Here is a 56,525-nt window from a genome sequence, read left to right as displayed (position 1 = left end):
ACGCGTTTCGCGGACGTGCTGCCAGGCGCGTCGGCGCTCAGACGTCCGGGGCGTCAGACGACTGCCGATGGTCGCACATCGGCCGGCCAGTCAAACGTCGGGCCCGGTCCAGCTGTCGACCGAGCCGTCCGGTCAGCCCGCCGCGGCCTTCGCTTTCTTCAGCTTCTTGAATTCGCGCACCCTGACCAGCGCCTCTGGACCGGTGACGTCCGCCACTGAGCGATAGCCCTTCAGGGCGTAATCCCCGGCCGCCGCCTTCCAGCCGGTCGGCTGTACGCCCATCTGCTTGGCCAGCAGGGCGAGCAGGATGCGCGCCGTCTGGTCCCCGAAGCCGGGCAGCTCCTTCAGACGTTTGTGCAGCTCCGTGCCGGTCTTGGCCTGTGTCCAGATCCGGGTCACGTCGCCGTCGTATATCGAGTCCACCAACCGGGCCAGTGCCTGCACCTGTGCGGCCTTGGCGCCGGGGAACCGGTGGATGGCCGGCGGCGTGCTGCACAGCGCCTTGAACGTGTCCGGGTCGGCAGTGGCGATGGCGGCCGGGTCCAGCGAGCCGAACCGGCTCAGAATCTTCGCCCCGCCCCGGAAGGCGTGCTCGATCGGATATTGCTGGTCAAGCTGCATACCGATGACGACCGCGAGTGGGTGCTCATCGAGTACGACGTCCGCAGCCGGGTCGTTGGTGATGTGGAAGCCCATGGCCGCATGCTCCCACGCGCGCTGCGACCAGCCGCAGCCGCGCGAAGTCGTCAAGACCGGTCTACAACCCGTCGAGCAGGGAGCGTAGGGCCTGGGTGTATGCGTCGAGAGCTGCGCGGCCTGAGCTGGTCAGGGCCACCGCGGTGCGCGATGCGGCCCCGTTCCCCGCCTTGTCGGTGCGCAGGTAGCCGGCGTCCTCGAGCTTGCGCAGATGAGTGATCAGGTTGCCTGGTGTCAGCCCGATCATGTCCTGCAGGCGGGTGAAGGAGAGCGCGTCGCCGTCGGGCAGCGCCGCCAGCGTCACGAGGATCCGCAGCCGCGCCGGGACGTGGATCAGCGGGTCGAGCCCGTCGTCCATCAAGGCGGACGTCATACGTGCTGCCGCCAAGAAAGCTCGGCAGCGCGCTCCAAGAGTACGAGGCATAGACCGACGCCGACGATTGCCCACGCTCCTGCCGGTCCCGCGAGCCAAGCCACAGCGCCAACGGCTGCTGCGGCGAGTCCGCCGACGCAGGCGCGCCAGTCCGCCCGTGCCGCCGTGATCCCCGCCCAAATCACGCCTGCGACGATGAGTGGCGCGGTAGCCGGATACAGCCCATAGACGATCCGGTCGCTCACTCCGGCATCGGCCATCGGTGCCATGGCCACGAACACGGCGAGCCAGACGAACGCCGCGAGACCGATCTGACCCGACCGAAATCGGGATCGCCCACTGATCCCACTGGTCGCGCGCTTCCCCACCGCCACTGTCGCGATCACGTTGATCAGGCCGATCCCAACACCGACCGGGATCAGTGCGGCGGGTGGATGCGCATAGGGATGCTGCCCGCGCACGGACAACCAGAGCGCGCCGTAGGCGATCAAGGCCAATACGGCCCGGATCACCAAGAGCCACGGCGGGTAGGGCTCGAACTGGCGCCGTGCCTGCCGTTTGGCCTGCTCAACCAGCAGCGCCGCCTGCCGGGGATCGAGCCGAACGCCTTCTTCTGCTGTCCCGGCGTCGCTGGTGTCGCGTTTCCCGTTCATCCCACCCTGCCTTCGACTTTGCCGCACAAAGTGAAGGTACTCAACTTTGCGCTGCAAAGTCAAGGGGAACCGCTCCCAGCGTCAGGAGTCCCGGGAGATCAACATTGCGCCGGACAGCGCGGTGGCCGCGGCGACCAGGGCCAGGAAGGTGAGCCCGCCGGCCACCGCGCCCAGCACCACCAGGTTGTTACCGGGCCCGTCACCGCCCGGCAGGTTGATCATCTGCTGGCCCGCGGTGAACGGCAGGTGGTCGGCGAGGGTGTCCACCCAGGAGCCGGTGTGCCGCCGCAGCAGCCAGATCACGCCCGGCTCCACCAGCAGCGGCAGCGCGACCAGCACGAACGCGGCGGCCGAGACCCGACGGAAGATGCCGGCCAGCCCGGCGCCCAACCATGCGGTGAGCACGGTCAGTGCGAGGTAGCCGAGTAACGGGCGGTGCACCGAGGGGTCGGACAGCGAGGTGCTCGCCCAGTTCTGCCCCAGGCGGACGACGGCCACCGCGTAGGAGGTGCCGAACGAGGCGCCGGCGAACAGCACCGCCCAGGTGGTCACCACGGTGAGCTTGGCGCTGAACAGCACGCCGCGCCGCGGCACCGCCAGCAACGTGGCGTGCATGGTGCGGTGTCGGTAGTCCTGCCCACCGGCGAGCGCGCCGAGCACGCCGGCCAGCAGCGCGGTGATCGAGGCGGGTGCTACCCCGGAGGCACCGGTGAGCACCGAGATGATGTTCTCCGGGTCAGCCGGTGACCGGGTGCCGTTGTGCATGTCCGTGGTCACCGCCAGCGCGATCAGCCCGTTGCTGACCATCGCCGCGCACAGCAGCAACCACGTGGTACGCAGCGAACGCAGTCGGATCCACTCGTAGCGCAGCGCGCCGGACAATCCGGTCGACATCAGCGTCCCCCCTCGATCCCGGCGAGCACGGATTCCATCTCGAAGGCCTGGGTGTCGTCGTCCTTCAGCTCCCCGGCCGCGTGTCGACGACGGGCGCGGTGCGGCTGCGGCTGCGGCGGGATGTACGTCGCGGTGGGCGTGTCGTCCTCCGCAGGCTCGGTGACCGCGATGCCGATGCGCAGTTCGTGCAGCACGATGCCGTCGCGGAAGGCCAGGTCACCGACCGTGGCCCGGTCCAGGCCGCGCACCGCGAGTTGGTGGTCCTCGGCGCGGCTGACCGTCCCGCCGTGTCCGGCGAGCAGCCGGCTCAGCCGCTCCAGGTGCGGCGTGCGCACCAGCACCTGCTCGGCGGCCGAGCCGCGACCGCTGTAGAGCGCGGCGGGTTCGGCGGCGACCAGCCGACCGCGTTCGATCACGATCAGCTGGTCGGCCACCTGGGCGAGTTCGTCTGCCCGCTCACCGGAGACGAACACAGCGCGGCCCTCCGCAGCAAAGGCCCGCAGGAACCCGCGCAACCAGCGGGCGCCGGCCGGGTCGAGCCCGTTCGCGGGTTCGTCCAGGATCAGCACCTTCGGGTCACCCAGCAGCGCCCCGGCCAGCGCCAGGCGCTGGCCCATGCCCTGGGAGTAGGAACGCGGCCGACGCCGGGCCACCGCGCCCAGGCCGACCCAGTCGATGACCTCGTCCACCCGAGCCCGGCGGATGCCCTGCGAGGCGGCCAGCATCATCAGGTGACTGTGTGCCCGGCGTCCGGGGTGGAAGGCCCGCACGTCCCCGACGGCGCCCACCTCGCGCATCGGGTAGCGCAACCGTCGATAGGGCACCCCGTCGAACAACGTGCGACCACCGCCGGACTCCAGCCCCAGCATGAGGCGGATCGTGGTGGACTTCCCGGCACCCGCCGGGCCCAGGAAGCCCGTGACGTGGCCGGGATGGACCTCGAAGGAGAGGTGGTCGACGGCAAGGGTCGAGCCGTAGCTCTGGGTGAGGTTGCGTGCCTCGATCATGGCAGTGGGGTCACCTTTCGGCGTGAGCCGCGACGTGAGCCCGAAGTTACCCATGGGACGGGTCAAACCCGTGGAGGCTCGCGGGATAGTTGTGACGTGTGGTGATCGGGAGTTCTGATGTATCGGCAGTGGGAGTTCTGGATCGACCGCGGTGGCACGTTCACCGACGTGGTCGGCCGCGCGCCGGACGGCGCGCTGCGCACCTGCAAGCTGCTGTCCGCGGATCCGGCGCGCTACTCCGACGCCGCGCTGGCCGGCATCCGTCGGCTACTGGACGTGCCCGCCGACGCCCCGATCCCGACCGAGGAGATCGACAGCGTGCGGGTGGGCACCACGGTGGCCACGAACGCCTTGTTGGAACGGCGCGGGGAACCGACGGCGCTGGTGATCACCGCCGGGTTCACCGACGCACTGCTGATCGGCCGGCAACACCGGCCGCACATCTTCGCCCGTCGGATCGTGCGCCCGGAGCCCCTGTATGCCCGAGTGATCGCTTTCGAGGAACGCATCGCGGCCGACGGCACCGTGTTGCTGGTACCGAATATCGACCGGTTGCGCGCGGATCTGCAGGCCGCGGCGGCCGCGGGCATCGGCGCGGTGGCGATCGCCTGCCTGCACGCGCACCTGTATCCGGAGCACGAGCTCCTCGCCGCGGCGACGGCGGCCGAGGTGGGCTTCGGCCAGATTTCCTGCTCGTCGAGCACCAACCCGCTGCTGCGGGTGTTGCCGCGGGCGGCGACCACGGTGGTCGACGCCTACCTGTCCCCCGTGGTGCGGCGCTACCTGGACGCCATGGCCGCGCAACTGCCGGGCGTGCGGTTGCTGGTGATGACCTCGCACGGCGGGTTGGCCGAGCCGGCCGCGGTGCACGGCAAGGACGTCGTGCTCTCCGGTCCCGCGGGCGGCATTGTCGGCATGGCCCGCCTGGCGCAGTCCGCCGGGTATCCGGCGGTGATCGGCTTCGACATGGGCGGCACCTCCACCGACGTCTCGCACTGGGCCGGTGAGTTCGAGCGGCGCTCGGACAACCATGTCGCCGGGGTGGACCTGCGCACGCCCATGCTGGCCATCCGCACGATCGCGGCGGGCGGCGGCTCGCTGCTGCAGGTGACCGACGGCCGGTTGCGGGTCGGACCCCGCTCGGCCGGTGCCGAGCCGGGTCCGCTCAGCTACGGCCGCGGCGGACCCCTTACGTTGACCGACGCCAACGTGCTGCTGGGCCTGATCCAACCGGCGCACTTCCCCGCCGTGTTCGGGCCGGACGGCACCGCCGCACTGGACCGCGACGCGGTGCGGGTGGCATTCGACGCGCTGGCCAGGGATTTCGCGACCGACGGCACGGTGCCGACTACGGAGCAGGTGGCCGCCGGGTTCCGCCGGGTCGCGGTGGCCGACATCGCCGACGCGCTGCGCACGATCTCCATCGGCGCCGGCCGGGACGTCACTCGCTATGCGCTGGTGGCCTTCGGCGGAGCGGGCGGGCAACACGCCTGTGCGGTGGCCGATGCGCTGGGTATCGACACGGTGCTGGTGCCGCCGCTGGCCGGATTGCTCTGCGCGGTCGGCATCGGCGCCGCCGAGTTGACCGCGATCGCCGAGCAGGCCGTCGAGCGCCCGCTGGAACCGGACGGGGAGCTGACGCTACGTCAGGTTGCTGAGGGCCTGGCGGTGGAGGCTCGGTCCCGGCTGCCCGGGGCGAGCGACGCCGAGGTTTTGCTCACCGCCCACCTGCGATATGCGGGCAGCGACACCGCGATCGCGGTGCCGTTGGCCGACGCCGACACCATGACCGCCGCGATGGCCGCCGGCCACCGGGAGATGTACGCGTTCGACCCGGATCGCGAGTTGATCGTGGAATCGCTGCGGGCCGAGGTGGTGCACCGCAGCCCGGCACCGGATCTGGCCATCGGACCCGTGCTGCGCACCCCGCCGACCGCCGTGTCCGTCCACCTGGACGGGCAATGGATGTCCGCGCCGCTCTACGCCCGGGACGCGGTGACCGAGCGGGTCACCGGACCCGCGGTGATCACCGAGGACGGGGCCACCACGGTGCTGGAGCGCGGCTGGGCGGCGGTCCCGGATACCTCCGGGTGCCTGGTGCTGCACCGCGAGCGGCCGGTCGAGCGGACAGGCGGCGATACCGCGGTGGATCCGGTGCGCCTGGAGATCTTCGCCAACCGGTTCATGGCGATCGCCGAACAGATGGGCGCGCGCCTGGCCGCCACCGCGCGGTCGGTGAACATCAAGGAGCGGTTGGACTTCTCCTGCGCGGTGTTCACCGGGCAGGGCCAGTTGCTGGCCAACGCCCCGCACATGCCGGTGCACCTCGGGTCGATGGGCGCCTGTGTGCGCGCCGTGCTGGCCGCTCGGGCCGACGACCTGCGCGCCGGCGATGTGTACGCCAGCAACGACCCCTACCACGGCGGCACGCATCTGCCCGACGTCACCGTGGTGATGCCGGTGCACGCCGAGCTGCTGGGCCTGGCGACGGACTCCGCTGACCCGCTGTTCGTGCTGGCCGCGCGCGGGCACCACGCCGAGATCGGCGGCAGCGCGCCGGGTTCGATGCCCGCGGACAGCCGCACGATCGACGAGGAGGGCGTGGTGTTCCACGCGCACCTGCTGGTGCGCGAGGGCCGGTTCCTCGAGGCCGAGACGCTGGCTGCGCTGCGCGCCGGCCCGTATCCCTCGCGGGCACCGGAGATCAACATCGCCGATCTGCGCGCCCAGGTGGCCGCCATGCACGCCGGGCTCAACGAGCTGCGCCGCACCGTCGCGGAGTTCGGCCTGGACGTGGTCCGCGCCTACGCCGGCCACGTGTTGGACAATGCCGAGGCCGCCGTGCGTGCCGTGCTCGACAACCTGACGGATGGTCAGTTCCGTTACGAAATGGACAACGGGGCGGTGATCATGGTCCGGGTCGAGGTGGACCGGGACGCGCGCAGCGCGCTGGTGGACTTCACCGGGACCTCCGCCCAACTGCCGGACAACTTCAACGCGCCGTCCTCGATCGTGACCGCGGCCGTGCTCTATGTGTTCCGCACGCTTCTCGACCGGGACATCCCGCTCAACGACGGCTGCCTGCGCCCGTTGCGCATCCAGGTGCCCGACGGCAGCCTGCTCGCGCCGCGTCCGCCCGCCGCGGTAGTGGCCGGGAACGTGGAGACCTCGCAGGCGATCACCGGCGCCCTCTACGGCGCGCTGAGCGTGGCCGCAGAGGGCTCCGGCACCATGAACAACGTCACCTTCGGCAACGCCGAACGGCAGTACTACGAGACCGTCGGGTCCGGCTCGGGAGCCGGGCCGGGGTGGGCGGGCACCCCGGTGGTGCAGACCCACATGACCAACTCCCGACTCACCGACCCCGAGGTGCTGGAGACCCGTTTCCCGGTGCGCGTCGAGGAGTTCGCAATTCGGCCCGACAGCGGCGGCGCGGGGGCGCACCGCGGGGGGGACGGCGCCCGGCGGCGGCTGCGGTTCACCGAACCGGTCACCATCAGCCTGCTCACCGGCCACCGTCGAATACCGCCCTACGGCATGGCCGGCGGCGAACCCGGCGCGCTGGGCCGCAACCTGCTGCTGCGCGCCGACGGCAGCACGGTGGAACTGGCCGGCTGCGACCGGGTGGACGCCGCGGCGGGCGACGCCCTGGAGATCCACACCCCCGGCGGCGGGGGGTGGGGCAAACCGGGGTGACCGTCCCGGCGTTTCACATCGGTGCCGGACCTGCTTTACCGTGTGTGCTCCGGCCTTCACTGGGGCAGAGCCGGGTGTAGCCGGATCGCCGTTTCGAGCGGCGGTGTCACGCGAGGAGTTCCCCATGCCCCTGCAACCCAGGCACGTCGCGGCCGGGATGGCCGTGTTGTTCATGGCGGCAGTTGTGGCCGGCGGCAGTGGCGTACTCAGCCACCACCACAGCGCCACCGCGAGCAGCATCGCCAGCACGCCGGCCGTGGACCAGTCCACTCCCACGCCCACCCCCAGCAAACCTCCCGCGGGCCGGTTCACCGCCAGCGCGACCAGGGACGACACCGGCCGGATCGTCATCTCCGGCGTGGCCGCCGGGTCATCCTCCGGGAACAAGTTGACCGTGCAACGCAAGCAGGGCCGCAATTGGGCCGACTTCCCGGCGGGCACCACGGCCGGCAAGGGCGGCTCGTACTCGGTGTGGCTGCAGACCTCCCGGTCCGGGGACAACGTGTTCCGGGTTCGCGACGAGAAGACCGGCGCCACCTCCGACCCGGTCACCGTGCACATCTGAGCTGCGCAACTCCCCCGAGAGTGGAGTCGTGCATCCGTAGGGCGGCCGAAAGCCTGCGCAACTACACACTCGGGTGAGTTCGGCACGGCATGCGTCAGCATGGGCGGATGCGGGCTGCGCCGACCGTGCTGCACCTCGACCTGGACGCGTTCTACGCGGCGGTCGAGCAGCGCGACAAGCCGTCGTTGCGCGGGAAGCCGGTGATCGTCGGCGGCCTGGGCCCGCGTGGTGTGGTGGCCACCGCGTCCTATGAGGCGCGCGCGTTCGGGGTTGGATCGGCGATGCCGATGAGCCAGGCGCGCGCGTTGTGTCCGCACGCCGCGTTCCTGGCCGGCCGGTTCGATGCCTACCGCGCGGCCAGCATCATCGTCATGGACGTGCTGCACGAGCTGAGCCCGATCACCGAACCGATCTCGCTGGACGAATCGTTCGTGGACCTGGCCGGGCGCTGCGATGTCCAGGACAGCGCCGCGGTGCGCAAGCTGGCCGCGCAGCTCAAGGCCGACGTCCACGCCGCCACCGGCCTGCGCGCCTCGGTGGGCGCGGGCACCTCGAAACTGATCGCCAAGATCGCCTCCGACCTGGACAAGCCCGACGGCCTGCGGGTGGTCGAGCCCGGTACCGAGCGCGCCCTGCTCGACCCGATGCCGGTCTCGCGCTTGTGGACGGTCGGACCGGCCACCGCGCAACGGTTGCGCGGCCTCGGGGTGCACACCGTCGCCGAACTCACCGCGGTCACCGAGGAGGAACTGATCGGCCTGCTCGGGCGGGCACACGGCCGGTTGCTCACCCGGCTGGCCCGCGCCGAGGACGACCGGCCGGTGACCGCCAACCGGGAGTCCAAGTCGATCAGCGTGGAGGACACCTTCGAGCGCGACGTGATCGACCGCGCCGCGCTGTTGGAGGTGCTGGACCGGATGGCGGCCCGGGTGGCCGCCCGGTTACGGGAGACGGGGCTGTCGGGACGCACGGTGACCATCAAGGTGCGCCATCCCGATTTCACCACCATCTCCCGCTCCGCGACGCTGGCCGGCCCCTCCGATGACGTGCGCACGTTGGGCGCCACCGCTCGTCGACTGTTCGCCGAGGTGGACACCACCGACGGCATTCGGTTGCTCGGCGTCGGCGCGGCCGGGCTGACCGACTGGACCCAGCAGGACCTCTTCGAGGCCACCGAGCCCGAGCCGGAGCCGCGGGTCGACCCGGAACCCGCCGCAGCGACCGGCCGGCGGGCCTGGCGGGCCGGTCAGGACGTCCGGCACGCCGAGCACGGCCCCGGCTGGGTATGGGGCGCGGGCCTGGGCCGGGTCACCGTCCGGTTCGAGACCCGCGACTCCCCCGTCCCCGGCCCGGTGCGCACCTTCGCCGCGGACGACCCGGCGCTGACCTGCGGCTCACCCGCGGACGAACCTGAGCAAGCTGCAACATCTGAGGCACACTGATGCCATGCGGATTCTGGTGGTCGACGACGACCGGGCGGTGCGTGAGTCGCTGCGACGCTCGCTGACCTTCAACGGCTACGAGGTGGACCTCGCGGCCGACGGGGCCGCCGCGCTCGGACAGATCACCGCCAGCCGTCCGGACGCTTTGATCCTGGACGTGATGATGCCGCGGATGGGCGGGCTGGAGACCTGCCGCGCGCTGCGCGCCACCGGCGACGATGTGCCGATCCTGGTGCTGACCGCGCGCGACGCGGTGGCCGATCGGGTGGCCGGGCTGGATGCGGGCGCCGATGACTACCTGCCCAAGCCGTTCGCGCTGGAGGAACTGCTGGCCCGGCTGCGCGCGCTGCTGCGCCGCTCGGCCAACGACAACGACGAAGACACCGCCGGCCTGCTCACCTTCGCCGACCTGTCCATGCACACCTCCACCCGTGAGGTGAGCCGCGGACAGCACGACCTCAGGCTGACCCGCACCGAATTCGCGCTGCTCGAACTGTTCCTTCGCCACCCGCGCCAGGTGCTCAGCCGGGAGCGCATCCTCGAGGAGGTCTGGGGCTTCGACTTCCCGACCACCGCCAACTCCCTCGAGGTCTACGTCGGATACCTGCGCCGTAAGACCGAGGCCGAGGGCGGTGCGCGCCTGGTGCACACCGTGCGGGGCGTGGGCTACGTGCTCCGCGAGACGCCTCCGTGACACCGCCGGACCCCGGCACGCCCCGTGACACGGTGGGGCCGGCGTCCGAGACCACCATCGGAACCACTCCCGAGGGTGGCGTCCGCACGCCCCCGGACTGGTTGCGCCGCCCGGTCGCGGTGCCGCGGATCAAGGTCCAACCACGTCCGCCGACCGAACCGCAGCTACCCGAACGCGCGATCTGGGACGCCCTGGTCGGCGATGACGCACCGGCTGACCTGCGCGACATCGCGGCGCTCATCCCGAGCCCGGCGCCGGTGCCGGCCCCCGTCCCCGTCAAGGTCCGCCGTCGCACCACGTTCTTCCACCTGCTGGCCACCCGGTTCAACAATCTGTCGCTGCAGGTCCGGGTCGCCGCGCTGGTCGCCATCGTGGTCGGCATCACCGTGGCAGTAACGTCGCTGGCCGCGTTCTTCACCATCCGGGCCCAGCTCTACGCCTCGTTCGATCGCAGCTTGATGGGTCGCGCCCAGGCACTGGAGCTGACCCCGGCCACCGATTTCACCGGGTACGTGCACTTCCCGTCCGGGATCTTCGCGGCGGCCGATACTCGCCTGGCGATCGTCTATCCGGACGGCACCCCGTTCTACGCCAGCCCGGAGGACGCTCCCCCGATCGGCGATCAGGAGATCAAGGTCGCCAACGGCACCTACCGCTCCTCGATCCGCACCACCGATTACAAGGGCCACACCTACCGGGTCTACGCGATCCCGAAGACCCAGGAGGAGGGCGCCCGGACCGCCTTCGTGCTCGCCCAGACCACCGGGGAGGTCGACCGTTCACTGCGCGAGTTGGGCACCGCGCTGCTGGTGATCGGTCTGGCCGGGGTGGCGCTGGCCACCTACGCCGGCGTGGTGGTGGCCCGGCAGGGGCTGCGCCCGGTCACCCGGCTCACCCAGGCCGCCGAGCACGTCGCCCGAACCGGGGAGCTGCGCCCGATCAAGGTGCGCGGGGATGACGAGTTGGCCCGCCTGGGCGCCAGCTTCAACGCGATGCTGCTGGCCGTGGAACGCTCGCGGGATCGCCAACGCCGACTGGTCGCTGACGCCGGGCACGAGCTGCGCACCCCGTTGACCAGCCTGCGCACGAATCTGGACCTGCTGGCCCAGGCGCAGAACCAGGCCGGGCTGTCGGCCCAGGACAAGGCCGAGCTGCTCGACGACGTGCGTGCCCAGGTGGAGGAACTGACCGGGCTGGTCTCCGACCTCGTCGAGCTGGCCCGCGATGACGCGGAGCGCGCCGAGGGCCGCCCGGTGGACATGGCAGAAGTGGTCGCCGCCGCCGTGGAACGCGCCCGTCGGCGCGCCCCGGAGGTCACCTTCGATGTGCGCACCCGACCGTGGACGGTGTTCGGCGACGCCCGCGCACTGGAACGCGCCGTGCTGAACCTGTTGGACAACGCGGGCAAGTGGAGCCCGGCCGGTGGCACGGTCACCGTGCGGTTGTCCGACGGCGTGGTCAGCGTGGCCGACCAGGGACCCGGTATCGCCGAGGCGGACCTGCCGTTCGTCTTCGAGCGCTTCTACCGGTCCGAGGACGCCCGCACGATGACCGGCTCCGGGCTCGGCCTGGCGATCGTGCGACAGGCCACGGAGCGGCACGGGGGCACGGTGACCGCGGACCGGGCCACCCAGGGTGGCGCCCTGATGCGGATTCGGCTTCCGCACTCCTCCTCGGTGACGCACACGACCCGCTAAGCAAGCTCATAGACAAAACCGGCACGATGGCACCCATGGACGAAACCAGCCCGCAGCCCCCCGTCGATCCGAACGACCCGTGGGGCGCTCCGCCGGTCGGTCCCGGAACATCCGGCAACGCCGCGCCCGGCGGCGGCCCGGGCGAGCCGCCGACCGAGCCGAGCGGTGGGTACAGCTACCCGCCGAGCAGCGGCAGCGGCGAGTACAGCTACCCGCCGAGCAGTAGCGATTACACCTACCCGAGTGCGGGCTCCGGCTACTCCTCGGGTGATTACGGCTACGGCTATGGCGGCAGCGCGGCGAGTCCCCCGGGGTCCGGCTTTCCCCCGGCCGACGTGGGCAGCTACGGCCAGACCCCGGCCGGGGAGTACCCGCCGCCCCCGGTCCAGCCGGCCGGCGGCAACGTGTGGCCGACCGCACCGGTACCCGTCGCCCGCTCCCGGAGGAGCCGCGGCCCGTTGTACCTGGCCGGGATCGTGCTGTTGGCCAGCCTGGTCGGCGGTGGCATCGGTGGGGCGATCGGCTACAACGCCGCCGACGACGACAACACGGCCGCGTCGTCCACCCTGAACATTCCGGTGACCAGCAGCAAGTCCACGGCACCGGCCGGGTCGGTGCAGCAGGTGGCGGAGAAGGTGGTGCCCAGTGTGGTGTCCATCGACGTGCGCAACCTGTCCAACAACGGCAGCAACTCCCCGCTGGACAATCTGTTCCCCGGCCTCGGCGGGGGCAACGGGTCGCAGCGCAATAACAACAACGCGGTCGAGGGCAGCGGCAGCGGCATCGTGCTCAGCAAGGACGGCCTGATCCTGACCAACAACCACGTGGCCGGCGACGGCGACCTGTCCGTGACGTTCAACGACGGCCGCAGCGTGCGGGCGCACCTGATCGAGGCCGACAAGGCCACCGACCTGGCCGTGGTCCAGGCCGAGGGCGTGGACGACGCGATCCCGATCAACTTCGGTCGCTCCGCGGATCTGGCCGTGGGCCAGCCGGTAGTGGCCATCGGCTCGCCGCTCGGCCTGTCCGGCACGGTCACCCAGGGCATCATCTCCGCGCTGCACCGTCCGCTGCTGCCGCAGGATGACGGCTCGAGCAGCGGCAACGACACGCAGAGCGTCATCGACGGCATCCAGACCGATGCGCCGATCAACCCCGGTAACTCCGGTGGCGCGCTGGTCGACCTGAACGGCAACCTGGTCGGCATCACCTCCGCGATCGCCTCGTTGGGCAGCTCGTTGGGCGGTCAGTCCGGCTCGATCGGCCTGGGCTTTGCGATCCCCATCGACCAGGCCCGGATCATCGCCGACAAGTTGGCCAAGAAGGAGCCCGTCTACCACGCCCTGCTCGGCGTGCAGGTGTCCACGTCGGACGACCCGACCCAACGCGGCGCGTTGATCCAGAAGGTCACCGCCAACGGGCCGGCCGCCGCGGCCGGGCTGAAAAAGGGCGATCTGGTCATCAAGCTGGACGACCGGCTGATCGACACCTCCGACGCGCTGGTGGCCGGCGTGCGGTCCCGCCAACCGGGTGACAAGGCCACGATCACCTATATCCGCGGGAACGAAACAAAGACAGTGGACGTCTCATTGGGCAGCGATGAGGGCGGCTCGGCCTGACTCGTCACCACTGACCGGGAACTCCGGATCGCGCCGGGAATAACCCCGCAACAATCGGAGTTGCCACGCCGACGGGTTCGCCTCAATCCGTCGGAGCACCACCCGCGGCCCCGCGGCCTGAGAGAACCGGGACGTCTCTCAGCCCCGGGGCCGCGCTTTTTCTTGCCCGGCTAGGCTCCCGCGGGTGACCCGGACGATCAGCGACGACTTCCTCGCGCTGCCCCGCGAAGCCCTCGCGGAGGCCGCGCTGGCCGAGGCCAAGACCCTCGGTGCCACCCATGCCGACTTCCGACTGGAACGCCTGCGCCAACAGGCGATCCGGCTACGCGACGGTCGACTGGAGGCCAGCGGCGAGGGTGCCGACATCGGCTGTGCGGTGCGCGTGGTGGTGGACGGCACCTGGGGCTTCGCGGCCGGCGTCGACCTGACCCCGCAAGCCGCGGTGCAGCTGGCCCGTCAGGCCGTCGAGGTGGCCCGCACCTGCCGTCCGGTCAACACCGAACCGATTGAGCTCGCCGCCGAACCCACGCACGGCACGCAGAGTTGGGTGTCGGCGTATGAGATCGACCCGTTCACCATCGGCGAGTCGGAGAAGATTGCGCTGCTGGCCGACTGGAGCCACCGGGTGCTGGCCCACCCCGCGGTGTCCCACGTGGACGCGAGCGTGCTGGCGGTGCTGGAGAACAAGTTCTACGCCGACCTGGCCGGCACCGTGACCACCCAGCAGCGGGTCCGCGTGCAGCCCAGCCTGGACGCCACCGCGATCGACACCGACTCCGGTCGCTTCGAGACCATGGACACCCTGGCCCCGCCCGCCGGCCGCGGCTGGGAGTACCTCACCGGCACCGGTTGGGACTGGGACGGGGAACTCGCGGCACTGGGTGATCTGCTGGCGGAGAAACTTGCCGCCCCGTCGGTGCAGGCCGGCCGCTACGACCTGGTGATCGACCCGACCAACCTGTGGCTGACCATCCACGAGTCCATCGGGCATGCCACCGAACTGGACCGGGCGCTGGGCTACGAGGCCGCCTACGCGGGCACCTCGTTCGCCACCCCGGACAAGCTGAACACCCTGCAATACGGCTCAGCGCTGATGAACGTCACCGGCGACCGCACCGTGCCGCACGGGCTGGCCACCATCGGTTTCGACGACGAGGGCGTGGCCGGGCAGTCCTGGGACATCGTCCGCGGCGGCATCCTGGTCGGCTACCAACTCGACCGACGCATCGCAGCGCACACCGGCGCGACGCGGTCCAACGGCTGCGCGTTCGCCGACTCCCCCGGCCACACCCCGATCCAGCGGATGGCCAACGTCTCGCTGCAACCGGCCGCGCACGGCCCGTCCACCGCGGAGTTGATCGCCTCGGTGGACAAGGGGATCTACATCGTCGGCAACAAGAGCTGGTCGATCGACATGCAGCGCTACAACTTCCAGTTCACCGGCCAACGCTTCTTCGCGATCCGCGACGGCAAGCTCGCCGGCCAACTGCGCGACGTGGCCTACCAGGCGACCACCACCGACTTCTGGGGCTCGATGAGCGCGGTGGGCGGCCCGCAGACGTACCTGTTGGGCGGAGCGTTCAACTGCGGCAAGGGTCAACCCGGCCAGGTCGCCGCGGTCAGCCACGGCTGCCCGTCGGCGCTGTTCCGCGGGGTGCGGGTGCTCAACACCATCGAGGAGGGGGGCCGATGAGACCTCAAGACTTGGTGGAGGCCGCACTCGAGCTGACCACCGCGGACGGCGCCATGGTTATCGCGCAGGAGTCGTCGACAGCGAACCTGCGTTGGGCGTCGAACACGTTGACCACCAACGGCGTGGCCCGCTCCCGCGAGGTCGCGGTGATCGCGTGTGTGGACGGTGCGCAGGGCACCGCCACCGGGGTGCTGTCCCGCAGCAACCCCGACCGTGCGCAACTCGCCGACCTGGTGCGGGCCGCCGAGGCGGCGGCACGCGGCGGCGAACCGGCCGAGGATGCCCTGCCATTGGTGGAGAAGACCGAGGCGGGCCCGTCGGAGGACTGGGACGCGAACCCCGGATCAACGTCGATCGCGGTGTTCGCCGACCTGGCCGCCGGCCTCGGGGAGGCGTTCGGGCGCGCCCGCGGCGACGACCGGTTGCTGTTCGGCTTCGCCGAGCACGACGTGAGCACGGTCTTCCTGGGCACCTCGACAGGGTTGCGGCTGCGGCACACCCAGCCCACCGGCCGGTTGGAGATCAACGGCAAGTCCGCCGACTACGCCCGCTCGGCCTGGGCCGGTGCGGCCACCCGCGACTTCACCGACATCGACGTGGCCACGCTGGACTCCTCGCTGACCGAGCGGCTGCGCTGGGCGCAACGCCAGATCGCGCTGGACGCGGGCCGGTACGAGACGGTGCTGCCGCCCACCGCGGTGGCCGACCTGATGATCAACGCCTACTGGTCGGCCACCGGTCGGGATTCCGCCGAGGGCCGCACCGTGTTCTCCGCGCCGTCCGGACGCACCCGCCTCGGTGAGCAGCTCACCCCGGCGCCGGTAACCCTGCGCAGCGATCCGGCCGCGCCCGGCCTGCAGTGCTGCCCGTTCGCGTTGACCACCGCCTCGGGCAGCACCGCATCGGTGTTCGACAACGGCCTGGCCGTACCGGGCGTGGACTGGATCTCCAACGGCGCGCTGACCAATCTGATCCACACCCGGTGGACCGCCCGGGAGTTCGGCGGCACCAACGGCGCGACGCCGGCCGCGGACAACCTGGTGATGTCCTCCGCCGCCCCGACTGGCAGCCTGCAGGACCTGATCGCACGCACCTCGCGCGGCCTGCTGCTGACCTGCCTCTGGTACATCCGCGAGGTCGACCCGCAGACCCTGCTGCTCACCGGCCTGACCCGGGATGGGGTCTACCTGGTGGAGAACGGCGAGGTCACCGGCGCAGTGAACAACTTCCGGTTCAACGAGAGCCCCGTGGACCTATTGCGCCGCCTCGTCGAGGTCGGCGACACAGTGCCCACCCTGCCCCGGGAATGGGGCGACTGGTTCACCCGCGCCGCCATGCCCGCCGTCCGGGTGGACGGCTTCAACATGTCCTCGGTCAGCGCCGCACAGTAACCGTGATCAAGGCCGGCGTCAGTGCTTCGGCTTCGGGTCGGCGAAGACGGCGGCGTTGCCGGGGCAGTAGAGCCGGGTCGCGCCGAGCAGGTAGGCGCGGGCCGCCTGCGGGCTGAGCGCGCCGCCGCTGGCCGCGGCATCGACCAGCTCCGTCGGGCTCTGCTTGGCCTGGAGCAGCCCACAGGCGGTGGTCGCCGCCTGCGCGCCCTCATCGGCGGAGACATCGACCCCGATCGCCTTGTCGAAGGTGGCCAGCGCCGCGCTGCGCTTGGCCGCGTCCAGCTTGCCGGTGGGCAGCCTGGACAGCGCCGTCTGCTGCGGCACGGACAGCTTGTTCGGCCACGGCGAAGCGGCGGCATCGCCGCGGTGACCCAGGATGAGCACGAAAATGCCCACCCAGGCGAGCAGCGCCACGACCCCGGTGGCCACGTACAAGGCGGTCCGCTGAGCCCGGCTGCGGATGGGCAGCGAGGGCACGATGTGAATCGGTGTTCCCACCGTGGGCATCGGCACTTCGCGGCTCCTTCCGGGCAAAGGTGTCCTTCACCTTCGGACGCGCAGCGTCGAAAGGGGGATCCCCCTGCTCCGAAAGAGTTGGCCGAAGTGAGCGTGTTGTCCCGGAATGCCCGATTTGCCCATCGGTGGGACGACCCATATCCGGTGATCCGCCGGGATGCATCGCAAGGCGGAGGAGGAGGCCGATAGCGGAGCTATCGGCGACGACCACAACGTAGCGAGGCGCCCGGCGGGCGCCGGATCACGGGTCTTCGAGCCGGAAGCCGAGCTTGACCCCGACCTGGTAGGAATCCACCTCCCCGTCCCGGATGTAGCCACGGATCTCGGTGACCTCGAACCAGTCGACATGACGCAGCGTCTGGCCGGCGCGGTTGATCGCGGCCCGGATGGCCGCCTCCACGCCGTCCTGAGACGTGCCGACCAGTTCGGTCACCCGGTACGTGCGATCAGTCATCGAAAGGTGCTCCTGTCGCGCCGGACGGGCCCGGGCCGGAGTGCCGGCCCGGCGCCATCGTGCCGTGCGACGCATAGGCTGATGTAGCGACCCCCTGCGATTTGTGAACGAGGCCCGATGCGCACCCGGAAACGCCACGAGCCGGTGTACCGGGTCAGTGGCGTGCGGGAGAGCCGAACCGAGGACGTGCGACGCCGGCAGCGCCGCTACGGGATCTCGATGGGGATCCGCACCTTGTGCTTCGTGGCCGCCGTGGTCACCCACGGGCCGGCGCGCTGGGTGCTGTTCACGGGCGCGCTGGTACTGCCCTACATCGCGGTGGTCATCGCCAACGCCGGTCGCGGCCCCTCGACGGACGCGCCGGTGCCGGTGGTGCTGCCCTCACGCACCCAATTACCGCCATTGGATCATGATCGAAATGGGCCACTGAACGGGTGACACGCTCGGCCCAGCATCGCGAAACACTTTCCGAGTGTCGCGTTCCTGAACATCGTCTGCGTGCCATACTCAGCGTCGTCCGGCTACGTGGCCGGTAGATGCGATGCCGGGCGGCTTCCCCCGTGGCCACCCGGCATCGCTTTTTTTGCGAACGGGTTTGAACCGGAGCGTGGCCGGGTAGACCAATTGGCCGCCGGTGGCGGCGGTAGTTCAGCGGTCAGCCGCCAATGGCGGACATGGGCCGGTCGGGCTGCAGGAACGTCGGGTCGTCGATCCCGTGCCCGGCCTTCTTGCCCCGTATCGCGACCTGCCAGCGCACCGCGAGTTCGGCGTCCGTGGCGCCGGCCCGCATGGCGATCTTCAGGTCGGACTCCTCGCGCGCGAACAGGCAGTTGCGCACCTGACCGTCCGCGGTCAGTCGCACCCGGTCGCAGTCCCCGCAGAACGGCCGGGTGACGCTGGCGATGATGCCGACCGTGTCCGGGCCGCCGTCCACGTACCACCGCTCGGCGGGGGCGGATCCGCGGATCGAGCTGGGCTCCGGGCTGAGGTCGAACTTCGACGAGAGCTTCTCCAGGATCTCGTCGGCGGTGATCATCTGGTCGCGGTTCCAGCCGTGCTGAGCATCCAGCGGCATCTGCTCGATGAACCGCAACTGGTAGCCGCGCTCCAGGCACCAGGCCAGCAGGTCTTCCGGGTTGCTGTCGTTGCTGCCGCGCAGCAGCACCGCGTTCACCTTCACCGGTCGCAGCCCGGCGGCATCCGCGGCGGCCAAGCCGGCCACGACGTCGTCGAACCGGTCGCGGCGGGTGATGGTCTTGAACACCTCCCGGTCCACGGTGTCCAGCGAGACGTTGACCCGGTCCAGGCCGCACTCGGCGAGCGGCCCGGCCAGCTTGTCCAGGCCGATGCCGTTGGTGGTCACCGACAGCTGGGGGCGCGGGTTGAGTTCCGCGGCGCGCTTCACGATGTTCAGCAGCCCGCGGCGGATCAGCGGCTCGCCGCCGGTGAAGCGAACCTCGTTGACGCCCAGCCGCTCCACGGCGATGCCGATCAGCCGGATCAGCTCGTCCTCGCTGAGCAGATCGGCGTTCGGCATCCAGTCCAGTCCCTCGGCCGGCATGCAGTACGAACACCGCAGATTGCACCGGTCGGTCAGGGAAACACGCAGGTCCGTGGCTTGCCGCCCGAAGGTGTCGAGCAACACCAAGGACCACCTCCTCGTCACGCCGGGAACATAGACGGTGCGTCACTGGCCAGGGTACGTGGCGCAGGGCCTGTCGGAAATGTCGTTCCGCACGCTGACCTGCGAAAACGGCGTCCGGATTTCCGAGTTCGAGCCGCATCTGCGGCATGATGTTCAATCCTGACATGCATTCGAGAGGGCCGCGATACGCCAGCCCTCGCAGCACAACTCCAAGAAAATCCTGAAAAAAGAGCCGCGTACCGTGGCCGCCGTGTACCGGTTCCTGTTCACTGCGCGCTGGCTGTCGCTGCTGGTGGTCGCAGTCCTGGCCATACCGGGGTGTACCGAGCTGGCGTTCTGGCAATTGCACCGCTTGCACCACGCCCAACGGCACAACGACCAGATCCGCACCAACTCGCGCGCGCCCGTGGTGGACGCGGCCACCCTGATGAACGTCGGGGGCACGGTGCCCGGCGCCGAACAGTGGCGTGCGGTGACCGCCACCGGCCACTACGACGTCGAGCACACGCTGTTGGTGCGCAACCACTCCCGGCAGGGTGCGCCGGGCTTTCACGTGCTCTCGCCGTTGGTCACCGCGGCCGGGCCGGCCGTCCTGGTGGACCGCGGCTGGGTGGGCGTGCCCGATGCGGGCGGCGCGCCGTCGCTGCCGCCGAGCCCGACCGGCCAGGTGCAGGTCGGCGGCCTGCTGCGGCCCAGCGAGACGCAGACCCGACGTGGGCCGCGCGACGCCGCGGACGTGCCCGCCGGCCAGGTGGTCAAGATCGACGTGCCGCGTATCTCCCCCACGTTGCCGTACCCGGTGTACGGCGGCTACGTGCAACTGCGCACCCAGAACCCACCCGCCCCGGTGGTGGACGGTCTGTCCTCCCCCGACCCGGCGTCGCTGCCGGGCTCGGACACCGAGATGCTGCACCTCGCCTACGCCTCGCAGTGGTTCGTGTTCGCGGGCATCGCGCCGATCGGCTTCCTGCTGTTGGTCCGCCGGGAGGCGGCCGACCTGCGGCGGCGACCCACGGCGCCGCGGCCGGGCGACCTCGCCCCGGCCTGAGGGCGCCCCGCGCCCCGCTCATTCATGAGCGCAGCGGGCACTGTCATACGCGAGGCGTCAGATTCGGGGCCTTCTCGGGGACCAAAGTGACCCCCCGGGTATGACAGAACTCGCGCAGATCATGAATGAGCTCGGCAGCGGCGAACCATGGGGCGAGTGAGGCCACGGTCGACGAAACGGTCACGTCGACCGACCCTATGCGCGATGCGTGCACCCCTCGGAGAAAGATGGCGGCATGGATCTCGGTCTGGATGGACGTGTCTACCTGGTTACCGGCGCGAGCAAGGGCCTCGGCCTGGCCGCGGCCACGGCCTTGATCGGCGAGGGCGCCCGGGTGGTGCTGGTGGCCCGACAGGAGGACCCGGTCAGTACGGCGGCGGCCGGTCTGGGCGAACGGGCCATCGGGCTGGCCGAGGATCTCGGCGACCCGGCCGCGGCCGAGCGGGTGATCGCGGCGGCGCATGCCCGTTTCGGGCGCCTGGACGGCGCGCTGCTCAGCGTCGGCGGTCCGCCGCCGGGCACGGTGCTGGACACCACCGACGAGCAGTGGCGGGCCGCGTTCGACACGGTGTTCCTCGGCACCCTGCGCATCGCCCGCGCGGTGGCGCGCGGCCTGGAGGCCGGCGGCTCGATCGCGTTCGTGCTGTCCACCTCGGTTCGTCAACCGATCCCGAACCTGACGCTGTCCAACGGGCTTCGGCCCGGTCTGGCCATGGCCGCGAAGGCGCTGGCCGACGAACTGGGGCCGGCCGGTATCCGGGTCAACGGTCTGATGCCGGGCCGGATCGCCACCGACCGGATGAAGCAGTTGGACGCCTCCTCCGGCGATGCGGAGGCCTCGCGGGCACGCAACAACGCATCGATTCCGCTGGGTCGCTACGGCGAACCGGAGGAGTTCGGCCGGGTGGCCGCGTTCCTGCTCAGCCCGGCGGCGTCCTACCTGACCGGGATCATGCTGCCGGTCGACGGCGGGATGCTGCGCGGGCTGTGAGCTCGTCCGCGGTGCTGCACGCCACACCCCGAGTGGCCACCTGCAGCACCGCCGCGTCGCACACGCCCGGCACCTCGGCCCACCCGTCGAGCAGCACCACATGCTCAGCTGCGGACAACGCCGCGGCGTCGCAGGAGCGCCCGGCGCGGCCCTGCGGCACGGCTGCGGTGAGAACCCAGGGGTTGGTCAGCGTCATCCCGAGATCCCTCAGCGCGCGGGCGGCCGCGGCCACCGCCGCGCCGAGCGGGACACGGATCAGCCCCAGCTCGAGCAGGCTCGCCTCGAGCGTCGCGTACGCCTCCGGGTCGCGTGCCGGATTCGGCACCGCGAGGTAGGCAAGACGATCGCCCGGCGCCCACGCGCCGTATCTATCCGTGGCCTCCACGGGGAGATATCGCGCGAATGGAGGCGAATGTTTCTCAAAGCCACCCGGGAATTCCGGTTGTCAGGACTGGACGAGTGCCCGCAGCGGGACGGCCGGGGTGCCGCAGCGCGTGGCCAGCGCAAGCGCGTCGGGGTCGTTCTCGTACCGGCCGACCAGCACCACCAGGTTCACCGAGCGGATCTCCACCTCGCTGGGCAACCCGGAGTGTGCGGCGTTGTCGAACTCGGTGGGCAAGATGTCCTCGAGGACCACTACCAGGCCGGCGCCCCACATGGCCTCCACCGCGGAGACCCAGTGCAGGTCGTTCTCCAGGCCGATCACGTGCACCTTGATCCGGCGAAAGATCGAGCCGTAGATCACCGCGGCGACGCGCTCGGCGTCCCGCACGCCGGAGAACACCAGCCGAGCGGCCCGCAGCTCACGGGAGGCGTCGGTCTCCTCGGACAGCCGGGAACGGCTCCAGGACGGATCGGGGGTCTCGGTGTCCTCACTTCTGAAGTCCGATCCGTGATCACGGTCGTACTCGGACATCGGTCCCCCAGGGCTCACGCCGGCCTCCCCGGCCGGTCGTGGCATTTAAGACGCAACGGCGACGCTCCCGGACCGGCTCAAACCCGAAATCAATCGTTCGGCCGATGGTCGGGTTCCCTAATGGGTCGAACCGACCGTGCGAAATCCGACGAGCTGGGGTAGAGCCGCCATGCGGGTCAGGACGGCACCGAGGCCATGAAGTCGGGAAATTCGCCTTCCCGCGGCGGTCAGCGAATGCGGGCCGCCATCGCCTGCAGCAACGGAACCTGGGTGGACCGCTCGGCCGCGGCCTGCTCGGCCTGGCTGCGTCCGGCGGCGCCGAGCATCAGCTGCTTGACCGCGCGCACCGCAGCGGGCGGGTTGGCCGTGAAGCTTGCGCACACCTCGGCCGCGGCGGTGGCCAGCTCCTCCGGGGCCACCATGCGCACTGCCAGGCCCATGGACATCGCCTCGGCGGCATCCACCCAGCGGGCCGAGGCGGACAACTCCAGGGCCCGTCCGTAGCCGACGGCGCGGTACAGGGTCGCGGTGCCCGTGACGTCGGGCACCAGGCCGAGGGATGCCTCCTTCATGCAGAAGCGGGCGTCGGTGGCGATCACCCGGACGTCGGCGGCCAACGCGAGCTGGAACCCCGCACCGACGGCGGCACCCTGGATCGCGGCCACGCTGACCCAGCGCGGGTCGCCCAGCCAGGTGTGCGCCCGCGACTGCACCTCGATCCAGTCCCGGATGCCCGCGCCGCCCAGCGCGGCGACGTCGGCGATCGACTGCTCGCCGGGCACGCCCTCGGTGCTCGCCATGCGCAGGTCCAGGCCGGCGCAGAAGGTGGCGCCCTCGCCGCGCACCAGCACCACGACGACATCGTCGGACAGCAGGTCAGGCACGGCGGCCAACGCCGCCCACCGGGACGGGGTCATCGCATTGCGCCGCTCGGGCAGGTCCAGCACCACGGTGGCCAATGAACCCTCGACGAACAACCGCACATGCCCGGCGGCCAGGACGTCGTTGCGCACTTCCCCGGCTTGTTCGATGACAGCACCCATGTGCGCACCCTAAATGCAGGAACGGCCGGCGCCCGAGAGCGCCGGCCGTTCCGTCAGTTTGCGGGTCCGATCAGACCTTGATCTTGCCGCGGGTCGCACCGCCACGGCCCCGGAGGGTAACCCCGGACTCCGACAGCATGCGGTGGACGAACCCGTAGGAACGTCCGGTCTCGTCGGCCAGGGCGCGGATGCTCCGGCCCTGCCCGTACTTCTTCTTCAGGTCGGCAGCGAGACGCTCCCGCGCAGAACCGGTGACCCGGCTGCCCTTCCTAAGGGTTTCGGCCACGTGCTTCCTCCAGATCACAGCCACACCGTCGTGCGGCATCTCGTCATGCAGACATCGCCGTTCCCCCGAGGCCTTCATGATCAGTACAGAAACCACCCGCCCGCAGGCGGTTGGAAAAACTCGTGACAGCTCGCACGGACCTTGATCACGGATGTCATGGTTCGCGCCGTCAGGCCAGTGCCACCAGGTCCGCGTACTCCTCGCCCCACAGGTCCTCAACGCCGTCGGGCAGCAGGATCAGCCGCTCCGGTGCCAGCGCGTCCACCGCGCCCTCGTCGTGGGTCACCAGCACCACCGCGCCCGCGTACCGGCGCAACGCAGCGAGGATCTCCGCGCGGCTGGCCGGGTCCAGGTTGTTGGTGGGCTCGTCGAGCAGCAACACGTTGGCGCTGCTGACCACCAGGGTGGCCAACGCCAGTCGCGTCTTCTCCCCGCCGGACAACACGGAGACCGGTTTGTCGGCGTCGTCGCCGGTGAACAGGAACGAGCCGAGGATCTTGCGCTGCTCCACCTCGGGCATGTCGGGCGCGGCCGTGGCCATGTTCTCCAGCACCGTGCGCTCGCGGTCCAGCGTCTCGTGCTCCTGCGCGTAGTAACCCATCCGCAGGCCGTGGCCCGCCACCACCTCGCCGGTGTCCGGCGCCTCGATGCCGGACAGGATGCGCAGCAGCGTGGTCTTGCCGGCGCCGTTGAGGCCGAGGATGACCACCCGGGAGCCGCGGTCCACCGCGAGGTCCACATCGGTGAACACCTCGAGGCTGCCGTAGGACTTGCTCAATCCGGTCGCCGTCAGCGGGGTCTTGCCGCAGGGTGCGGGATCCGGGAAGCGCAGTTTGGCGACCTTGTCCGTCTGGCGCTGCCCTTCCAGCCCGGACACCAGGCTCTCCGCGCGCCGCAGCATGTTCTGTGCGGCCACCGCCTTGGTCGCCTTGGCGCGCATGGAGTTGGCCTGCGCGGTCAATGCCGCCGCCTTCTTCTCCGCGTTCGCCCGTTCCCGCTTGCGGCGACGCTCGTCAGCCTCGCGCTGTTGCAGGTACGCCTTCCACCCGACGTTGTAGACGTCGAGCTCGGACCGATTGGCGTCCAGATGGAACACCTTGTTCACGCAGTGCTCGACGAGTGACACGTCGTGACTGATCACCACGAACCCACCCGCGAAGGACCGCAGGTACTCGCGCAACCACACGATGGAGTCCGCGTCGAGGTGGTTGGTGGGCTCGTCGAGCAGGAGCGTTTCCGCGCCGCTGAACAGTATCCGCGCCAATTCCACCCGGCGGCGCTGCCCACCGGACAGCGTGCCCAGCGACTGATTCAACACCCGTTCTGCCAGCCCGAGGCTGGCCGAGATCGAGGCCGCTTCCGACTCGGCCGCATAGCCGCCACGGGACAGAAACTCGGCGTCCAGGCGGGCGTAGCGACGCATCGCAGCGTCGTGCGTCGCCGGGTCCGCGCTGGCCATGCGGCCCTCGGCCTCGCGCATCTGACGGACGATCTCGTCCAGCCCCCGCACCGAAAGAATCCGGTCGGAAGCACTGAGCTCCGGGTCGGAGGTTCGCGGGTCCTGCGGCAGGTAGCCGACCTCGCCACTGCGGGTCACCCGACCGCCGGCCGGGAGCCCCTCCCCGGCCAGCACCCGGGTCAGCGTGGTCTTGCCCGCCCCGTTGCGGCCGACCAGACCGATGCGATCGCCCTTGCCGACGCGGAACGAACAGGCTCCCAACAACAGCCGTGCGCCCACCCGGAGTTCGACGTCGGAAACGGTGATCATGCACGACCCACACCCGCAGCTTACGAGCCCACATAGGGCCGGACAAAAACGACGATCCGGTAGATGTCAGGCGCGCAGGCTGCCTCTACCCTGGGCCCGAACGAGATCGGTGAGGTCGCCACATGCTCGGTTTCCATCCGGAGCCGTCGCTGTTCGGACCGAGCTTCATCGTGGGCATCGCGAACGCGGGCATCTACAGCGTGCTGGCGGTGGCCGTGGTGCTGACCTTCAAGATCAGTCGCACCATCGGCTTCGTCCACTACGGCATCGCGGTCATCGGCGCCTACGGCTACTACCACTACACCGCCGAACACCACTGGAACGGCATCGCCTGTCTGATCATGCTGACCTGCGTCGGCGCCGCCGTCGGCGGCCTCTACGGACTGCTGGTGATGAACCGGCGAATTGCGTTCCTGCCGCGCATCACGCTGTCGATCATCTCGTTGGCCGTGATGCTGCTCCTGGTCGCGTGCGCCACCCGACTGGCCCCGGTGCGCCCGGATGTAGCGATCAGCCCCAGCCCGTTCGGCAACTCCGCGGTGCGCATCTGGTCCTACAACGTGACCATCCACCGCATCGTGAGCCTGGGCATCACGGTGGCCCTGGTGATCCTGCTGGCGCTGTGGCTCAACGGCACCCGGGCCGGGATCAACGTGCGCGCCATCTCCGACGACGTGGAGGCCGCGCGCTGGTCGGGCATCCGGCTGTTCCGCATCGGGGTCGGTGCCTACGCGGCGGCCGGCGCCATGTCCTGCCTGGCCGGAGCGCTGCTGGCACCCATCGCCGGTACCGACATCTCCTCGATCTTGCTCGTCTTCTTCCGCGCCCTGACGGTGGCCGTCGTCGGTGGCTTCCGCAGTCCCATACTCGCCCTGGTAGGGGCGTGCGTGCTCAGCCTCACCGAGACGTTCTGCACCACCTCGGCACTGGGCGACATCGGGCCGGGCACCAAGGAAAGCGCCATCTTCGTGGTGATGGTGATCACCGCGCTGCTGGTGGCCAAGCTGCGCCGCACCGGGCATCGGCTGGAGGTCGAGGTTCTGTGACGGTGCCTCAGAGCAAGGCCCGTCCGCTGCTGTCCCTGCTGCGCCGGCCACTGAACATCCTGCTCGCGGTCGTCGCACTGACCTGGATCTGGCTGGTGCGCGACTACTGGGTGTTCACCATCTCCGCCGGCATGGTCGTCGCGGTGGTGGTGCTGGGCATCATGGTGATGACCGGATGGTGCCGGGAGGTGAACCTGGCCTCGGCGGGGGTCTATGCCACCTCGCTGTACCTGTCCTCGTACGTTTATCGGGACAACCCCGGCTGGGGCAAACCGCTGTGGTTGGCGGTGCTCACCTCGATCGCCATCGGCGCCGGGATCATGCTCGCCGTCTCGGTGTTGAGCGTGCGGTTCTCCGGCGTCTACGTCATGGTGTTCACCCTCGGCGTGCAGATCATGGTCGAGCGGATCATGTTCACCCAGTACCACCTGACCGGTGGTGACACCGCGTTGGACAATCCGCGACCGGTGTTTTTCGGGCACCACATGGAGGGCCACGACCGGCAGTTCTATCTGTTCCTGCTGGTCGTGCTCGCACTGGTGTTGGCGTTCCTGCAACGGCTGCGCTACTCCCCCTACGGCCGGGCGATGTTGCTGTCCGGCGCCGACCAGCAGGCTGCGGCCGCGGTGGGTATCTCGCCGTGGCGGGCCAAGGCGTTGGGCTTCGGCGTCTGCGGCGCGCTGTCCGGGCTGTCCGGGATCCTCGCCGCGATGCTGTTCGTCAGCGCCCCCACCACGGTCAACTACGAGGCCACCAAATCCCTGCTGTGGCTCTCGGTCGCGATCCTCGGCGGGTTCGACTCAATGACCGCGGTGGTCGGCGTCGCGCTGTTGTTCCAGGGCGTGCCGTTCCTACTGGAGCGGCTGCACGTGGACTACCAGGGGCTGGCGGGCGTCTCGCTGTTGGCGGGCGTGCTGTGCGGCGCCCGCGGTGTGGGCGGGCGCTTGCAGGACGTCTACCGGCGCCTGCGGTTCGGCCCCGCGGCCACCCGGCGCGCTGCCCGGCCCGCGACGCTGACGACCTCGGCCTCGGTGCTCAGCCGCGGTGACGGCATCGGAGACCTTGCCGAGTTCGGTGGCGTGAGCCCGGCCGTGCGCGGGCAGGCGCTGGACACCCTCGAGGAATGGTTCCCCACCCGCCGTGTCGAGCCGATCGCGCTGTCCGCGGAGGACGTCTGGGTCTTCTTCGGCGGGGTCAGGGCTCTGCAGGGAGCACAGATCGAGGTACCGACCGGTTCGTTCACCGGGCTCATCGGCCCCAACGGCGCGGGCAAGACCACGCTGTTCGACGTGATCTCCGGCTTGCAACGCCCGGACCGCGGCACGGTGCGGGTATTCGGCGAGGACGTCACCGGACGACGCCCCTGGCACCGTGCCGCGCTGGGCATGACGCGCACCTTCCAGAGCCAACGGACCATCGCCGAACTCGGCGTGTGCGACAACCTGTTGGCCGGTGCCGGGCTGCGCATCTCCGGCAATCTCGGGCAGTTCGTGCTCGGCGACCCACGAGTGTGGCGGGGAGTCCGCGAGGCCGAGCAGGCCGCCTGGGCAATCGCGCAGCTGCTGAACATCGACCGGTACTGGGACGAGCGGGTCGGCGAGTTGGAGTTCTCCGCCCGGCGGCGTACCGAACTGGGTCGGGCGCTGATGTCCGGGCCGCAGATCCTGCTGCTGGACGAGCCGACCTCGGGCCTGGATCCGGCCTCCTCCGGCGCACTGATCGGTCTGGTGCGCCAACTGCAGGCCGACCTGGGCTTGACGGTGTTGCTCGTCGAGCACTACGTGAAGGCCGTGCTGGAGGGCTGCGACGCGGTGTATGTGCTGGCTGAGGGCCAAACGCTGGCGCACGGCGAACCGCTTGCGGTGGCCGCGAACGCCGACGTGCAAACGCACTACCTCGGGGCCGGCGCCAGCAGTTCCCCGATCCCGTGGCGGAAGCGGATGGCCGACGAGCGAGGGACCAGGGCCGGTGTCTGAGCGGCGTCGCAGGGTGGAGATCCCCAAACTCGCCGTGCACGACCTGCGCGCCGGCTACGACGGCGTGGCGGTGCTGTTCGACGTCAACTTCGAGATCTGGCCTGCGGAGATCGTGATCCTCTGCGGCGGGAACGGTGCGGGAAAGTCCACCCTGCTCAAGGCGATCATGGGCACGGTGCAGGTGCTCGGCGGCGAGCTGCGACTGGACGAGGTGAGGATCAACAAGTGGCCCGCGCACAAGCGCACCAAGGCCGGTATCAGTTTCTCCCCCGAGGGTCGACGGGTGTTCCCCACGCTCAGCGTGAAGGAGAACCTGCACGCGGGCGCCTCGCACGTGCCGACCAGCCGGCTGGCCGAACGGTGCGCGGAGGTCTACGAGTACTTCCCGGTGCTCGGCGAGCGCGAGGATCAGCTCGCGGGCACGCTGTCCGGTGGTGAGCAGCAGATGGTGGCCATCGGGCGGGCGTTGATGCCCCGCCCGGACCTGATCCTGGTCGAGGAGCCGTCGCAGGGTCTGGCCCCGGTGATGGTGGACCGGGTCTATCACGCGTTGCAGCGGATCTGTCTGGATCGCCGGGTCTCGGTGCTGATCACCGAACAGTTCCAGCAGTTGCGGGAGAACGACTGCGACCGGGTGTTGGTGATCGACAAGGGCACGGTGGTGCCCTACGAGACGCTGTCGCGTTCCTGATCCGAACTCGGCGAACGTTTTGACCCGGTCCTGCGTCCTTGCCGCATGAGCCGAATTCCGTTCACCCGTCGCGCCCGGTGGACCGCCGCCTCCGTGACCCTGCTGGTCGCCGCGATCGCCGCTTCGATGCTGTCCGGCACCGGCACCGCCAGCGCGGACCAGATGCAGCAGACCGCCAACACCGTGAGCGTGTCCGGGACGGGCCGGGTCAGCGCCACCCCGGACGTCATGCACGTGGACCTCGGCGTGCAGCGCACGAGCCGCGACCTCAACGCCGCCCTGAACGACGCCAACGCGGACATCGCGCGGATCTCCGAGGTGCTGGGCAAGCACGGCGTGAAGGACGCGGACATCCAGACGTCGCAGTTGTCGATCAACCAGCACTACGGGCCGATCCAGGCGGTGGCGACCCCGATGTCCGCGTCGCCCGCCGAGCCCGCCCCCTCGGCCGACGCACCGACGGCGATGAACACCGCGTCGCCGGCGGTGGCCCCCGATGACGCAGTCGCCTCTCCCGGTGTCGCGGTGGCGCCGATGCCGGCGGACAAACCGGTGTCCTCGCCCGGCTACGTCGGTCCGGTCGAGGAGAACGGCCCGAACGGGTACGACGTGTACGAGACGCTGGCGGTGAGCATCCGCGACCTTTCCGACGCGGGCGCCACGATCTCCGACGCGGCCGCGGCCGGCGGCGACGCGACGCGGATCAACGGGGTCTCCTTCGCCGTCGACGACCAGAGCAAGTTGCTCGAGCAGGCCCGCGAGGCGGCTTTCGCCGATGCGAAGTCCAAGGCCGAGCAGTACGCGAGCCTGGCCGGGCGCAGCCTCGGCAAGGTCAGCGTGATCACGGAGAACTCGAGCACTGATGGTGGCGGCGTCGTGTACCCCATGGCCCGGACCAGCATGGGCAGCGCGGTGCCGGTCTCGCCGGGCAGCCAGGACGTCACGTTGACCACCAACGTGACGTGGGAACTCAGCTGAGCAAGGAACCTGACGTTCGGTCAGTCCGGGTCAATGAGGTGGATCCGGACTGACCGGAACATCAATGGAGTGGAGTGCAACACGGCCAGCCGGGGATCCGGCACGGTGAGGAACCGCGGTTCGGTGGCCACCGAACGCAGTGGCGCCAGCCGCGGGTCGGCCAGTACCTTCTCCACCGACGTGCGTTCACCACCGAGTACCAGCGCGTCCAGTCGCTCGACGTTCGCCAGCAGTACGCGCACCGCGAGGTCGGCGGCGTCCGCGCGGGCGGCGTCGGCCTGATTCGCCCGGCGCCGGGCGAAACGTTGCTGCGAGCGCCCGCCCGCGGCGGTGCGGCCCTGCACCAGTCGGTGGTCGACCTTGGAGGTCTCCAATTCGGCGCCGACGAACACCCCGGCGGCCTGGCCGCCGAGGCGGACCAGCAGCACGCCCACGGTGCGCGGTTCCAGGGCGTGCCGGCCGAGCGCCTTGGTCAGCAGAATCCGGGCCGGACCGGTGCGCGGACCCGGCGGACCCTCCGGCGGGGTCCAGCTACCGGCGAACGGCAGCACGAGGTCCGCGATGGTTCCGTTGTCGGCGACCGCACGGGCGCCCGTGGCGGTGGCGGTCAGCGCGATCGGAGCGCCATTGCGCTGGGCGAAGTTCTCCAACCAGCGGGAAACCCGCTCGGCGTCGACATCGACCGAGCGGGTGGTCGACGGCCCCTCGGGCAAGGCTCAGACGTTGAAGCCGAGGGCGCGCAACTGCTCGCGCCCGTCATCGGTGATCTTGTCCGGCCCCCACGGCGGCATCCAGACCCAGTTGATCCGGAAGTCGGCGACCAGGCCCTCCATTGCTTGGCGAGTCTGGTCCTCGATGACGTCGGTGAGCGGGCAGGCCGCCGAGGTCAGCGTCATGTCGATGGTGGCGATGTTCGCCTCGTCCACGGACACCGCGTAGACCAGGCCGAGGTCCACTACGTTGATGCCGAGTTCGGGGTCGACCACGTCGCGCATCGCCTCGGTCAGGTCGTCTTCGGTGACGGTCGTCGTCATGTCGTCGCTCCTTCCGCGGCCCGGGTGACCGCATCCTTCCAAGCCATCCAGCCGAGCAACGCGCACTTGATCCGGGACGGGTACTTGCTCACGCCCTGGAACGCGACCGCGTCCTCCAACACGTCCTCGTCGGGTTCGCCGTGGCCCTTGGATTGCATCAGGGTGAGGAACTCCTGATGGACGGCCATCGCATCGTCGATCTTCTTGCCGATCAGCAAATCGGCGAGCACCGAGGTGGACGCCTGACTGATCGAGCAGCCCAACGCATCGTAGGAGACGTCCTGCACCACGTCGTCCACCACGTGCACGCGCAGCGTCACCTCGTCCCCGCAGGTCGGGTTCACGTGGTGCACCTCGGCCTGGAACGGCTCACGCAGACCCTTGTGGTGCGGGTGGCGGTAGTGGTCCAGGATGATCTCCTGGTAGAGCGCGTTGACCTCCATCAGGCCGCCCTGAAGAAGGTCTTCACCGCGTGCAGGCCCTCGATCAGGGCGTCGATCTCCGCGGTGGTGGTGTACAGGTAGAACGAGGCGCGGGTGGAGGCGACCACTCCGAAGCGGGCGTGCGCGGGGCGTGCGCAGTGGTGACCACCGCGCACTGCGATGCCGCGGGAGTCCAGGACCTGGCCGATGTCGTGCGGGTGCAGGTCGTCCAGTTCAAAACTGATCGCGCCGCCCCGGTCGACCATCTCGGCGGGACCGAGAATGCGCAGCCCCGGTACGGATTTGAGGCCCTGGAGGGCGTAGGCGGTAATGGCCTGCTCGTGCGCAGCGACGGCGTCCATGCCGATCGCGGACAGGTAGTCGATGGCCGCACCGAGACCCACCGCCTGGGCGATCGGCGGGGTGCCCGCCTCGAACCGGTGCGGCGGGCCGGCGAAGGTCGAGCGCTCCATCCGGACGATCTCGATCATCTCGCCGCCGCCGAGGAACGGCGGCAGCGTCGCCAGGAGCTCCGGGCGACCGACCAGCACGCCGATCCCCGTGGGGCCGCACAGTTTGTGCCCGGTGAACGCGAGGAAGTCGGCGCCCAGCGCCGTCACGTCGACCGGGAACTGCGGCACGGCCTGGGAGGCGTCGATGCAGACCAAGGCACCGACCGCGTGCGCCCGGTCGACGATCTGCGCGACCGGGTTGATGGTGCCGAGCATGTTCGACACCCAGGTCAGCGAGACCACCTTGGTGCGCTCGGTGATCAACTCGTCGATATTGGTCAGGTCGAGGCGCCCGGAATCGGTGATGCCGAACCAGCGCAGCGTCGCGCCGACGCGCTCACAGCGCAACTGCCACGGGACGATGTTCGAGTGGTGCTCCATCTCGGTGATGACGACCTCGTCGCCGGGCGCCAGCGGCACCACGTTCGCAACGAGGTTCAGCGCCTCGGAAGCGTTCTTCGTGAAGATCACGCCTTCCCGGCTGTACGCGTTGACGAAGGCGGCGACTTTGTCCCTGGCGCCCTCGTAGGCGGCGGTGGCCTCCTCGCCGAGTTGGTGCGCGGCGCGGGCGACGTTGGCGTTGTGCACCGCGTAGTGCTCGTGCATCGCGTCCAGCACCGACTGCGGCTTCTGCGAGGTGTTCGCGCTGTCCAGGTAGATCAGCGGATGCCCCTCGGCCAGGCGGCGCTCGAGGATCGGGAAGTCGGCGCGGATCTTCTCGACATCGAGCAGTCCGGGCAGGTTCATGCGGCACTCATTTCGCACTCGCTACCGCTCATGGCACTCATTTCGCATTCGCTACCGCTCATGCTGTCGCTCCGGTCAGGAAGCGCTCGTACCCCTCCGCCTCCAGCTGCTCGGCGAGCTCCGGGCCACCCTCCTCGACGAACCGGCCGCCCACGAAGACGTGTACGAAGTCCGGCGCGATGTAGCGCAGGATGCGGGTGTAGTGGGTGATCAGCAGCACGCCCTTGTCCCTGCCGGACCGGAAGCGGTTCACGCCGTCGGACACGACCTTGAGGGCATCGATGTCCAGCCCGGAATCGGTCTCGTCCAGGATCGCCACCTTGGGGTTGAGCAACTCCAACTGCAGCATCTCGTGGCGCTTCTTCTCACCACCGGAGAAGCCCTCGTTGACGTTGCGCTCGGCGAAGGCCGGGTCCATCTGCAGCTGGTTCATCGCGGCCTTGACGTCCTTGACCCAGGTGCGCAGCTTCGGGGCCTCGCCGTCGATCGCGGTCTTCGCGGTGCGTAGGAAGTTCGTCACGCTGACGCCGGGCACCTCGACCGGGTACTGCATGGCGAGGAACAGGCCCGCGCGGGCGCGCTCGTCGACGGACATCGTCAGCACGTCGGCACCGTCCAGGGCGATGCTGCCGGAGGTCACCGTGTACTTGGGGTGCCCGGCGATGCTGTAGGCCAGCGTGGACTTGCCCGACCCGTTGGGGCCCATCACGGCGTGTGTCTCACCCGGGCGGATCGTCAGATTCACCCCACGCAGGATCTGCTTCTCCCCGTCGGCAGTGTCCACCGAGACGTGCAGGTCTTTGATCTCCAGCGTGCTCATCAGGCGAGAGTCTCCAGTTCGTGCTCGATGGTTTTCAGCAGTCGGGCCTGAATCATCGGGATGCCGATGCGGCCGATGATCTCGGCGAAGAAGCCCCGCACGACCAGCCGGCGAGCCTCCTCGGCCGGGATCCCCCGGGCCTGCAGGTAGAACAACTGCTCGTCGTCGAAACGTCCCGTGGCGCTGGCATGCCCGGCCCCGGCCACCTCACCGGTGAGGATCTCCAGGTTGGGCACGGAATCGGCGCGGGCGCCGTCGGAGAGGATCAGGTTGCGGTTGAGTTCGTAGGTGTCGGTGCCGACCGCCTCGGCGCGGATCAACACGTCACCGACCCACACGGTGTGCGCGCGGGCGCCCTGCAACGCGCCCTTGTAGGCCACGTTGCTGCGGCAGCGCGGCACCGCATGGTCGACGTAGCTGCGGTGTTCGAGGTGCTGACCGTCGTCGGCGAAATACAGCCCCAGCAGCTCGGCATCCCCACCCGGTGCGGTGTAGGTCACCTGCGGGAACAGGCGCACCAAATCCCCGCCAAAGGTGACCGTGACCGTGCGCACCCGGGCGTCGCGGCCGAGCACGAGGCGGTGATGGCTCAGATGCACGGCGTCATCGGCCCAGTCCTGGATGCTGACCAACGTGAGTGACGCACTGTCAGCGACATGCACCTCGACATTTGCGGCGTAGGTCGCCGAGCCCCGATGGTCGAGCACGACGGTGGTCGAGGCGAACGGGGCGACGTCGATCACGGTGTGCCCGTAGGCCGCGCCTTCCGCGCCCTCGCCACGCACGGTGACCACGGTGGGCTCGATGACCACCGCTTCGGAGGGCACGCTGATCACCGTGGCCGCCGAGAACAAGTCGAACGCGTTTTGTGCGACCCGGTCGGAGTACTGCGTGATGCGGATGCGTGGGTCGTCGCGGCCCACCGTCTGCACGCTCACGCCCTCCGGCGCGACCGCGTCGACGACAACCTTGCCGTCGGCCGCCGCGGTGCCGTTGTGCAGGCCGCGCAACCGCCGCATCGGCGTGAATCGCCATTCTTCCTCGCGGCCCGTGGGCACCGGGAGATGGGAAGATGACGCCTCGGCGAGCCTCGGCGTGTGAGTGGTCGTCACTAGCCGACCGCTCCTTCCATCTGCAGCTCGATCAGCCGGTTCAGCTCGAGCGCATACTCCATCGGCAGTTCGCGGGCGATGGGTTCGACGAAGCCACGCACGATCATCGCCATGGCTTCGTCCTCGGACATCCCACGGCTCATCAGATAGAACAGCTGATCCTCGGAGACCTTGGACACGGTGGCCTCGTGGCCGAGCGCGACGTCGTCCTCGCGGGCGTCCACGTAGGGGTAGGTGTCCGAGCGGCTGATGGCGTCCACCAGCAGCGCGTCACAGCGCACGTTGGACTTCGAGGAGTGCGCCCCCGGCTGCACCCGGACCAGACCGCGGTAGGAGGTGCGGCCACCGCCGCGAGCCACCGACTTGGACACGATCGAGCTGGAGGTGTGCGGGGCCGCGTGCACCATCTTGGCGCCGGCGTCCTGGTGCTGGCCCTCGCCGGCGAACGCGATGGAAAGCACCTCACCGCGGGCGTACTCACCGGTCATCCACACCGCCGGGTACTTCATGGTCACCTTGGACCCGATGTTCCCGTCGACCCACTCCATGGTCGCGCCGGCCTCGGCGCGCGCGCGCTTGGTGACCAGGTTGTAGACGTTGTTCGACCAGTTCTGGATGGTCGTGTACCGGCAGCGTCCGCCCGGCTTGACGATGATCTCCACGACGGCGGAGTGCAGCGAGTCCGAGGAGTAGATCGGCGCGGTGCAGCCCTCGACGTAGTGCACGTATGCACCCTCGTCGACGATGATCAGCGTCCGCTCGAACTGGCCCATGTTCTCGGTGTTGATGCGGAAGTAGGCCTGCAGCGGAATCTCGACGTGCACGTTCTTCGGCACATAGATGAACGATCCGCCGGACCACACCGCGGTGTTCAGCGCGGAGAACTTGTTGTCACCGGCCGGGATCACCGAGCCGAAGTACTCCTGAAACATCTCCGGGTGCTCGCGCAGTCCGGTGTCGGTGTCTTTGAAGATGACGCCCTGCTGCTCGAGGTCCTCGCGGATCTGGTGGTACACGACCTCGGACTCGTACTGCGCGGCGACGCCGGCGACGAGCCGTTGCTTCTCGGCCTCCGGGATACCCAAGCGGTCGTAGGTGTTCTTGATGTCCTCGGGCAGCTCGTCCCAGGAAGTGGCCTGCTTCTCCGTGGAGCGCACGAAGTACTTGATGTTGTCGAAGTCGATGCCGGACAGGTCCGAGCCCCAGTTGGGCATGGGCTTCTTGTAGAAGAGCTTGAGGCCCTTCAGCCGCTGCTCCAGCATCCACTCCGGCTCGTTCTTCAGCGCGGAGATGTTGCGGACGACGTCCTCGGACAGGCCTCGGCGGGCGGTGGCACCCACATCGTTGGCGTCGGCCCAACCGAAGTCATAGCGGCCGATGCCCTCGAGAGCAGTGGGAACAGTGCTGGTCATACTGAGGTCCTTCCCGGTACGTACGTGGTGCATACGCTGTCGCCGCGGGCGATGGTGGCGAGGCGTTGGACATGGGAGCCCAGCAGTCGGGCGAACGCCGCGGTCTCGGCCTCGCACAACTGTGGGAACTGCTCGGCGACGTGGGCCACCGGGCAGTGGTGCTGGCAAAGCTGTTCGCCGTGGCCGCCGGGGGCGGGTCGGGCACTTGCGGCATAACCGTCGGCGGACAGGGCGTCAGCCAACGCGGCGGGGCGTTCGTGCTCGGGTAACCCGGAAACGCGACCGCGGTAGCGCTCCTCCAGATCGGCCACCCGGCGCTCGGCGAACTCGGTGACCGCCTGATCGCCGGCCGTCTCGGCGAGAAAGCGCAACGCTCCGGCGGCCAGGTCGTCGTAGGCCTGGTAGAACGACTCGCGGCCCTGGTCGGTGATGCCGAACGCGCGGGCCGGTCGGCCCCGGCCGCGCTGTGCCGCCCGCAACCGGGGAACGGTGGGCATGATGTGGCCCTCGGCGAGCAGCACGTCGAGGTGGCGACGCACGGCGGCCGGGGTGAGCTCCAGACGCTCGGCCAACGCCACCGCGGTGGACGGGCCGTTCTCCAGAATGGAGCGGGCAACCCGGTCGCGGGTACCACGTTCGCCGGCATCGACCGGGGTCGCCGCCAGCACGTCGGGATGGTATTTCACAACACCAGTGTGACGTAATTCCGGGCCGGCGCCAAATCGGCCAAAACCAGAACTACACCACGGTCCATCAAATTAGGCAAGCCTTACCTAACAGTTCGCTGCCTTCCTGTCTCCCTAGACTTGCCGCTGTGCCGATCGACCCCGCCATCCAGGTCCGGGGTCTGACCAGGCGCTACGCCGGGCGCGCGGTCGTCGATTCCCTCGACCTGCAGATGGCCGCGGGCGCGGTGACCGCGCTGCTGGGTCCCAACGGCGCCGGGAAGACCACCACCATCGAGATCTGTTGCGGCCTGCGCCGGGCGGACGAGGGCAGTGTGCAGGTGCTCGGGCTGGACCCGGTGCGCGATGGTGCGGCCCTGCGGCCACGCCTCGGCGTGATGCTGCAGGAGGGCGGGGTGTACTCCGGGGCGAATGCGCCGGAGATGCTGCACCATGTCGCGTCGCTGCATGCGCATCCGTTGGATCCCGATGCGTTGATCACCCGGCTCGGGCTGGGCGACGCCGGGCGCACCACCTACCGGCGGCTGTCCGGCGGGCAGAAACAGCTGCTCGCCCTCGGCCTGGCCATCGTCGGCCGCCCCGAACTGGTGTTCCTCGACGAGCCGACGGCGGGGCTCGATCCGCACGCGCGGCACGCCACCTGGGGATTGATCGCGGAGCTGCGTGCGGCGGGGGTGACCGTCGTGCTCGCCACGCATTTGATGGACGAAGCCGAGCGGTTGGCGGACCAGGTGGCGATCATCGACCGCGGCCGGTGCGTGGCCGCGGGTTCGCCCGCCGAGCTCACCGGTGGGTCGCGTCGTCTCGAGGACGTGTTCTTCGAGCTCACCACCCCGGCCCAACGATGATGGATCTCTCCCCCGCTCCCGGTGCCGCGCCGGTCGCGCGCATGGTGCGCGCGCAGGCGTCGCTGGAGACGCGGATGCTGCTGCGCAACGGCGAGCAGTTGCTGTTGACGGTGATCATCCCGGCGCTGTTGCTCGTGCTGTTCGCCAAGGTGGACGTGGTCGAGGTCGGCACCGATTCGCGCATCGACTTCCTGGCGCCGGGGATTCTCGCGCTCGCGGTGATGTCCACCGCGTTCACCGGACAGGCCATCGCCACCGGTTTCGAGCGGCGCTACGGGGTGCTCAAGCGATTGGCGGTCTCGCCACTGCCGCGCTGGGGTCTGTTGGTCGGCAAGACAGCGTGCGTCCTGGTGGTCGAACTGCTGCAGGTCGGGTTGCTGGCCGGGGTCGCGTTCGCGCTGGGCTGGTCGGCCCACGGCAACGCGGTGGTGGTGCTGTTGTTGTTGGTGGTCGGAACCGCGGCGTTCAGCGGCCTGGGCCTGTTGATGGCCGGCACGTTGCGCGCCGAGGCGACGTTGGCCGCGGCCAACCTGGTGTACCTGCTGCTGCTCGTCGGCGGCGGGGTGATCATCCCGTTGTCGAAGTTCGGCGGGGCGCGGCACGTGCTGCGGTACACCCCGACCGCGGCGCTGTCCGGCGGCCTGCGTGACGTGTTGACCGGCGCGGCGGGCATCCCGTGGGTCGACGTGGCCGTGCTGGTCGGCTGGGCGGCGGTCTCGATCGCCGCGGCCGCCCGGCTGTTCCGGTGGGAATGACCGGCCCGCTTACGATTTCCTCATGACCGACCGGGCGGGGACCTTGCTGCGTCGGCTCGCGCTGGCCTCGATCGTGGTGAACATCACCATCGTGGTGACCGGTGGGGCGGTGCGATTGACCGGATCGGGCCTGGGTTGCCCGACCTGGCCGCGCTGCGCGGGCAACTCGTTCACCCCCACCGGCCAACTCGGCCTGCACTCACAGATCGAGTTCACCAACCGGTTGATCACCTACGTGGTGGGCGCGGTGGCACTGGCCACGTTGGTGGTCGCCCGGCGGGCCCAACCGGCGCGCCGCGACGTGCGTCGATTGGCCTGGGCGTTGTTCCTCGGGGTGCCGGCGCAGGCGGTGTTGGGCGGGATCACCGTGCTCACCGCCCTCAACCCGTGGATCGTGATGCTGCATCTGATGCTGTCCATGGCGCTGGTCGCCGGGGCGACTGTGCTGTATGGGCGGCTGGCCGAGGGCGATGGGCCTGCCGTGCCGCGCGTGGTGCCGCGGGCCCGCGGCTTGGCGTTCGCGGTCGCCGGGGTAACCGCGGTGGTGCTGTATCTGGGCACCGTGGTGACCGGCAGCGGCCCGCACGCCGGTGACGCCAAATCCCCGCGCACCGGACTGAACACGCACACCGTCAGCGAATGGCACGCCGCCGCGGTGTTCCTGCTGATTGCCCTGACCCTGGCCACCGTCATGGCGCTGGCTGTCTGCGACGCCGCCCCCGCCGCCCGCCGCGCGGCCGCCCTGCTGCTCGCCGTCCAAGCCGGCCAGGCCGTCATCGGCTGGATTCAATACGCCACCAACGTCCCCGAGGCCCTCGTCGCCGCCCACATGCTCGGCGCTGGGTTGCTGGTCGTGGCCACCACCCGCCTTGCCCTCGCGACGCGCGAACGACCGACCGTGGCGCCGAACCTAACGCCGGACACGCAACTTGGGGTCGCCCAGCAACGCATCGCGCTGCCCGGATAGGTGCCTGCGCGACCCGAAGATGCGTGTGTCGGGACGCGACGGGGATATCGCGCGGAGCGGCGCGACAAGCCGCAACACTCCATCTACGGGTCGCCCAGCGACCTATGGAGCGGTCGCGATGCGTGCCTATGCGGCCCGAAGTTGATGTGTTTGGCTCGCCAGCGCGGATGCTCAGCCTTGTCCACAGGCAGCGCGAACGCCTGCGAATGGGATTGCGTTCGCCAAAAGTACGGCCATGGCACCCTCGCCCCGTATCCCGCTGGAACTCTTGCTCGGTGCCTTCCACCGGCGAACTGCACTCGCCGCGGGCTTGACCTCACGCCAGCTGCAGTCACGCTGCTGGATCAGGCTGTTCCCGCAGGTCTACATCCACTGCTCCGTCCCGCTGACCGGCGAGGTGCGGCTGGCTGCGATGCGGTTGGCGGCGCCTGCCGACGCCGTGGTCACCGGGTACACCGCCGCCTGGCTGTATGGCGTGTGGCAACCGCCGCCCGGACAAGTGGTGCCGCTCGAACTCGGCGTGCCTCGCGACCGCACGGCCGCACGTGGTCGCTCACTGCGCACGCACACGCTGGTTCTCGACCCCATCGACATCAACGCCTGGCACGACATTCCGATCACCTCGCCCGAGCGCACCTGCTTCGGCCTGATGGCACGTTCGGAGTTGGTAGAGGCGGTCGTGTTCGCCGATGCATTCGGCCACGCCGGCCTCGTGACCTGGACCGGGCTGATGCGCTACGCAGACGAACGGCCGCACTGGCCCCATGTGCGCAAGGCGCGGTTCGCCACGGACCTGGCCCGGTTCGAGGCCGCCTCACCGATGGAAACTCGCCTGCGCATGGTCATCGTGCTCGCCGGCCTGCCCGAGCCCCCGCTGGTGAACGGAGGTCTGTACGACGAGCGGGGGGTCCTCATGGGCATCCCGGATCTTGGCTACTTCCAGCCAATCTTCGGTCTGGAGTACGACAGTGCCTACCACCACACGGCGGAGCAACGAGCAGCGGACAACGTGCGCGAGAACCGGCTGCTGGTCGGCCAGGTGCCGCTGCTGCGGTACGGCCCCCGAGACGTCTTCGTCCATCCTGATCGCATCGAGCGCGATGTGGCCGCCATGCTCGGCGGCCGGTCGCTGCGCCACGCCTCTTGACCTGCCCCGGCCACGGCCAGCGGGCTCTCACGCCCCACAACACGCCAACTTCGGGTCGCTCAGCAACGCATCAAGGACCCGCGATACGTGCCTACACGGCCCGAAGATGCGTGTCGGGTGGACGGCGGCGGCGGGGGCTTAGACCTAGAACAGGCAGGCGTCGATGGCGATGACCAGGAACAGCAGCGCCAAATAGGTGTTCGACAGGTGGAACAGCCGCATCGGGGCGAGGTCCACACCGCTCAACCCGCGCCGCACCCGGCCCAGCAGGCGGTGAGCCTCGAGGAGAATGCCGACGCCGAGCACCGCGGCCACCACCGGGTACAACGGGCCGGTGTGCGCCACCGGCCACAGCAGCAGGGAGACGATCACCGTCGCCCAGGTGTAGAGAGTGATCTCGGTGATGACCCGGCGCTCCGTGGCCACCACCGGCAGCATCGGCACATTGGCCGCGGCGTAGTCCTCGCGGTAGCGCATGGCCAGCGCCCAGAAGTGCGGCGGAGTCCAGAAGAACACCACGCCGAACAGCACCAGCGGCGTCCAGGTCACCGAGCCGGTCACCGCGGTCCAGCCGATCAGCGGCGGGAAACAGCCGGCCGCACCGCCCCACACGATGTTCTGTGACGTCCGTCGCTTCAGCCACATCGTGTAGCCGAACACGTAGAACAGGTTCGCGGTCAGCGCCAGCAACGCGGACAGCCAGTTCACCGCCAACCCAAGCAGCAACGTGCTGACGGCGCCGAGCACCACCCCGAACACCAACGTCTCGCGCGGGGTGACCCCGTGCATGGGCAGCGGCCGACGCCGGGTGCGGCGCATGTCCGCGTCGATGTCGCGGTCCAGGTAGCAGTTCAGCACGTTGGCGCTGCCCGCGGACAGCGTGCCGCCGACCAGCGTGGCCAGCACCAGCCACAGCGAGGGCACCCCGCGGGCGGCCAGGAACATCACCGGCGCGGTGGTGACCAGCAGCAGCTCGATGATGCGCGGCTTGGTGAGCGCGACGTAGGCCCGCACAGTGGCGCCGATGCCGCGTCCGCCTCCGATCGCCGCCCCATTGGCCGGGCGAAGATCGACAGTGGTCACACGTACCTCGCCGGTGGGTTGTGCGGATCGGGCGGCTGCACGCCGCGCGGCGCGAGCGGGCCCAACTGTAGCCGTCGTTACCCGGTGCGCCGGTCGTGGGTACCGCCGGCGCAACCGTCCGGTCACCGAGCACTGGATAGGGTCAAGTCGCTGGATTCCGCATCGCCCGAGCAGGTCGAGCACCGTTTCGGGGTAGGGATCCAATTTCCGACCGATCGTCGCGAGAGGGGCGCCCAGCACCCATGAGCCCGTCCAAGAACAGCGCGAAGCTCGAACCGGCCTGGTCGGGCCTGGACGCCCGCGCCGTGGACACCATTCGAGTCCTGGCCATGGACGCCGTGGAGGCGGCCGGCAACGGCCACCCCGGCACCGCGATGAGCTTGGCGCCCGCCGCGTACCTCACTTACCAACGGCTGCTGCGCCATGATCCGACCGACCCGGACTGGCTGGGCCGGGACCGCTTCGTGCTGTCCTGTGGGCACTCCAGCCTGACCGTGTACATCCAGCTCTACCTGTCCGGTTACGGCCTGACCGTCGAGGACCTGAGCCATCTACGGCAGTGGGGCAGCCTCACCCCCGGCCATCCGGAGCACGGGCACACCGCGGGTGTGGAGACCACCACCGGACCGTTGGGTCAGGGCGTGGCCACCGCGGTCGGCATGGCCATGGCCGCGCGACGCAGCCGCTACCTGTTCGACCCGGAGGCCCCGCTCGGGCAGAGCGTGTTCGATCACACGATCTACGTGTTCGCCTCCGACGGTGACATGGAGGAGGGCATCGCTTCCGAGGCCTCGTCGTTGGCCGGCACGCAGAAGCTCGGCAACTTGGTCGTGCTCTATGACGACAATCACATTTCGATCGAGGGCAACACCGACGTCGCGTTCACCGAGGACGTGTTGGCCCGCTACGCCGCCTACGGCTGGCACACCCAGCGGGTCGAGGACGCCAACGACGTCGACGCGCTGTACGCCGCGCTGGTCGCCGCCCGGGACCACCGCGAGCGGCCCTCGATGATCGGTGTCCGGTCGATCATCGGCTGGCCCGCGCCGCACGCGCAGAACACCGGCAAGGCGCACGGCGCAGCACTGGGCGCGGAGGAGGTGGCCGCCACCAAGAAGGTGCTCGGCTTCGACCCGGCGCAGAGCTTCGCGGTCGACGAGCAGGTGCTCGCGCACGCCCGTGAGGTCGTCGACCGGGGCCGCGCCCTGCACGCGGAATGGGACACCCAGTACGCCGCCTGGCAGTCGGCCAATAAAGAACGCGCCGCGGAACTGGACCGCATGCGCGCCCGTCGGCTGCCCGACGGATGGGCGGGCAAGCTGCCGGAGTTCCCGGCCGGCAAGGCGATAGCCACCCGCAAGGCCTCCGGCGAGGTGCTGAACGCCATCGCCGCGGCCGTCCCCGAGCTGTGGGGAGGCTCGGCGGACCTGGCCGAGTCCAACAACACGATGATCGAGGGCGAGGCCTCGTTCCTGCCGCTGTCCTCCACCGCGAAGAACGCCGACCCGGCGGGACGCAACATCCACTTCGGCGTGCGTGAGCACGCCATGGGTGCGGCGATGAACGGCATCGCGCTGGACGGCACCTTCCGGCCCTACGGCGGCACCTTCCTGATCTTCTCCGACTACATGCGCGGCGCGGTGCGACTCGGTGCGCTGATGAAGCAGCCGGTGGTGCACGTGTGGACGCACGACTCCATCGGCCTGGGTGAGGATGGCCCCACCCACCAGCCGATCGAGCACCTGTGGGCGCTGCGCGCCATCCCCGGTCTGGACGTGGTCCGCCCCGGTGACGCGAATGAAACCGTCGTTTGTTGGCGGCAGATCCTGGAGAACCCGCACGGGCCGACCGCGTTCGCACTGACCCGGCAGAACCTGCCTACCTTCGACCGTGCCGACGGCTTCGCCCCCGCTGACGGGGCCGCCCGCGGCGGGTACGTGCTGCAGGAGGCGGCCAACGGGCTGCCCGAGCTGATCCTGATCGGCACCGGCAGCGAGGTGCAGTTGGCGGTCGAGGCCCGCACCGCGTTGGAGGCCGAGGGCGTGCCCACCCGGGTGGTGTCCATGCCCTGCCTGGAGTGGTTCCAGGCACAGGATGAGGCCTACCGGCAGACCGTGCTGCCGCACCGGGTGCGAGCCCGGGTTGCGGTCGAGGCGGGCATTGCCCAGGGCTGGTGGCGGTGGGTCGGTGACGGCGGCGAGGTCGTCGGTATCGAGCACTTCGGTGCCTCCGCGCCCTACCAGACGCTTTACGAGCAATTCGGCATCACCTCGGCCGCGGTGGTCGCCGCGGCGCACCGGAGCCTGGCCCGTACCCGAGGGGAAAAGGGCTCCACAACCGGTAACTGATGGTCCGTCAGCCGGGGACGGCAGGAGCAGGAGGACGAACATGAGTGCTTCGAACGAGCGGCTGGCCAAGCTCAGCGCCGCGGGAGTGGCGATCTGGTTGGACGACCTGTCCCGTGCCCGACTGCAGGGCGGTGGACTGGCCGCGATGGTGCGCGATCAGTACGTGGTGGGGGTCACCACGAACCCGTCGATCTTCCACAGCGCGGTGTCCTCCTCCGACCTGTACGACCCGCAGATCGCCGACCTGGCCGCCCGCGGGGTGACCGTGGACGAGGCGATGCGCGCCATCGCGACCGCCGACGTGCGGGACGGCTGCGACGTGCTACGCGGCGCCTATGACGCCAGCGACGGGGTGGACGGACGGGTGTCCATCGAGGTCGACCCGCGCTTCGCCGCGGACACCGCGGCCACCATCGCCGAGGCCCGCGCGCTGTGGTGGATGGTCGACCGACCGAACCTGTTCATCAAGATTCCGGCCACCGTCGATGGCCTGCCCGCGATCGCGCAGTGCCTGTCCGAGGGCATCAGCGTCAACGTCACGCTGATCTTCTCCCTGCAGCGCTACCGCCAGGTGATGGACGCTTTCCTGGAGGGCATGGAGCGCGCGCAGCGGTCCGGAGTGCCCCTCGCGGGCATTGGCTCGGTCGCCTCGTTCTTCGTCTCCCGGGTGGACACCGAGGTGGACAAGCGGCTGGACAAGATGGGCACCAACGAGGCGAAGGCAGTGCGCGGCAAGGCCGCGGTGGCCAATGCCCGGCTGGCCTTCGAGGCGTACGAGGAGATCTTCGGCTCCCCCCGCTGGCAGGCGCTGGCCGCGGCCGGCGCGAAGGTGCAGCGGCCGCTGTGGGCCTCCACCGGCACCAAGGACCCGGCCTACTCCGACACCCTCTACGTCGACGACCTGGTCACCGCGGGCGTGGTGAACACCATGCCGGAGGCGACCCTGCGCGCGGTCGCCGAGCACGGCGGCGCCGGGGACGACACGGTGCGCGGCACCTACGCCGAGGCCCGGGCCACGCTCGACGCGCTCGCCGAACTGGGCATCGACTACGACGACGTGGTGGACCTCTTGGAGCGCGAGGGCGTGGAGAAGTTCGTCACCGCGTGGGACAACCTGCTGGGCTCGGTCGGCGCCGAGATGGAGAAACTGCGCGAGGCCGCCAAATGAGCCAACAGGCCAGCGCGGGTCGGGTAACGGTCACCGTCCTCGATGAGCGCCTGCACCCGGCCGTGGCCGGAGTGTTGGCCGACGCGGTGGCCGATGGCGCGGGCGCTCGGCTGGCCGAGGCCGACGCCACGCTGTGGGGCGACGCGGCGCAGCCCGAGGCCTCGATCCGCCTCGGTTGGCTGGACGCGACCGGGGTGTCTCGTCCGCTGCTCCCCCGGCTACGTCAACTGGTCGGCGAGATGGCCGGTGAGGGCCTGTACCACGTGGTGCTGGCCGGTATGGGCGGGTCCTCGCTGGCACCCGAGGTGATCACCCGCAGCGCCGGCGTGGGCCTGACCGTGCTGGACACCACCGACCCGGCGCAGGTGCGCCGCGCGCTGCGTGACCGCCTGGAGGGCACGCTGGTCGTGGTGTCCAGCAAGAGCGGCGGCACGATCGAGACCGATACCCATCGTCGGCTGTATGAACAGGCCTTCCGCGACCTGGGCCTGACGGATGCTCAGATCGCGCAGCGCTTCGTGGTGGTCACCGACCCGGGCTCGCCGCTGGAGAAGATCGCCGCCGAATCCGGCTACCGCGCGGTGTTCCTCGCCGACGAGACCGTGGGCGGGCGGTACAGCGCGCTGACCGCGTTCGGTGTGGTGCCCAGTGCGCTGGCCGGCGCCGACGTCGAGCAGCTCCTGCACGACGCCGACGCGGTGCGTTCCTCACTGGGCAACTCGGTGGACAACCCCGGCTTGTTGCTCGGTGCCGCGATGGGCGCGGCGGCCCGCAAGGGCCGCGACAAGCTGGTGGTGCTGGAGGCCGACCGGGGTCTGGTCGGGTTCGGTGACTGGGCCGAGCAGTTGATTGCCGAGTCCACCGGCAAGGAGGGCACCGGCGTGCTGCCGGTGGTCGTGGAGGACTCCGACTCCCCGGGCTGGGCCACCGCCGGGTCCGACGCGCTGGCGGCCGGCATCGGCGAACCGCCGGGTGCCGCATTGACCGTGACCGGTCCGCTGGGCGCGCAGTTCCTGGTCTGGGAGTACGCCACCGCGTTCGCCGGGAAGGTGCTCGGCATCAATCCGTTCGACCAGCCGAACGTCACCGAATCCAAAGAGAACACCGCGCGGCTGCTGGAAAAGGCCGGACCGGACGGGTTGCCCGTCCCCGAACCACTGCTGACCGACGGCCGCGTCGAGGTGTACGCCGAGGAGGCCCTGGTGGGCTCGGCGCGCACGCTGCCGGAGGTGCTCGACGCGCTGCTGGGTCAGGTGTCCGCCAACGGGTACCTGGCGGTGATGGCCTACCTGGATCGCATCGGGGACGCCGGCGCGGCCGGCTTACGGGCCGCTCTGGGCCGACGCCTGAAGGACCGTCAGGTGACATTCGGGTGGGGCCCGCGGTTCCTGCACTCCACCGGTCAGTTCCACAAGGGCGGCCCCCAGCAGGGAGTGTTCCTGCAGTTGACCGGCGCGGTCACCGAGGATCTGGCGGTACCGGGCCGACCGTGGTCGCTGGGCACGTTGCAACTGGCTCAGGCGCTGGGCGACATGGATGCGCTCACCGGGCGCGGCCGACCCGCGGTGCGTCTACATCTGACGGACCGTCGGGGCGGCCTGACACAGGTATTGGCAGCCGTATCCCGATGAGCAACCCGCTGCGGGATCCGCGTGACAAGCGGTTGCCCCGAGTGGCCGGGCCGTGCGGCATGGTGATCTTCGGGGTCACCGGTGACCTGGCCAAGAAAAAGGTCATGCCGGCCATCTACGACCTGGCCAACCGCGGACTGCTGCCGCCGGGTTTTTCCCTGGTTGGCTACGCCCGCCGGGACTGGGCGAACGAGGACTTCGCGCAGATCGTGCACGACGCGGTGCGCGAGCACGCCCGCACCGGGTTCCGCGAGGAGGTCTGGACGCAGCTGGCCGCGGGTTTCCGCTTCGTGCCCGGCGACTTCTCCGATGACGACGCCTTCGCCCAATTGGCCAAGACCGTCAACGAACTCGATGAGACCCGCGGCACCGCGGGCAACCACGCGTTCTACCTGTCGATCCCGCCGCGATTCTTCCCGGACGTGGTCCGCCAGTTGCGCAAGCACGGTCTGGCCGAGCCGGTGGGGTGCGCCCCGGGCGGGCCGCTGCCCTGGCGCCGGGTTGTGGTGGAGAAGCCGTTCGGTTCCGACCTGAGCACGGCGCGAGAACTCAACCGAGTGCTGGAGGATGTGTTCCCGCCCGAGTCGGTGTTTCGCATCGACCACTACCTGGGCAAGGAGACCGTCCAGAACATCCTGGCCATTCGGTTCGCCAACCAGCTGTTCGAACCGATCTGGAACCGGGCGTTCGTGGACCACGTGCAGATCACCATGGCCGAGGACATCGGCATCGGCAACCGAGCCGGGTACTACGACGGCATCGGCGCGGCGCGCGACGTGCTGCAGAACCACTTGCTGCAATTGCTGGCACTGATCGCGATGGAGGAACCGGTTTCCTTCTCCGCCGAGGACCTGCGCGCGGAGAAGGAGAAGGTGCTCTCCGCGATCCGGCTACCCGCCGATCTCGGCACCAGCACCGCGCGCGGTCGCTACTCCCCCGGCTGGCAGGGCGGGGAGAAGGTCATCGGATACCTCGACGAGGAAGGCATTCCGGCCGACTCGCACACCGAGACCTACGCCGCGGTGAAGCTGGAACTGGACACCCGTCGCTGGGCCGGGGTGCCGTTCTACCTGCGCACCGGCAAGCGGCTGGGCCGCCGCGTCACCGAGGTGGCATTGATCTTCAGCCGGGTTCCACATCTGCCGTTCGAGGCCACCGCGGTGGAGGAGCTGGGTCAGAACGCGTTGGTGTTCCGCATCCAACCCGATGAGGGCGTCACCGTTCGGTTCGGCTCCAAGGTGCCCGCCACCTCGATGGAGGTGCGCGACGTCAACATGGACTTCGCCTACGGCGGCTCGTTCGCCGAGTCCTCCCCCGAGGCCTATGAGCGGCTCATCCTCGACGTGCTGCTCGGCGAGCCGCCGCTGTTCCCGCACAGCCGCGAGGTCGAGCTGTCCTGGAAGGTGCTGGATCCGATCGAGGAGTTCTGGCGGACCCAGGGCCCGCCGGAGAATTACGAGTCCGGAACTTGGGGGCCCCGGTCCGGCGACGACATCCTGGCCCGTGACGGACGCAGCTGGCGGCGGCCATGAGTGAGCTTGCGAGCTCATCAATCAACACGGGGCGACCGAGCCTCGTCGGCGCACCGAGGAACGAGGTGTGCCGATGAGCACCTCCTTGGCGGACACCTCGGCGGGTGAAATCAACAAGGCACTGATCACCGCCCGCCGCGCGCAGGGCGGTCCGACCGCGGGCCACGTGATGACGTTGATCGTGGCTGCCGAGGGCATGGGCAGTGGTCCGGCCGTGCACGCCACCTGCCGCACCGCCGCCGAGCACCCGTCGCGGATCCTGGTGGTGCGCCGCCATCCCGGTGAGCCCAGTACCCAACTGGACGCCGAGGTGTTCGGCTCCGGGGAGCGCGGTCCCGGCGAGATGGTGATTCTCGACCTGGCGGGCGACCTGGCCGGCCACGCCGAGTCGGTGGTGCTGCCGCTGCTGATCCCGGATACCCCGGTGGTCACGTTCTGGCCGGCCGCGGGCCCGGCGGACCCGTCGGCCGATGCATTGGGCCGGCTCAGCCAGCGCCGGATCACCGACCTGGCCGCCGCGCCCGACGCCCTCGGCCAATTGCAGGCGCGGGCCGGGCACTACCGCGACGGCGACACCGACCTGGCGTGGACCCGGTTGACGTTGTGGCGCAGCGTGCTGGCCACCGCTTTGGACGGCCAGGACGCCCGTCCCACCGCCGGCGCGGTGGCCGCCGAACCGGGCAACGCCAGTGCGGAACTGCTCGCGCTGTGGCTCGCCCGGCGTCTGCGGATCCCGGTGCAGCGCACGGAATCCAACGGGCCGGGCCTGACCGAGGTACGGCTGAGTTTCGACGCGGGCGAGGTGGCGCTGCGGCGGGCCGACGGGCGGCTGGCCATGCTGTCCTCTCCCGGCCACGACGAGCGGCCGATCGCGCTCAAGCGTCGCGAACTGTCCGAGTTGATGAACGAGGAACTGCGTCGCCTCGACGCCGACGACATCTACGCCGAATGCCTGGCCACGCTGCGGGAGAGCACCGGATGAGCACTGTGATCGTGCACCGTGACCCCGAAACGTTGGCCGGGGCGGTGGCCGCGCGGCTGGTCACCCGGTTGGTGGACGCGCAAGCGGCGACCGGCAGCGCCTCGGTGGTGGTCACCGGCGGCGGCATCGGCATCGCCACGCTGTCCGCGCTGGCCAACATGCCGGCCAAGGACGCCATCGACTGGCGCCGGCTGGACGTGTGGTGGGGCGACGAGCGATTCGTGCCGGCCGCGGACCCCGACCGCAACGAGAAGCAGGCCCGGGAGGCGCTGCTGGACAAGGTGCCGCTGGACCCGGAGCGGATCCACGCGATGCCGTCCTCGGACGGGCCGCACGGCGACGATCCGGAAGCTGCCGCGGAGTCTTACTCAAAGGCACTGTCCGCGGCCACCCGCCCGGAGGATCACGGTGTCGCGCCGAGCTTCGACGTGGTGCTGCTCGGCGTCGGTCCGGATGGGCACGTCGCCTCGCTGTTCCCGGAACGCCCCGCCTTGCACGAGACGGAGCGGGCCGCGGTGGCGGTGCGCGGCGCCCCGAAGCCGCCGCCGATCCGGATCAGCCTGACCATGCCCGCCATCCGTAACGCCCGCGAGGTGTGGCTGTTGGTGGCCGGTAAGGAGAAGGCCCCTGCGGTGCGCATGGCGTTGTCCGGTGCCGGCTGGGTGCAGATCCCGGCGGCCGGTGCGCAGGGTCGCAGCCGGACGCTGTGGCTGCTGGACCGCGCGGCGGCCGGCGAGGTCCCGCGGTCGTTGACCAGGCTCGCCTCGCCCTGACGTCAGCCCGCGCCCGAGTCGTGCGTGTGCACCGGCAGGGGCGATGCGCTTCCGGGATTTCCCCCCGGGTCCGACTCCTCCTTGGGCGGCGTCTGTCCGGCCAGGTAAGTGTCCAGCCAGTCGAACATCTTCGTGGTGGCCTGTGCCGCTGCGGTGGCGTTGTAGCGAGGGCCGGTGTCGTTGTAGAAGGCGTGGTCGGCGTCGGGGTAGGTGACGATCTCGTGGCGCAGGCCGGCATCCCCCAGCGCCTGCTCGATGGCGTCCCGGCTCGCGTCGACCCGGGCGTCCAGCGCGCCGTAGATGGCGAGCACGGCGGCCTTCGACCCGGTGAAGTCCGGCTGTGCGGGGGCCGGGCCGTAGAACGGCACGGCCACCTTCAGTCGCTTCTCCTGGCCGGGGCCGGCCTGCAGCAGGTTCCAGGCCATGCCGCCGCCGAAGCAGAACCCGACAACGCCGAGATCGGCGACGTCGGCCCGCCTCAGCAGTTCGTCGGCCCCCGCATGCAGGTCAGCGACCAACTGTTCGGTGGGCGTCCGGGACAGTACGCCGGTGGCCGCGGCCTGGTCGGTGAATCCCGCCGTACCGTCGTGACCCGCGCGGGAGAGCAGGTCCACGCACAACGCGGTGTACCCGCGGGCCGCGAACCGGCGGACCAGATCATAGAAGTGTGTGGTCAGCCCCTTGTTCTCGTGCACGATCAGCACCGCGCCGTTGGGATCCCCGGACGGCGCCTTGAAGGCGGCGCGGTAGTCGACCCCGTTGGCGCTGAACCGGATCGGACCGTCCGCACCCGGTGGCGGGGTGGCCTGCGGCGGCGTTGGGGCCGCGGTCGCCACAGGCTTCGCGGAATTACCGCCGCCGCACGCGGCCAGCAACGCCGTTGCGGCCGTCACCCCGACGCCCAGCAGCCCCAGCCGCCGCAGCGCCTCGCGGCGGGTCAGCAGTCCGTGCCCGTACTCCTCGGTGACCTCGCCCACCAGGTAGTCGCGCATCGCCATAGCGCGAACCTAAAACACGAACCTTGGGTTCAGGCCGCCGCGTGCGGACGATTAACCAGCGCGCGCACGAGGCCGAGGAAGGCCCCGGCGTCGCGGAAATGGAGTTCTGCATCCTCGGCGCTGACCGCACCGGACAGGCCGGCCGCGGCTGCAGAGCGCTTGTCGGCCCCCGCGGCGAAATAGTCCGCCCACTCGGTCAGCTCCGGGGCAGCCGCGCGCAATTGGTCCCACGCACTGGCCGGGCGGCGCCGCCCGCGCGCCCCGCACACCGGTTGCCAGGTCTCCGGCGAGCCGCTACGCGCAGCGAGCACCGCCGCCGCGGCACGCAGCGCGGCCAGGTGCGCGGCGGCGTACCGGTCGGCCGGTCTGATGGCCAGTTCGGCCAGCATCAGGTCCCGGGCGGCGTCGGTCAGCAGTTCGTCGGTACGGGTTGAGCAGACGATCGGGCTCATTGGGCGGCTCCCCACCTTCAGTCGAACATTTGTTCGGACACACGAACAGTAGAACCCGGCACCGACAATTTCGCAAGGACGTTCGAATCGGCGCGTCGATGTGCCGCTCAGCCGTGGGTCCGCCGTGCCACCGGGGCATCCTGCGCAACCGGCGCCGACCGCGTGACCAGCCGGTTCATCACCTTGTTGCCGAGCTTCACGCTCAGGTTGAACGCAACTGGCACGTAGCGCTTGGTGAGCCACAGCGCGCGGCCCTCCACGTGCGGCAGACACCAGAACCGCTTGCGGTCCACGGCGTGCAGCACCTTGCGGGCGACGTCGTCCGCGGTCAGCTTCGGGCCGGGCAGTGCGGTACCGGCGATCATTTGGCGGGCCATTACCTCGAACGTCGGGTCGGTGGTGCGCATGCCCTCGGCGAGGTTGGTGGCGAAGAAGCTGGGGCACACCACGGTGGTCCGCACGCCGACCTCGGCGAGCTCGTGGCGCATGGTCTCGGACAGCGAGATCACCCCGGCCTTGGTGACGTTGTACGGGGCCATATTCGGCAGATTCGCCAGCCCGGCCAGCGAGGCGATGTTCACCACGTGCCCGCCGCCCTGCGCGGTGAACACCGGCAGGAACGTGCGCACGCCGCGCACCGCGCCCTTGAGATTGATGTCGATGATCCAGTCCCAGTCGGCCATCGAGGTGTCCCCGATCGGACCGCCGTGCGCCACCCCGGCGTTGTTCACCAGCACGTCCAACCCGCTCCACTCGCGCTGCACCCACTCGCGCGCGCCGGCCCAGTCGGCGTCATTGCGTACGTCCAGCGGCAGGAACACGACGCGGTCGGTGTCCCGACCCGCCTCGCGCAACTGCTCGGCGAACTCCAGGCGAGCGAGTTCACCCGCGGCGGCGTCCCGGTCGGTGATCAGTACCCGGGCGCCGTCCCGCAGCGCCGCGGCGGCCAGTGCCCGGCCGAGTCCGGACGCGCCGCCGGTGATCAGGATCCGTCGGTCCACCACAACCTCCTCGAGATAACTTACTCTCGGTAATATACACACCTACTAATCTCCGCACCATGGAAATCTGGCTCAACCCGGCGTGTTCGAAGTGCCGCACCGCGGTCGAGGTGTTGGACGGAGCGGGCATCGAGTTCACGGTGCGTCGCTACCTCGAGGACCCGCCCACTCCCGCCGAGATCTCCGACGTGTTGGCCCGATTGGGGCTGGAACCCTGGGACATCACCCGGACCGGCGAGGCGAGGGCCGCGGAACTGGGTGTGGACAGTTGGCCGCGCGACGACGCGAGCCGGACACGCTGGATCGAACTGCTGGCCGCGAACCCGGCGCTGATCCAGCGGCCGATCATCACCGCCTCGGACGGCACCACCGTGGTGGGTCGCTCCGCGGACGCGTTGGACGTCGCGGTGGCCGCCGAAAAGCCATGAACGAGCGCAGCGAGTGAGCCATTAGCACAGCAGAACGCGCCGACGTCGTCGTCGTCGGCTCGGGTCACAACGCCCTGGTGGCCGCCTGTCGGTTGGCCCGCGCCGGCCTGGACGTCGAGGTCATCGAGCGCGACACCGTCATCGGCGGCGCGGTGTCCACCGTGCAACGGTGGCCCGGCTATCGGGTGGATCGCGGCGCCGGCCTGCACGTGATGGTCCGTCACACCGAGCTGATCGAGGAGTTGGAGCTCGGCGCGTGCGGGCTTCGCTATCTGGACGCCGACCCGTGGGCCTATGTGCCCGCCGTCGACGACAGGCCCGGCATCGTGTTCGCCACGGACCTGGAGCGCACCGTCGATTCGATCGAGAAGGCGTGCGGCGGCGCGGACGCGGCCGCGTACCGGAGGTTGGTCGGCGAACTCACCCCGATGTGCCGGCGGCTGTTGTCGATCTTCCGGGACTCCCCCGGCCCGGCCCGCATCGCCCGGCGCGGCCGCGGCCTGCTGCGCGCGGGCGGCGGTGCGGAGACGGCGCGCTGGTTCCTGCAGCCCGCCGATCACCTGCTGGACAGCACCTTCCGCGACGAGCGCCTGAAGGCCGCGCTGGCCTGGCTGGTCTCCCAGTCGGGGCCACCCGCGCACGAACCCGGCACCGTCGGGCACCTGATGTGGCCCGCGCTGTTGCACCTGCGACCGCCGGGCCGCCCGGTGGGTGGCTCGGGCATGCTCACCGCGGCGTTGGCCGAACGGCTGCGCCGCGACGGCGGCCGGATCAGCACCGGCGACGCGGCGGTCGCGGTGGTGACCGACGGCGGTCGGGTGAGCGGCGTGCGCACGCAGGGCGGGCGTACCGTGCACGCCCGCGCCGTGCTGAGCGGCACGCACGTGCTGACCACACTGGATCTGCTGGCCGCCGCCGGCCTGGAACCGGTCGGGGCGCGGCAGCGGATCCGGGTGGGCGACGGCATCGGCGCCGCGGTGCGGCTGGCCGGCAGCACGCTGCCCGGATATCCAGACGCACCGTCAGATGCCCTGCACGGCATGCAGTTGCTCGTTGCGGATCGGGTCGAACTGCGACGGGCCTACGCCGACTGGTTGGTCGGCCGGCCCCCGGCCCGGCCCGCGGTGCTGGCCATGACGCCCACCGCGCAGGATCCGACATTGGCCCCACCCGGTCGGCACACCATCACGCTGTGGGCGCAATGGCATCGCTACGACCTCGCCGCCGGTCACTGGGACGATCTGCGCGCGGAGACCGCACGGTCCGCGATCGAACAGGTGGAGCGCTATGCGCCGGGCTTCGCGGCAGGCGTCACCGACACCTGGGTCCAGACACCGGTGGACCTGGAACGCGAACTCGATCTGCGCCGCGGCAACGTGATGCACGTGGAGATGGCGCTGGACGCGATGTTCGGCCTTCGTCCGCTGCCGGAGATGGCCGGCTATCGCGGCCCGCTGCCCGGGCTCTACCTGACCGGTGCCTCCACCCATCCCGGCGGCGGAGTGTTCGGGGCGTCGGGCGAGAACGCCGCGCGGGTGGTCCTCGCCGACCTGCGCCGCCGAGGAGGCCGCGGCAACTAGGGTCGAGCGGTGACCGACATCCACCGCCACGCGCCGGGTGCACCCTGCTGGATCGATCTGACCACCCCCGATCCGGCGGGCGCGATCGCCTACTACCGCGACCTGTTCGGCTGGGCCGTGCATGACCAGGACGAGCACGGCATCGGCACGTTCACCCTGGCCGGCCGCAAGGTTGCCGGGGTCGGGCCGTGCGACGGTGACCGCCCCGCCAGCTGGAACGTCTACCTGCACGCCGCCGACATCGAGGCCACGGTGACCGATGTCGCGCAGTTCGGCGGCCAGGTGCTGATCGAGCCGGTGCAGGTGGACACCCGCGGTTGGGGCGCGGCGTGCGTGGACCCCACCGGCGCGGTGTTTTCCCTCTGGCAGCCGGGCGAACTCGTCGGCACCCAGATCGGCGACGTGCCCGGTTCCTGGTGCTGGACCGAACTGATCACCAGCGACGCCGGGGCGGCCGCGCAGTTCTATGCCAACGTGTTCGGCTGGGTGGTGGACCTGCAGACCGTGGACGGCGTCGAACTGGGCGTGGTGCAGATCGACGAGCGCCCGATCGCGGGCATCGTCGCGCCATCGGCGGACGTGCAACCGTCCTGGACCGTGTCGTTCTCAGTGACCGACGTGGACCGGGTGGCCCGCATCGCGACCGCATTGGGCGGCGTGCTGGCCATCCCGCCCACCGAGGTGCCCGGCATGGGTCGCTATGCCGCGCTGGGCTCGCCGTTGGGTGAGGCCTTCTCCGTCCTCACCCGCCCCGACGCCTGACCAGCGCAGCGCATGGCCCGGGTGGTGGTGGTCGGCGCCGGGGTGTCCGGCCTCGCCGCGGCCGCCCGGTTGGCCCGACTGCGCCACGACGTGGTCGTCTGCGAGCGCAACCCCGGACCGGGCGGCCAGGCCGGACGGTTCGAACGCGACGGGTTTGCCTTCGACACCGGCCCGACGCTGGTGCAGTTGCCCGCCGGGATGCGCGACCTGTTCATCAAGACCGGCAAGACCGCACCGTTGGAGAGCGTGCTCGACCTGCGGCCGGTGGACCCAGCAGTGCGGTGGTGCTTCGCCGACGGCACGGTGCTGGACCTGCCCACCAGCCGGGGCGGCGCGACGGCCGCCCTCGCCGCGGCGTTGTCGCCCGCCGCCGCCAGGAGCTGGCACGCTTTCCTGGCCGAGGGTGACACCGTCTGGGAGCAGTTCCGGCAGGGGTTTATCACCGGTCCCCCGGCTGCCGTGTCCGGCAGGCGGTGGCGGTCGAAAGAGGAACGGCGCCGGCTCGCCGCGCTGCGCCCGGCCGGATCCCTGCCCGATCTGATTCAACGTCATATCTCGGATCCTCGGCTGCGTCAGGCGGCTGCGGCCTATTCGTTGCGGTTGGGTTCTGACCCGCGCACCGCCCCGTCCGGCGCGGTCCTCTGGCCGTGGCTGGAGCAGACTTTCGGCAGCTGGGAGGTGGTCGGCGGGATGCGGGTGTTGATCGACGCCATCGCCGAGCGGGCCGCGCTGCGCGGCGCAGTGCTGCGATACGACACCGAAGTAGTGCGGGTGCACCGCGACGACGACCGGATCAGCGCCGTGCAGTTGGCCGACGGCGAGCGGCTGCCCGCCGACGTGGTGGTGGCCGCGGTCGACGATCACGTGCTCGCCGGCCTGGTCGGTGACCAGCCCAGACCGGCCCCACGGTCCTGCTCGATGGTGACCCTGCTGGTGGCCCTGCGCGGCACCGCGGACCTCGGCGCGAGCACGGTCTCCTTTCCCGCCGACCCGCAGGCCGAACTGCGCTCGATCTTCGACGGCGACCCGATCGATGCCGACCCCACGCTCTACCTGAGTCGGGGCATCGCGCCGGCCGGCTGCACCGCGCTGACGGTCAGTGCAGCGGCCCGGCTCGGCACGACGATGATGCCCGCATCCTTGCTCGCTGCTCTGGACGCTCGGGGTCACGTGCCGTCAGATCGCCTGCTCTGGTGCGAAATACGCACGCCGACGGACCTGCAGCGCAGTACCGGTGCGCCGGGTGGCTCGATCGCAGGGCCCGCCCTGGTGGGCAGGGACGGGCTGCTGCGGGCGCCGAACGCGACCGGCGTCGGCGGGCTGTACCACGTGGGCGCCACCGCCCATCCCGGACCGGGCCTGGCCCTGGCCCCGTTGTCCGCGGCCCTGGTCGCCGAGACCCTGGGCCGGTCACGCTGACATGCCGATGGCCCGAGCGCGACGGTGCACCCCGTCACGCTCGGACCTATCGGATCGAGCGGGCCCGGCGCCGCCCGGCCGGCGCGAGTGAGCGGTACTCGCGCGGCCTGCGGCGGCGCCGGTAGGAG

The 56,525-nt window shown here is 70.2% G+C and carries 54 protein-coding genes; 29 read left to right on the top strand and 25 right to left on the bottom strand.

Features of this window, described 5'->3' with window-relative positions; genetic code table 11:
* Positions 1–132 precede the first annotated feature (132 nt).
* From VGJ14_16000 to VGJ14_15980, 5 genes are all read right to left on the bottom strand, one after another.
* Positions 133–750 (bottom strand): HhH-GPD-type base excision DNA repair protein, encoded by a 618-nt coding sequence (locus tag VGJ14_16000; GenBank protein ID HEY2833933.1) that lies wholly within the window; start codon positions 748–750, stop codon positions 133–135.
* 7 nt (positions 751–757) lie between these two features.
* Positions 758–1,069 carry a transcriptional regulator gene (locus tag VGJ14_15995; protein HEY2833932.1) on the bottom strand — a complete coding sequence of 104 codons (312 nt, stop codon included), beginning with the start codon at positions 1,067–1,069 and terminating at the stop codon, positions 758–760.
* Positions 1,066–1,722, bottom strand: coding sequence for a hypothetical protein (locus VGJ14_15990; GenBank protein HEY2833931.1), 657 nt, complete (start codon positions 1,720–1,722; stop codon positions 1,066–1,068). The genes VGJ14_15995 and VGJ14_15990 overlap by 4 nt, the downstream gene beginning before the upstream one ends.
* Before the next feature lie 81 nt (positions 1,723–1,803).
* Positions 1,804–2,616: a hypothetical protein gene (locus VGJ14_15985; GenBank protein HEY2833930.1), complete on the bottom strand. Its 813-nt coding sequence runs from the start codon at positions 2,614–2,616 to the stop codon at positions 1,804–1,806.
* Positions 2,616–3,623, bottom strand: coding sequence for an ATP-binding cassette domain-containing protein (locus VGJ14_15980; GenBank protein HEY2833929.1), 1,008 nt, complete (start codon positions 3,621–3,623; stop codon positions 2,616–2,618). Before VGJ14_15980 ends, VGJ14_15985 begins: the two co-directional genes overlap by 1 nt.
* A 117-nt stretch (positions 3,624–3,740) precedes the next feature.
* Here VGJ14_15980 and VGJ14_15975 point away from each other — a divergent pair, with 117 nt between their 5' ends.
* The 8 genes from VGJ14_15975 (at position 3,741) to VGJ14_15940 (ending at position 16,420) form a co-directional block, all read left to right on the top strand.
* Positions 3,741–7,319 carry a hydantoinase B/oxoprolinase family protein gene (locus VGJ14_15975; protein ID HEY2833928.1) on the top strand — a complete coding sequence of 1,193 codons (3,579 nt, stop codon included), beginning with the start codon at positions 3,741–3,743 and terminating at the stop codon, positions 7,317–7,319.
* Between the two features lie 124 nt (positions 7,320–7,443).
* Positions 7,444–7,884 carry a hypothetical protein gene (locus tag VGJ14_15970; protein HEY2833927.1) on the top strand — a complete coding sequence of 147 codons (441 nt, stop codon included), beginning with the start codon at positions 7,444–7,446 and terminating at the stop codon, positions 7,882–7,884.
* Between the two features lie 107 nt (positions 7,885–7,991).
* On the top strand, positions 7,992–9,326 hold the full coding sequence (locus VGJ14_15965) for a DNA polymerase IV (GenBank protein HEY2833926.1): 1,335 nt from the start codon (positions 7,992–7,994) through the stop codon (positions 9,324–9,326).
* A 4-nt stretch (positions 9,327–9,330) separates the two neighbouring features.
* Positions 9,331–10,020: a response regulator transcription factor gene (locus VGJ14_15960; protein HEY2833925.1), complete on the top strand. Its 690-nt coding sequence runs from the start codon at positions 9,331–9,333 to the stop codon at positions 10,018–10,020.
* A gap of 32 nt (positions 10,021–10,052) precedes the next feature.
* Positions 10,053–11,717: a HAMP domain-containing sensor histidine kinase gene (locus VGJ14_15955; GenBank protein HEY2833924.1), complete on the top strand. Its 1,665-nt coding sequence runs from the start codon at positions 10,053–10,055 to the stop codon at positions 11,715–11,717.
* Positions 11,718–11,752: 35 nt separating this feature from the next.
* Positions 11,753–13,336 (top strand): trypsin-like peptidase domain-containing protein, encoded by a 1,584-nt coding sequence (locus VGJ14_15950; GenBank protein ID HEY2833923.1) that lies wholly within the window; start codon positions 11,753–11,755, stop codon positions 13,334–13,336.
* Positions 13,337–13,520: 184 nt separating this feature from the next.
* Positions 13,521–15,029, top strand: a complete 1,509-nt coding sequence (locus VGJ14_15945) for a TldD/PmbA family protein (protein HEY2833922.1) — start codon at positions 13,521–13,523, stop codon at positions 15,027–15,029.
* Positions 15,026–16,420 carry a TldD/PmbA family protein gene (locus VGJ14_15940; protein HEY2833921.1) on the top strand — a complete coding sequence of 465 codons (1,395 nt, stop codon included), beginning with the start codon at positions 15,026–15,028 and terminating at the stop codon, positions 16,418–16,420. The genes VGJ14_15945 and VGJ14_15940 overlap by 4 nt, the downstream gene beginning before the upstream one ends.
* An 18-nt stretch (positions 16,421–16,438) precedes the next feature.
* On the opposite strand, the gene VGJ14_15935 is transcribed toward VGJ14_15940, so the two are convergent.
* Together VGJ14_15935 and VGJ14_15930 are read right to left on the bottom strand one after the other, a co-directional pair.
* The gene (locus tag VGJ14_15935) at positions 16,439–16,927 is read right to left on the bottom strand and encodes a DUF732 domain-containing protein (GenBank protein HEY2833920.1); all 489 of its coding nucleotides are present in this window, start codon (positions 16,925–16,927) and stop codon (positions 16,439–16,441) included.
* 250 nt (positions 16,928–17,177) lie between these two features.
* On the bottom strand, positions 17,178–17,390 hold the full coding sequence (locus VGJ14_15930) for a dodecin (GenBank protein ID HEY2833919.1): 213 nt from the start codon (positions 17,388–17,390) through the stop codon (positions 17,178–17,180).
* A gap of 117 nt (positions 17,391–17,507) precedes the next feature.
* Here VGJ14_15930 and VGJ14_15925 point away from each other — a divergent pair, with 117 nt between their 5' ends.
* Positions 17,508–17,828 (top strand): DUF3099 domain-containing protein, encoded by a 321-nt coding sequence (locus VGJ14_15925; GenBank protein ID HEY2833918.1) that lies wholly within the window; start codon positions 17,508–17,510, stop codon positions 17,826–17,828.
* A gap of 217 nt (positions 17,829–18,045) precedes the next feature.
* On the opposite strand, the gene moaA is transcribed toward VGJ14_15925, so the two are convergent.
* On the bottom strand, positions 18,046–19,056 hold the full coding sequence (gene moaA, locus VGJ14_15920; protein HEY2833917.1) for a GTP 3',8-cyclase MoaA: 1,011 nt from the start codon (positions 19,054–19,056) through the stop codon (positions 18,046–18,048).
* A 229-nt stretch (positions 19,057–19,285) separates the two neighbouring features.
* Here moaA and VGJ14_15915 point away from each other — a divergent pair, with 229 nt between their 5' ends.
* The gene (locus VGJ14_15915; GenBank protein HEY2833916.1) at positions 19,286–20,083 is read left to right on the top strand and encodes an SURF1 family protein; all 798 of its coding nucleotides are present in this window, start codon (positions 19,286–19,288) and stop codon (positions 20,081–20,083) included.
* A 235-nt stretch (positions 20,084–20,318) separates the two neighbouring features.
* The gene (locus tag VGJ14_15910) at positions 20,319–21,074 is read left to right on the top strand and encodes an SDR family oxidoreductase (GenBank protein ID HEY2833915.1); all 756 of its coding nucleotides are present in this window, start codon (positions 20,319–20,321) and stop codon (positions 21,072–21,074) included.
* On the opposite strand, the gene VGJ14_15905 is transcribed toward VGJ14_15910, so the two are convergent.
* The 5 genes from VGJ14_15905 to VGJ14_15885 form a co-directional block, all read right to left on the bottom strand.
* Entirely contained in the window at positions 21,034–21,399 is a 366-nt protein-coding gene (locus tag VGJ14_15905; protein ID HEY2833914.1) for a hypothetical protein, read from the bottom strand. The genes VGJ14_15910 and VGJ14_15905 overlap by 41 nt on opposite strands.
* A 120-nt stretch (positions 21,400–21,519) precedes the next feature.
* Positions 21,520–22,008 carry a hypothetical protein gene (locus VGJ14_15900; GenBank protein HEY2833913.1) on the bottom strand — a complete coding sequence of 163 codons (489 nt, stop codon included), beginning with the start codon at positions 22,006–22,008 and terminating at the stop codon, positions 21,520–21,522.
* 209 nt (positions 22,009–22,217) lie between these two features.
* Entirely contained in the window at positions 22,218–23,033 is an 816-nt protein-coding gene (locus VGJ14_15895) for an enoyl-CoA hydratase/isomerase family protein (protein ID HEY2833912.1), read from the bottom strand.
* A 70-nt stretch (positions 23,034–23,103) separates the two neighbouring features.
* Positions 23,104–23,319, bottom strand: a complete 216-nt coding sequence (locus tag VGJ14_15890) for a helix-turn-helix domain-containing protein (protein ID HEY2833911.1) — start codon at positions 23,317–23,319, stop codon at positions 23,104–23,106.
* Positions 23,320–23,488: 169 nt separating this feature from the next.
* Positions 23,489–25,087 carry an ABC-F family ATP-binding cassette domain-containing protein gene (locus VGJ14_15885; GenBank protein ID HEY2833910.1) on the bottom strand — a complete coding sequence of 533 codons (1,599 nt, stop codon included), beginning with the start codon at positions 25,085–25,087 and terminating at the stop codon, positions 23,489–23,491.
* Between the two features lie 122 nt (positions 25,088–25,209).
* On the opposite strand from VGJ14_15885, the gene VGJ14_15880 reads away from it, so the two are divergent.
* The 4 genes from VGJ14_15880 to VGJ14_15865 are packed head-to-tail and all read left to right on the top strand — an operon-like array spanning position 25,210 to position 29,778.
* Positions 25,210–26,133, top strand: a complete 924-nt coding sequence (locus tag VGJ14_15880) for a branched-chain amino acid ABC transporter permease (protein ID HEY2833909.1) — start codon at positions 25,210–25,212, stop codon at positions 26,131–26,133.
* Positions 26,134–26,135: 2 nt separating this feature from the next.
* Positions 26,136–28,109 (top strand): ATP-binding cassette domain-containing protein, encoded by a 1,974-nt coding sequence (locus VGJ14_15875; protein ID HEY2833908.1) that lies wholly within the window; start codon positions 26,136–26,138, stop codon positions 28,107–28,109.
* On the top strand, positions 28,102–28,800 hold the full coding sequence (locus tag VGJ14_15870) for an ABC transporter ATP-binding protein (GenBank protein ID HEY2833907.1): 699 nt from the start codon (positions 28,102–28,104) through the stop codon (positions 28,798–28,800). The genes VGJ14_15875 and VGJ14_15870 overlap by 8 nt, the downstream gene beginning before the upstream one ends.
* A gap of 45 nt (positions 28,801–28,845) precedes the next feature.
* Positions 28,846–29,778, top strand: coding sequence for an SIMPL domain-containing protein (locus tag VGJ14_15865; protein HEY2833906.1), 933 nt, complete (start codon positions 28,846–28,848; stop codon positions 29,776–29,778).
* Between the two features lie 20 nt (positions 29,779–29,798).
* Here the strand turns inward: VGJ14_15865 and VGJ14_15860 are convergent, their stop codons facing one another.
* Genes VGJ14_15860 through VGJ14_15825 form a run of 8 tightly spaced genes read right to left on the bottom strand, consistent with a single transcriptional unit; the run spans position 29,799 to position 36,523 of the window.
* Entirely contained in the window at positions 29,799–30,491 is a 693-nt protein-coding gene (locus tag VGJ14_15860) for an acVLRF1 family peptidyl-tRNA hydrolase (protein ID HEY2833905.1), read from the bottom strand.
* Positions 30,492–30,494: 3 nt separating this feature from the next.
* The gene (locus VGJ14_15855) at positions 30,495–30,812 is read right to left on the bottom strand and encodes a metal-sulfur cluster assembly factor (protein HEY2833904.1); all 318 of its coding nucleotides are present in this window, start codon (positions 30,810–30,812) and stop codon (positions 30,495–30,497) included.
* Positions 30,809–31,255, bottom strand: a complete 447-nt coding sequence (locus VGJ14_15850) for an SUF system NifU family Fe-S cluster assembly protein (GenBank protein HEY2833903.1) — start codon at positions 31,253–31,255, stop codon at positions 30,809–30,811. The genes VGJ14_15855 and VGJ14_15850 overlap by 4 nt, the downstream gene beginning before the upstream one ends.
* Positions 31,255–32,493: a cysteine desulfurase gene (locus VGJ14_15845; protein ID HEY2833902.1), complete on the bottom strand. Its 1,239-nt coding sequence runs from the start codon at positions 32,491–32,493 to the stop codon at positions 31,255–31,257. Before VGJ14_15845 ends, VGJ14_15850 begins: the two co-directional genes overlap by 1 nt.
* 58 nt (positions 32,494–32,551) lie before the next feature.
* The gene (sufC, locus tag VGJ14_15840) at positions 32,552–33,313 is read right to left on the bottom strand and encodes a Fe-S cluster assembly ATPase SufC (GenBank protein HEY2833901.1); all 762 of its coding nucleotides are present in this window, start codon (positions 33,311–33,313) and stop codon (positions 32,552–32,554) included.
* Positions 33,313–34,371 carry a Fe-S cluster assembly protein SufD gene (sufD, locus tag VGJ14_15835; GenBank protein ID HEY2833900.1) on the bottom strand — a complete coding sequence of 353 codons (1,059 nt, stop codon included), beginning with the start codon at positions 34,369–34,371 and terminating at the stop codon, positions 33,313–33,315. The genes sufC and sufD overlap by 1 nt, the downstream gene beginning before the upstream one ends.
* Positions 34,372–34,424: 53 nt before the next feature.
* Positions 34,425–35,870, bottom strand: coding sequence for a Fe-S cluster assembly protein SufB (sufB, locus tag VGJ14_15830; GenBank protein HEY2833899.1), 1,446 nt, complete (start codon positions 35,868–35,870; stop codon positions 34,425–34,427).
* Entirely contained in the window at positions 35,834–36,523 is a 690-nt protein-coding gene (locus VGJ14_15825; protein ID HEY2833898.1) for a winged helix-turn-helix transcriptional regulator, read from the bottom strand. The genes sufB and VGJ14_15825 overlap by 37 nt, the downstream gene beginning before the upstream one ends.
* 128 nt (positions 36,524–36,651) lie before the next feature.
* Between VGJ14_15825 and VGJ14_15820 the strand changes: the two genes are divergently transcribed.
* The 4 genes from VGJ14_15820 (at position 36,652) to VGJ14_15805 (ending at position 40,240) form a co-directional block, all read left to right on the top strand.
* Positions 36,652–37,371 carry an ABC transporter ATP-binding protein gene (locus VGJ14_15820; GenBank protein HEY2833897.1) on the top strand — a complete coding sequence of 240 codons (720 nt, stop codon included), beginning with the start codon at positions 36,652–36,654 and terminating at the stop codon, positions 37,369–37,371.
* Positions 37,368–38,126 (top strand): ABC transporter permease, encoded by a 759-nt coding sequence (locus VGJ14_15815; protein ID HEY2833896.1) that lies wholly within the window; start codon positions 37,368–37,370, stop codon positions 38,124–38,126. The genes VGJ14_15820 and VGJ14_15815 overlap by 4 nt, the downstream gene beginning before the upstream one ends.
* A 22-nt stretch (positions 38,127–38,148) precedes the next feature.
* Positions 38,149–39,093 (top strand): COX15/CtaA family protein, encoded by a 945-nt coding sequence (locus VGJ14_15810; GenBank protein HEY2833895.1) that lies wholly within the window; start codon positions 38,149–38,151, stop codon positions 39,091–39,093.
* A 235-nt stretch (positions 39,094–39,328) separates the two neighbouring features.
* Positions 39,329–40,240: a hypothetical protein gene (locus VGJ14_15805; GenBank protein HEY2833894.1), complete on the top strand. Its 912-nt coding sequence runs from the start codon at positions 39,329–39,331 to the stop codon at positions 40,238–40,240.
* Between the two features lie 144 nt (positions 40,241–40,384).
* Here the strand turns inward: VGJ14_15805 and VGJ14_15800 are convergent, their stop codons facing one another.
* Positions 40,385–41,323: a heme o synthase gene (locus VGJ14_15800; protein HEY2833893.1), complete on the bottom strand. Its 939-nt coding sequence runs from the start codon at positions 41,321–41,323 to the stop codon at positions 40,385–40,387.
* Positions 41,324–41,565: 242 nt separating this feature from the next.
* Between VGJ14_15800 and tkt the strand changes: the two genes are divergently transcribed.
* From tkt to pgl, 6 genes are all read left to right on the top strand, one after another.
* A complete protein-coding gene (gene tkt, locus VGJ14_15795; GenBank protein ID HEY2833892.1) occupies positions 41,566–43,671 on the top strand; it encodes a transketolase in 2,106 nt (701 codons plus the stop codon).
* Between the two features lie 40 nt (positions 43,672–43,711).
* On the top strand, positions 43,712–44,839 hold the full coding sequence (gene tal / locus VGJ14_15790) for a transaldolase (protein ID HEY2833891.1): 1,128 nt from the start codon (positions 43,712–43,714) through the stop codon (positions 44,837–44,839).
* Positions 44,836–46,470 (top strand): glucose-6-phosphate isomerase, encoded by a 1,635-nt coding sequence (locus VGJ14_15785; GenBank protein ID HEY2833890.1) that lies wholly within the window; start codon positions 44,836–44,838, stop codon positions 46,468–46,470. The genes tal and VGJ14_15785 overlap by 4 nt, the downstream gene beginning before the upstream one ends.
* A complete protein-coding gene (zwf, locus tag VGJ14_15780) occupies positions 46,467–48,002 on the top strand; it encodes a glucose-6-phosphate dehydrogenase (protein ID HEY2833889.1) in 1,536 nt (511 codons plus the stop codon). Before VGJ14_15785 ends, zwf begins: the two co-directional genes overlap by 4 nt.
* A gap of 73 nt (positions 48,003–48,075) precedes the next feature.
* Entirely contained in the window at positions 48,076–48,984 is a 909-nt protein-coding gene (locus VGJ14_15775) for a glucose-6-phosphate dehydrogenase assembly protein OpcA (GenBank protein ID HEY2833888.1), read from the top strand.
* Positions 48,981–49,757, top strand: a complete 777-nt coding sequence (gene pgl, locus VGJ14_15770) for a 6-phosphogluconolactonase (GenBank protein ID HEY2833887.1) — start codon at positions 48,981–48,983, stop codon at positions 49,755–49,757. The genes VGJ14_15775 and pgl overlap by 4 nt, the downstream gene beginning before the upstream one ends.
* A 2-nt stretch (positions 49,758–49,759) precedes the next feature.
* Here pgl and VGJ14_15765 read toward each other — a convergent pair whose 3' ends face one another.
* From VGJ14_15765 to VGJ14_15755, 3 genes are all read right to left on the bottom strand, one after another.
* Positions 49,760–50,755, bottom strand: coding sequence for a dienelactone hydrolase family protein (locus VGJ14_15765; GenBank protein HEY2833886.1), 996 nt, complete (start codon positions 50,753–50,755; stop codon positions 49,760–49,762).
* A gap of 29 nt (positions 50,756–50,784) precedes the next feature.
* The gene (locus VGJ14_15760; protein HEY2833885.1) at positions 50,785–51,207 is read right to left on the bottom strand and encodes an SAV_6107 family HEPN domain-containing protein; all 423 of its coding nucleotides are present in this window, start codon (positions 51,205–51,207) and stop codon (positions 50,785–50,787) included.
* A gap of 107 nt (positions 51,208–51,314) precedes the next feature.
* Positions 51,315–52,208 (bottom strand): SDR family NAD(P)-dependent oxidoreductase, encoded by an 894-nt coding sequence (locus tag VGJ14_15755; GenBank protein ID HEY2833884.1) that lies wholly within the window; start codon positions 52,206–52,208, stop codon positions 51,315–51,317.
* A 59-nt stretch (positions 52,209–52,267) separates the two neighbouring features.
* Here VGJ14_15755 and VGJ14_15750 point away from each other — a divergent pair, with 59 nt between their 5' ends.
* From VGJ14_15750 to VGJ14_15735, 4 genes are read left to right on the top strand one after another with little or no spacing between them, the layout of a single operon-like run.
* Positions 52,268–52,636, top strand: a complete 369-nt coding sequence (locus VGJ14_15750; protein HEY2833883.1) for an ArsC/Spx/MgsR family protein — start codon at positions 52,268–52,270, stop codon at positions 52,634–52,636.
* Positions 52,637–52,656: 20 nt separating this feature from the next.
* Positions 52,657–54,216 carry an NAD(P)/FAD-dependent oxidoreductase gene (locus VGJ14_15745; GenBank protein ID HEY2833882.1) on the top strand — a complete coding sequence of 520 codons (1,560 nt, stop codon included), beginning with the start codon at positions 52,657–52,659 and terminating at the stop codon, positions 54,214–54,216.
* A gap of 9 nt (positions 54,217–54,225) precedes the next feature.
* Positions 54,226–54,978, top strand: a complete 753-nt coding sequence (locus tag VGJ14_15740) for a VOC family protein (protein HEY2833881.1) — start codon at positions 54,226–54,228, stop codon at positions 54,976–54,978.
* A 12-nt stretch (positions 54,979–54,990) separates the two neighbouring features.
* Entirely contained in the window at positions 54,991–56,397 is a 1,407-nt protein-coding gene (locus tag VGJ14_15735; GenBank protein HEY2833880.1) for an FAD-dependent oxidoreductase, read from the top strand.
* The last annotated feature ends 128 nt before the right edge of the window (positions 56,398–56,525 follow it).

The organism is Sporichthyaceae bacterium, from assembly GCA_036493475.1.
In the GTDB taxonomy this organism is placed as follows: domain Bacteria; phylum Actinomycetota; class Actinomycetes; order Sporichthyales; family Sporichthyaceae; genus DASQPJ01.
The sequence above is the reverse complement of the archived record's forward strand: the minus strand, read 5'-3'. Positions and strand labels throughout refer to the sequence as shown.

What these genes read in the sequence shown, in the direction of transcription:
- VGJ14_15995 (HEY2833932.1), bottom strand. Translation starts at nt 1,069, where the DNA reads ATGACGTCCGCCTTGATGGACGACGGGCTCGACCCGCTGATCCACGTC.
- VGJ14_15990 (HEY2833931.1), bottom strand. Translation starts at nt 1,722, where the DNA reads ATGAACGGGAAACGCGACACCAGCGACGCCGGGACAGCAGAAGAAGGC.
- VGJ14_15985 (HEY2833930.1), bottom strand. Translation starts at nt 2,616, where the DNA reads ATGTCGACCGGATTGTCCGGCGCGCTGCGCTACGAGTGGATCCGACTG.
- VGJ14_15980 (HEY2833929.1), bottom strand. Translation starts at nt 3,623, where the DNA reads ATGATCGAGGCACGCAACCTCACCCAGAGCTACGGCTCGACCCTTGCC.
- VGJ14_15975 (HEY2833928.1), top strand. Translation starts at nt 3,741, where the DNA reads ATGTATCGGCAGTGGGAGTTCTGGATCGACCGCGGTGGCACGTTCACC.
- VGJ14_15970 (HEY2833927.1), top strand. Translation starts at nt 7,444, where the DNA reads ATGCCCCTGCAACCCAGGCACGTCGCGGCCGGGATGGCCGTGTTGTTC.
- VGJ14_15965 (HEY2833926.1), top strand. Translation starts at nt 7,992, where the DNA reads ATGCGGGCTGCGCCGACCGTGCTGCACCTCGACCTGGACGCGTTCTAC.
- VGJ14_15960 (HEY2833925.1), top strand. Translation starts at nt 9,331, where the DNA reads ATGCGGATTCTGGTGGTCGACGACGACCGGGCGGTGCGTGAGTCGCTG.
- VGJ14_15950 (HEY2833923.1), top strand. Translation starts at nt 11,753, where the DNA reads ATGGACGAAACCAGCCCGCAGCCCCCCGTCGATCCGAACGACCCGTGG.
- VGJ14_15940 (HEY2833921.1), top strand. Translation starts at nt 15,026, where the DNA reads ATGAGACCTCAAGACTTGGTGGAGGCCGCACTCGAGCTGACCACCGCG.
- VGJ14_15935 (HEY2833920.1), bottom strand. Translation starts at nt 16,927, where the DNA reads ATGCCCACGGTGGGAACACCGATTCACATCGTGCCCTCGCTGCCCATC.
- VGJ14_15930 (HEY2833919.1), bottom strand. Translation starts at nt 17,390, where the DNA reads ATGACTGATCGCACGTACCGGGTGACCGAACTGGTCGGCACGTCTCAG.
- VGJ14_15925 (HEY2833918.1), top strand. Translation starts at nt 17,508, where the DNA reads ATGCGCACCCGGAAACGCCACGAGCCGGTGTACCGGGTCAGTGGCGTG.
- VGJ14_15910 (HEY2833915.1), top strand. Translation starts at nt 20,319, where the DNA reads ATGGATCTCGGTCTGGATGGACGTGTCTACCTGGTTACCGGCGCGAGC.
- VGJ14_15895 (HEY2833912.1), bottom strand. Translation starts at nt 23,033, where the DNA reads ATGGGTGCTGTCATCGAACAAGCCGGGGAAGTGCGCAACGACGTCCTG.
- VGJ14_15885 (HEY2833910.1), bottom strand. Translation starts at nt 25,087, where the DNA reads ATGATCACCGTTTCCGACGTCGAACTCCGGGTGGGCGCACGGCTGTTG.
- VGJ14_15880 (HEY2833909.1), top strand. Translation starts at nt 25,210, where the DNA reads ATGCTCGGTTTCCATCCGGAGCCGTCGCTGTTCGGACCGAGCTTCATC.
- VGJ14_15865 (HEY2833906.1), top strand. Translation starts at nt 28,846, where the DNA reads ATGAGCCGAATTCCGTTCACCCGTCGCGCCCGGTGGACCGCCGCCTCC.
- VGJ14_15855 (HEY2833904.1), bottom strand. Translation starts at nt 30,812, where the DNA reads ATGACGACGACCGTCACCGAAGACGACCTGACCGAGGCGATGCGCGAC.
- VGJ14_15850 (HEY2833903.1), bottom strand. Translation starts at nt 31,255, where the DNA reads ATGGAGGTCAACGCGCTCTACCAGGAGATCATCCTGGACCACTACCGC.
- VGJ14_15845 (HEY2833902.1), bottom strand. Translation starts at nt 32,493, where the DNA reads ATGAACCTGCCCGGACTGCTCGATGTCGAGAAGATCCGCGCCGACTTC.
- sufC (HEY2833901.1), bottom strand. Translation starts at nt 33,313, where the DNA reads ATGAGCACGCTGGAGATCAAAGACCTGCACGTCTCGGTGGACACTGCC.
- sufB (HEY2833899.1), bottom strand. Translation starts at nt 35,870, where the DNA reads ATGCACCACGTACGTACCGGGAAGGACCTCAGTATGACCAGCACTGTT.
- VGJ14_15815 (HEY2833896.1), top strand. Translation starts at nt 37,368, where the DNA reads ATGATGGATCTCTCCCCCGCTCCCGGTGCCGCGCCGGTCGCGCGCATG.
- VGJ14_15810 (HEY2833895.1), top strand. Translation starts at nt 38,149, where the DNA reads ATGACCGACCGGGCGGGGACCTTGCTGCGTCGGCTCGCGCTGGCCTCG.
- VGJ14_15805 (HEY2833894.1), top strand. Translation starts at nt 39,329, where the DNA reads ATGGCACCCTCGCCCCGTATCCCGCTGGAACTCTTGCTCGGTGCCTTC.
- tkt (HEY2833892.1), top strand. Translation starts at nt 41,566, where the DNA reads ATGAGCCCGTCCAAGAACAGCGCGAAGCTCGAACCGGCCTGGTCGGGC.
- tal (HEY2833891.1), top strand. Translation starts at nt 43,712, where the DNA reads ATGAGTGCTTCGAACGAGCGGCTGGCCAAGCTCAGCGCCGCGGGAGTG.
- VGJ14_15785 (HEY2833890.1), top strand. Translation starts at nt 44,836, where the DNA reads ATGAGCCAACAGGCCAGCGCGGGTCGGGTAACGGTCACCGTCCTCGAT.
- zwf (HEY2833889.1), top strand. Translation starts at nt 46,467, where the DNA reads ATGAGCAACCCGCTGCGGGATCCGCGTGACAAGCGGTTGCCCCGAGTG.
- VGJ14_15775 (HEY2833888.1), top strand. Translation starts at nt 48,076, where the DNA reads ATGAGCACCTCCTTGGCGGACACCTCGGCGGGTGAAATCAACAAGGCA.
- pgl (HEY2833887.1), top strand. Translation starts at nt 48,981, where the DNA reads ATGAGCACTGTGATCGTGCACCGTGACCCCGAAACGTTGGCCGGGGCG.
- VGJ14_15765 (HEY2833886.1), bottom strand. Translation starts at nt 50,755, where the DNA reads ATGGCGATGCGCGACTACCTGGTGGGCGAGGTCACCGAGGAGTACGGG.
- VGJ14_15760 (HEY2833885.1), bottom strand. Translation starts at nt 51,207, where the DNA reads ATGAGCCCGATCGTCTGCTCAACCCGTACCGACGAACTGCTGACCGAC.
- VGJ14_15750 (HEY2833883.1), top strand. Translation starts at nt 52,268, where the DNA reads ATGGAAATCTGGCTCAACCCGGCGTGTTCGAAGTGCCGCACCGCGGTC.
- VGJ14_15735 (HEY2833880.1), top strand. Translation starts at nt 54,991, where the DNA reads ATGGCCCGGGTGGTGGTGGTCGGCGCCGGGGTGTCCGGCCTCGCCGCG.